Below are 57,671 nucleotides of genomic sequence, written 5' to 3'. Positions count from 1 at the left end.
GCAATAGTAAAGAAGTTTCCAGCGATGTTACGTTTCTTTACACAGTTTGGTTTGATGGTGTTAACCTACTTATCCCAGGTAATTTAGGGTTTTCCCATTCTAACAACTCATGGCAATTTTCCATCAAATATAGGCGCTGGTCACTGAGACCGCTAAAATTTTAATAGCAACATTAATGGTGCATCCAATGTTCAAGCGGCTAATTCAATGGCTCAAAAAATTGTATCGGCGTTTATTCGGTAGGAAGCAAAATCTCACCCCCAGTCGAGAAAATACCCCCAAACCAGTAATACCCCCCTTATCTGATACAGATTTAGAACTTCTATTTACAGAACTATTAGAAGGAGTTCATCAAGTCAAGGGACAAACTTGGGCGCGAAAATGGTTACACAATCTTGAACATCGTGTTACGGGGGAACAGTGGTTAGGATGGTTAAATAATTTTGGTAACAAATTGTTAGCATCTTCTAAACCCCATAATGAATTAGCGGCCAGATTAGTCCAACTTGGGGAATTAGAGATTGGGAAAATTGGCAATTTATCCTACGATATAGGCATGAAACTCTTAACACGCAATCCTGGAGAACCAATTTGGGAATATAATGGACCTGATGCAGTCGAGAATCCTCCCTTAATACCTGCCAACGCTGAACAAAATTTACCAGAAGGGGAATACAAAACTGTCACCCTAGATGAATTATTGATCATGTTACAGCAGGATCAAAACCTGTGCGAGCAAATTGCCCAACAACTAGGGATAGAAACAAATAATCCAGAAGAAATTATTCAAGCATTGGTTAATCAGTATGATCAAGCTCATGAATCTTTTGGAGACCCCGCAACCAACTCCTGAAAACCGATCTTAGTAACTAAGTTATATTGATTCGACGTGGGTATCAATATTTTTACTTATCTATATGAGGTTTTCTAGTCCGTTCCATAATTAATAGTTTTTTTGAAACAACAATTGCTACAATCTAGTGAAAAGAAAATCCAATAAATTGGCAGATGTTCAGGTGGCTCTTGCAGTGGCTTAATAAATTTTTACAGTACCCCTTTGGCAAACTGGAGATAGGTGATCCCCATTCCGGTCAAGGCAATCTGGTGGCAGATAAACCCCCAGAACTCACGAATGCGGATCTAGAGTTGTTATTTAATGAACTGTTAGAGGGAGTGCATCAGGCACGAGGACAACAGTGGGCATTAAAGTATTTACAGCGGATGGAACCGCGCATTACTGTTGACCGTTGGATAGATTGGCTGTTGATATTTGCTGATAAATTATTAGCTTCTCCTGCCCCAAATCTTCAGTTGGCTGAACGCTTGATCAAGCTGGGTGAGTTAGAGATTGGTGAAATTAGTAATTTGTCCTATGACATTGGAATACATTTATTACAGCGTAATCTGAATCAGGACTATGATCGTCAGCAAGGGTCACTGGAGTTGGAAATTCCCATACTGATAGAGGAAACAGAAAACGAGGAACAGGGAGAAGTAGATTCTGTCACTGATTACCTGTTACCTATCATCTCCTCTACAGAAAATGCTGATCAGGTTTATGAGTCTGGAATTGAGGAATTTTCCGAGAATGTTGAGGATATCATTCCAGATCCAGAGTTTTTAATAGAGAAGGACTGGAACGAGTCTTTAGTAAATAACGAGTCTTTAGTAAATGTAGAATCGCAGTTAGTATCTACTTTAGATGAGTTGGTGGTACGACTGGAGCAAAGTAGTAATCTTGTCCAGCAGTTGGCCTCAGAATTGGCAATTCCTGATGGTCAAATTGTTGAGCAATCAAGATCAGAAATAGTTGAGCCTAATCAGGCAGAAACTCTATTTTACCAGGGTTTACAGCAAGCTAAGGCTGGAGATTTGTTAACGGCTTTGGATTTCTATGAACGAGCCAGTCAAATACAACCCCAAGTTTATGATTATTGGTTTAATCAGGGGTTGATACTGTTTTATTTGCAACGGTTTCCTGAAGCGATCGCCGCTTATGAACAAGCACTAAAACTTAAACCGTATTTATATAAGATCTGGTATCGTCGTGGGTGTATTCTTACTGAACTGGGAGAATTTGAGGAGGCCATTACTTCTTTTGATCAAGCGATCGCTATTAAACCTGATTACCAAGCTGCTTGGTCCAACAGGGGTTTAGCATTACTAAAGGCAGGTTTCATCAGGGAAGCAATTTCTAGTTATGATCAAGCTCTCAATCTCGAACCCGAAGATCCAGAAACCTGGTACTATCGGGGTATGGCTTTAGCTGTACTGGAACAATATACAGATGCGATCGCTAGTTATGATCGGTCTCTCAATCTGCAAGCAAACTATTATGAAGTCTGGATTGACCGGGGTGTGGTACTTTTTAACTTAAAAGAATGGTCAGCAGCAATAGAGTCTTGGAATCAAGCCCTGGCCATTCAACCTGAATTTTATCTAGGTTGGTATAATCGGGGTGTGTCCTTTGAAAACTTAGGTCGTCGTGAAGAGGCGATCACTTCCTATAAACAAGCGATCGCTATTAAACCTGATTTCCACCCGGCATGGTATAATCAAGCCGTAGCCCTGTTTCACCTAGACCATTTTGCCCAAGCTATATCCTGCTACGATAGTGCTTTAGAAATTAAGTTGGACTACTGGGAGGCTTGGCTGGGTAGGGGTGCGGCAGCGGCTCATCTTAGCTCCCAGGAATCATCACTAATTGTGGTTAGTCCCATTTCTAGATTAAATCCTGCTCTTAATTTAGGCGGCTATGAGGGTAAATTAGCAAGTTATCAAGAGGGTTTAAAACAGCTTCGCCCAGATACCCATCCAGAAGGTTGGGGAAGATTACATATAGCTGTTGGTAATACTTACTATGAACAAGGTAAAAAATCAACTATACCCCGTGATTATTGGCATCATGCCATATCTGAATACCAATTGGCGCTATCCACTCTCACACCAGAAGATTTTCCAGAATTGCATTTAGAAATTTTGCAATTTCTAGCCAAAGTGCTGGTCTGTTTGGGAGAAACAGTAGCGGCACAGAAATCACAAAAATGGGGGATTGAATTATTAGAACAATTACTGACTAACCCTACTCGTTCTGATGAAAACAAAAAACAACTGGTACTAAAATTCGCAGGTTTGGGACAACTAGCGGTTGATTTTGCTGTCAATTCAGGAGACTTGGTGGAAGCTTGGGAAATCGCTGAACAAGCTAAAAATAATTGTTTACGGTGGTTAATGCCCGATCTAAATGATCAACTTTATTCCGTGGATTATAGCTCTATTCAAAAATTGCTTAATCCCTCCACAGCTATAATTTATTGGCACGTTAGTCCGGCAGCTTTACACACATTTATTATCAAAGATCAAAGCCCATCTCCTATTCTATTATTTACCCCAATCCAAGATATAGAAGCAATTCCAGAAGGAATAAGACGCTTAATTGAATTTGAATATTGGTTAGCAGATTGGCAAAGTTCAGGATCACCATCAAAACTATTACAATTGCAAAATATCTTGAGTATTCCCACAATTATTCAAGAATTGGAAGGGGTAGAGACAATCATTTTAATTCCCCACCGTGACCTGTATAAGTTGCCTTTGCACAGTTTATTTAATCTGTCTTTCACTCCAGTTTCTTCATTGCAGGTCGCAGATTATAATATTAGCTATCTACCTAGTATAGCTGTAGGAATTTATTTACAATCTCAGTCATTTTCTAATGGGCATCAACGTAATAGGAGTTATGGCTATTCTGTATTTCAATCTGATCAATTAGCATCAGAAATTGTCAGCAAAGCCTTTGCTATTTCTCAAGATTTTCTCAGTTATTAAAAGATGATTGTTAACAGTTGACTTTCAAGGGACTTTCAAAAAATAAAATCCCCAATTAATGATAATGCAGAAGTGTTGAATGTTAAGATTTTGAGGATTGTGTCCAAGTTGTGCATTGGTATTTGTGATACCAAATTTGATCAATTAATGACTCTATTCTCAATAGACCATGGATTTTACCTGGGTAAAACGCAAAGATTGTAAAGTTTTATTGCAGAATTTAACACTTGTGATGATAATGATCATCATTGGTAATGTCTTTTAATTCTCCCTCTTATATATTTAAACTTTAAGAGGGATAGGCTATTATCTTACACCTCTATATCTAATTTACTCATCGGAAATCATACTTAATATCCATTCTATCCATCGTCTAACTGTGCTAGAACGTCTGTCAGCAGTTGTATTACTTAAATTTGAATTACACGATAAAATTATTTTAATAAGTTCATTTTTATCCGGTATTTCACCATTTGAAAGGGTAGATTCAAAAGTTTTATAAAAAACCTCATATTGTAAAATTTTTCTTATAAAATATAGTATTTTTATTTTATGCCTTTTTTTTAAATAATCTGTAGTTTCATCAGTTAATTTAAAGTTGATTTCTTTGGTATTTCTGTCTTCAGATTTCTCAACAAATCCAAGATATCTAGCAGCATTAGTATAATAATCAGTCTGTCGTTGATCAAATTGATAATTTGCTGTAATCTCTTCTTTTGTAAGTTCTTTATTTAACAAAATTGTGAGTAAATCTATAATTCTTGCAAATGTATTTGCTTGTGGAAATGGAATATTTTTTGGTTCAGGAGCTATCGTAATAGATTTAAATATTTCAGATACATCATCATGAGTGATTATTTCGGGTGCTATAACATAATTTTTTTGTTCTACCAACTTTATAGAATTGTAATCTAATAAATTCTCGAATTTATATATAAAGAAGCTAAATATATTACTAGAATTAGAGTAAGTCATTAAAACAGGAATTACCTGCTTTCTTCTAATTTTATTAAACCATAGTTGATATGGATAATAAAGCTGCCTAATTAAAAAATTATCCACATCATATAATTTAGCTTCCACCAATACAAAATAATTTTCACTCTCAAACCCTGCATCTATTTCACACTGAGAATTATCAACTTCAATTTGATACTGTTTATTATCTACTCTATCTTTTATAAAAAAATTAAACTTACCTGTAGACATTCGACCATAAACAGTTTGTTTAAAAATTTCTCCATCACTATTAATTAAATCATCTATAATATCTATATTGAAAGCACAACTTAAAGCAGCACTTTCTGAAAAGAGATTACAATAATCTATACTTTCTATACTGGAAGGAAAATCAACAGGAGTAGGCTCTAGAGAAGGGTCATAATCAACTTTTAGGTAAGTATCAAATCTACCTATTATATATTTTTTTCTAGAAATAGGTAATATAGACAGTTTATGTTCTTTAAAAATCTTAGGCAAAGTACCAGAATGATCAAACTTAGCCATTAACCTACTTTCTCTAAATTCATTAATGCTATTTGACTCTATTTCAAAATATCCTATTTCATTGATTTTTTCCAAAATAGAGTATTTTTCAAATAGTGCTTCCCAAGCAACATCATTTTTTGTTTTTGTTTTTTTAATATTTTTATCACTCATAGTTTTTTACTAAAATCTCATCCACTTTACCTCTTTTTTTACCATTACAATTTATCGCTCTTATAGCTGAGATTTTTGTGTGCAGATAATCTTTATATAGGTCTTCGATAAATTCTGTACAAGCATTGCTTAATAAAATATGACAACCCCTACTATTTAGATCATCAAATACCTCTTTTAATCTTCTCTGTTCCTGTTTATTGAAACCGTTAACATCGTAGCCAGTAAAAGAAGCAGTTTCGGAAACTGGATCATAAGGAGGATCGAGATATATAAAATCTCCTCCTTTTGCATCTTTAACAGCTTCTTGAAAATCAGAGTTTAATATTCTAACTTGATTTTCATTTAAATATTTATTAACTGCTTTCAAAACAGCTATATCTAAAATATTTGGATTTTTATATTTGCCAAAAGGTACATTAAATTGACCTTGAGAATTAACTCTAAATAGACCATTATAACAAGTTTTATTTAAGAAAATAATCCTGGATGCTCGTTGAACTTCTGTTTTAGACTTGAAATTCTTTTCTCGATCCCAGTCTCTAATATCATAATAATAATATTCATTATTTTTGTGATTTTTTAAATCCTCAATTAGTTCATCTAAAGAATTTTTAATTATTTTGTAACAATTTATCAATTCAGCATTACTGTCATTAATTACAGCTTTTTTAGGTTGCAAACTAAACAAAAGTGCACCACCACCAATAAAAGGCTCGTAGTAGGTTTGAAGATTATAATTTTTAGGCAGGTGATTGGCTAGAATTGTCGGCACAAGCTGTCTTTTTCCTCCTGCCCACTTTACAAAGGGTTTGACTAACGGATTAACTAATACCATTTTATGACCTGTAAATTATTAAGTGACAATAGTTTATTGATACTATTGTACTATATAATAGATATTTTCGTCTAGAATCCAGATCATACTATATTTGTTGGAAAAATCTGGATTTTTGAGAATTATTGGATTATTCCCAGTTTAATTGACATTCATCTTGATCAAATTCCCAATCAATACATACATCAGATATGGAGTCTATCGAATTTATTATATTAAAAACTTGAAGTTTATCTTCTTGTTGATATAAGCTAACAGCATATAAAATAATTGCAGCTAACCAAAGTAATATTGTAAGATTATTTACCATTCTGTAACGAAATATCTAACTTGTCAAACAACCATTTACACGCACTATCTACGTCTGCAACTTGTTTTCCTGGGGGTACAGGAGGACGATTTACCATCACCACCTTTATCCCTAATTTCCTAGCAGCGATAATTTTAGGATAGGTAGCATTACCTCCACTGTTTTTACTGACAATGGTATCTATATTGTATTTGAGGAGAATTTCCTGTTCATTTTCTAAGTTAAAGGGACCGCGATCGCATAAAATTAGTCCTGGAGGGATGATAACATCAGTATTTGGTGGATCAATCATCCGCATTAAAAACCAAATTTCCTGTAAATGTGCAAAAGTGCCAATTTCTTGTCTACCAATGGTTAAAAATACCCTTTTGGCTCGATTTGCTAAAGTTGTAGCTGCGGCTAAATTATCTTCAACTTCTAACCAGTCATCATCCTCTAGTTTTTCCCAAGGTGGACGAATTACCATTAATCGAGGAATACCGACCTCCTGTGTAGCTGCGGCTGCATTTTCAGAAATCTGATTAGCAAAAGGATGAGTAGCATCAATTAATAGATCAATTTGCATTTCTCGCAGATAATTGGTTAATCCCCGTACACCACCAAAACCACCAGTCCGGACATTACCGGGAAGATTAGCGGGTTCACGAGTCCGACCAGCTAAAGAGGTAATCACCTCAATACCAGGAATATTTGCTATCTTAATAGCCAATTCTACCGCATCACCAATTCCACCAAGAATTAAAACCCTTAACATATATCAGTTGTTGGTACTAGATTCCAGATTTTTAATTTGGTTTTGGAGTTTTTTCACAGGTTGTAAATGGGATTGGTCTAATGAATTACTTAGCCAAATCAAAGTTCCACTAAATAAAGTTACTGTAATAATTAAAATACCCGTTAACATTTTTACCTGTAAATGCAGACGTTTTATCTGATCAATTTGATTTTCTTCTGGAAGTTGAGGAACAGAAACTAAACTAAGATCTTCATTTTCTATCATTACTGCAATCTGTGTTTCTTCTACCCTCATAAATGCAACTTTACCTTGCAACCATTTAGTAATCAAGTCAGGGCAATTTTTCTTAAACCAGTCCCAAGCAAGCATTTTAAATGCAGGTTTAGACATTTTAGTGATAAATTTTAGAGTTTTATTGAGAGTTCCAAACTTAAACCTTTGATTTACTAAATTAACTGAACCCACATCGTAAAGACAATCTATGATTTCTTTAATTGTAATTTCTTCTTGAGAAATTAAGGTTTTTAATAATAGTCTAACTTGATTGATTACTTGCTCCTCATTCTCTTTTTCTTGAGAATTTTGTGTTAAGTGATTTGATATTTTTACCGATTTAGACATATTACGATAATCAGTTTTGGTTTTTTCAACATCTTATACCAAGTCACATTAATTAACAAAATTATATCAGATTCCTACCTATCTACCCTACTTTCTGTCTATTCCCTGTTTCCTCCTTGATGAAACTTGCTAACACCCTGGTAGATCTAAAGCAATTAATAGAGCTTGATCTAAATGCGTCATCACAACTTCCGAAAGTATTCCTCTTAAACGTAGAAAGCGGGTTTTAGATAACACCCGTACCTGATCTGCCATAGCGATTGAGTCCTTCTTCAGTCCGCCATCAGGTGATAGAATTAGCACCTGAGTAGGGTAAACTCGCTTCCCGTCTTGATAAGTAGTACAGGGGACTACTAAAACCACAGGACTAGATAGATTAATCACATCACGACTAACAATAATCACTGGTCGAGTTCCTCCCTGCTCTGAGCCTTCAGTCATTTCTAGACGAGCATCATAAATCTCACCCCTTCTCATCTTGGAGCTTCCTCTAACTGCAACGCCTCCCACTGCGCCGTAGCAAATTCTACCTCTAGTTTGAGAACTTCCGCTTGATAATCTGGATCATTAGCCATTTCTGCTAATGCGGCATCAACTTCTGATCGCTTTTGCAAAGCCAGTTCCCTTCGTAAAGCCTGAGCGACAAAATCATTACGACTTTTCGCTTTTCCTTCCAAAACTGCTTTATCCGTGGCTTCTAGGAGTTCCCTGGAAATGGTTAATGTCGTCCGAACGGTTTCCGTTTTCATAGAGCGTTCATTATTTGATGACTGAAGTGATGTCTTATATCATATCGTTTTCCGCATCAGTTTAGTAAATTTAACTTAGCCATTAAAATTTAAACAGTTAGTTATTTGCAAAACTTTTGCTTCTTTGCCCGATACTTTTCCAATTTATCACCCAAAGCGCCCTGAATTGTGGCAATCTGAGAAATATAACTTCTGGCCATCTGATATTTTAGATACAGAAAATCCACCTATTTAGATTATGCAAACTCTGCCGACTTTAGAAATTACCAACATTACATCTAGTCAACCTGGCTTTGATACCACGATTAAACGCCGCAAAACCCGTCCTGTAAAGGTCGGAGATGTCATCATTGGGGGTGGATACCCGGTAGTGGTGCAATCAATGATTAATGAAGATACCCTGGATATTGATGGTTCTGTCGCGGGTATTCGTCGTCTTCATGAAATAGGCTGCGAAATTGTTCGCGTTACCGTCCCTAGTCTTGGGCACGCTAAAGCATTGGCGGAAATTAAGCAAAAATTAATTCAAACTTATCGTGATGTGCCGATTGTGGCTGATGTCCATCACAACGGCATGAAAATCGCTTTAGAAGTTGCCAAACATATCGAAAAAGTACGAATTAACCCAGGATTATATGTATTTGAAAAACCCAATACCAGCCGCACCGAATATACAAAAGCTGAATTTGACGAAATTGGTGAAAAAATCCGTGAAACTTTAGCCCCTTTGGTAATTTCCTTACGAGATCAAGGTAAAGCCATGCGAATTGGCGTAAATCATGGTTCTTTAGCGGAAAGAATGCTATTTACCTATGGTGACACCCCGGAAGGGATGGTAGAATCTGCCATAGAGTTTATTCGTATTTGCGAATCTTTAGATTTTCATAATGTGGTAATTTCGATGAAAGCTTCACGAGTTCCTGTTATGGTGGCTGCATATCGTCTCATGGCTAAACGCATGGATGATTTAGGTATGGATTATCCCCTCCATCTAGGTGTGACAGAAGCAGGTGATGGTGAATATGGTAGAATTAAATCTACTGCGGGAATTGCCACATTATTAGCTGACGGAATTGGTGATACAATCCGCGTTTCTTTGACGGAAGCACCAGAAAAAGAAATTCCCGTTTGCTACAGCATTCTGCAAGCTTTAGGTTTGCGGAAAACAATGGTAGAATATGTAGCTTGTCCTTCTTGTGGACGGACTTTATTTAATCTGGAGGAAGTGCTGCACACTGTTAGAGAAGCTACTAAACATTTAACTGGGTTAGATATTGCTGTGATGGGTTGTATTGTGAATGGACCCGGAGAAATGGCAGACGCTGACTATGGTTATGTTGGTAAAACCCCCGGTTATATTTCTTTATACCGTGGTCGGGAAGAAATTAAAAAAGTTCCAGAAACACAAGGGGTAGAAGAGTTAATTAATTTAATTAAAGCAGACGGACGTTGGGTAGAACCTTAATTACTTTTATCTGAATCAGGATTTTTGGGATATTAACAATACTGTTTTTATCTTGTTCATCTTTTAATCCTAGATATCCTGATTCAGGCAATGCTCCTAAGTGGCAGCTTATGTTAATTTTACTCTAAATCAGGTTCTATACCTAATGATTTTAATTGAGCTATTAATCTTTCTGTTTTTTGTCTTTCTAATTCAGCCTTTTGTCTTTCTAATTCAGCCTTTTGTCTTTCTAATTCAGTATTTTGGCGTTCGTTTTCGATACTGGTTAATATCCAATTTCCGTTTTGATCATACCAACGTAACCAAGGCATTGTTACACCTTTATAATTACCTATCCAGACCCCCAAGCCTAATTCTAGTCCGGGAATCCAAAAGCGATCATCGACTAATTCTATTTCTGTAAAAATTCCTCCATTTAGCTTAAACATTCTAAATTTTGATTGGTATCTGTCAAATATTGCGTAATAAGGAACTCGCAAAATTTGTTCATAAACTTGCCATTTTCCTGGCGGTTTTTCCGAATCTCTTAATGACTGTCCTAAATCTTCTTTTTCTGTTCCTGGTGATAGCAATTCAATAACTATATAAGGATTTACTGCTTCTTGCCATACTACATAACTTAATCTTAAATCTCGATTTTCATACAGATATGGGACTCCTAAAACTGCAAACCAGTCTGGTCTTTTGTACCATGATGTATGACGTAAATCATAATAGAGATTTATGTCTGTTCCTGTAAATATTTCTTGCCAATTATACTTAGGGGGACAAAATGTGTCTGTTAATAATTGTGGTTGAAATACATGAAATTGATCTGGCAAACCAGGTTCCTCCGGGTTCTCGCTAGGAAGGTCATACATTGTGGGTAATGTTACTTTAGGAGAAAGTGGCGGATCTATTTGATACATTTTTCACTGTCCTAAATTTCAATATTCTTTATTTATTATACTCAACATACGTTAATTGCTTGTTTCCTAGCTTGGAAATAAACCGGAGCTAAACATTCCAGAAAATAATTATAGCGTTTCCCAGTTTAATGAAGTACACACCCTGAAGGTGTGCGAGGTATTTTACTCTATTTCTATTTCTACTTTGTCTCCACGTTCGAGTTCCCAGAGAATTTGATTACCTTCACGTCTTACCCGTGAAACTATCCAATTTCGCCAACGCCATTCGTCACCACGGCTGGTAACGGCGCTAGAGTGGACACTCATTAGGTCTGCTAATTCTGAACTAGTAATTAGGTAGCCTTTTTCGGCAATTTCATCCGCAATACGCAAGGTTTCTAGTAAGTTGCGAAGTTGTAAAACCCTGATTTCTGTAGGTTGTTCGTTGGTTGTCGTCGCGGTCGGTGTTGTAAATGATTCCATAGTGTTTATATCTAATGCGGAGGGACTGCTTTCCAGTGTATTTTGATTAATTATTGTAGAGCTTGTATTTTCAGATACTTTTGCTACGCTTATTTCCCCAATTTTAGGTAAAGTTTCGTGAAGCAATTCGGGTAATGACTGTTTTAGGTGGGGGATTTTGTGGTTTGCGAAAGAACGCGCAATGACATCACAGCGTTCATTACCAATATTACCAGAATGTCCTCGGACGTGTTGCCATTGTATCAGTCGGCTATTGAGTTGATCAAGAATTTCCAAAAGATCTTGATTTTGGACAGGATTACCATCTGATTTTTTCCAACCCTTCTTTTTCCAACCTGGCATCCATTTGGTAATAGAATTAATCAGATACTCGCTATCAGTGTACAGGGTAATAGGTTGAGTTTGTCTAGATAATTTGAAAAATTCTAAGGCAGCGATCGCTGCTTGCATTTCCATTTTATTATTAGTAGTATACTGGGCTGAATCACCCATTTCATGAATTGAACCATCATCAAAATAGACTACTATACCCCAACCCCCAGGACCGGGATTACCTGTACAAGCACCATCTGTGTATATACTTTCAATTATGCGTTGATTAGACATGATCAAGAATTGCTATATTATTGATAACGGTACATTAATTCTAATTTGATAACATCAGTAAAACCCCAATTTTGATAAAATGGAATCATTTCTGGTAAACAGAAAAGAGCAATATTTTCAACTTCTTTTAATTGGGGATGATTAATGACTTCATTTAATAATTTAGCACCAAATCCCATTGTTCTATAATTAGATTTAATAATGACATCATAAAGAACTCCGCGATAAACAAAATCAGTCAGAATCCGACAAAAACCAATTAGTTCTTTTTCTTGATTTATTAAAGCGATAATAATATCAGATGCAGCCAACATTTTGACAACACCTTGATATGTTCTGTTTTTACTCCAAAATTCATTTTTGTATAATTCTACAAGTTGGGAAATTTGGGTTTCATTCAATTGGTTAACTACTTGATAATTCATGGTTTTAATTTTATTAATCACCTAAATTCGGCGATTTATGCAAAGGAGTTGATAAACCATCAATACTGATAAGATTGTTCTTTTGTTGATATTCCTTAATTCCTTTTTCCCCTTTTTTGTTAGCCCAATTAACTAAAGTATCTCTTTGGCCAAGACATTCATAGAGGGGAACACCAAACCCACAGGAAGTTTGCACTCGTTCAATATCTGCAATAATAATTTGTCGAGTTCCCGGAAGAGGAGGAAATAAAGGATAGAGAGAATTCCAGTCGTTAGAATCCGGTAATATAGTTTGTCCTTGACCATAAAGACGGAGAATACAGGGAGGATCTTGAAAAGCACAAAACATCAAGGTTATTCGCCCATTTTCCTGTAAATGAGCGGATGTTTCATTACCGCTACCTGTTACATCTAAATAACCAATTCGGTGGGGGGAAAGAATGCGAAAACTGTCTAAACCTTTGGGAGAAAGGTTAATATGGCCTGTAGAACTCAGAGGTGCAGTTCCGACAAAAAATATTTGTTGAGTGATAATGAACTTTTGCAATTCTTCGGTGATAAAATCAAAAACTTTAGCCATAAATTTAGTATTTTGTACTATTCTAGTAAAGAATAACCTTTTTAGGAAATGTCGTCAATTTTTTTTCCGCCACTTATTCAAAAAATTAATAGTCAAATTGCACATAAAGCAGATGTTAAATTATACGTCTTGCGTCTTGATCTTATGCACCCCCAAATTAACGGGAATAAATGGTTTAAACTAAAATATAATCTTGTAGAAGCTCAGGAGAAAAATTTATCTACGATTTTGACCTTTGGAGGTGCTTATTCTAATCATATTTATGCTACCGCAGCCGCAGGAAATATTTTTGGACTCCGCACTATTGGGGTAATTCGTGGAGAAGAAAATAGTCCTTTAAATTCTACTTTACAATTTGCAGTTACACAAGGTATGGAATTAGTATATATTGATCGTCAAACATATAAACAACGTCATACAGAAGAATTACAAAACCAATTAAAACAGCGATTTGGGAAAGTATTTATTATTCCTGAAGGAGGTTGTAATTTAAATGGTATGCGTGGTTGTATAGAGATACTAGAAACAATTGAAGGATTTAATACTATTTGTTTAGCTTGCGGTACAGGAACAACATTAGCAGGAATAATACTATCATTAAATCAATCACAAAAAGTAATTGGTTTTCCTGTTTTAAAAGGTGGTGATTTTCTCAATCAAGATATTAATGACTTACTAAAAAATTACCTAAATTCTGACTTACCCACACCCATTAATTCTCCCGCACCTTGGCAACTTATATCTGATTATCATTTTGGTGGTTATGCTAAGATAAATAATAAGTTAAAACTATTTTGTCAAGATTTTCAAGAACAACATCATATACCTTTAGATTATATATACACAGGAAAAATGTTTTATGGAGTTATGGATTTAATAGCAAAAGGATTTTTTGAGTCGGAATCTTTACTTTTAATTCATACTGGTGGTTTACAGGACAGAAGTAAGAGTAATTTGCAATACCCTTGCTAAAATTATCTTGAAGCCATCCCAATTTTATAAGTTTTATGACCTAATATGTGACAAATTGGCGCAAGTATTGATTTAATGACAAATTATTTTTTAAAAAAGGTTGTTTCCAGTACAATTTTTGTGTTAGCTTCTGTGGTGAATGTGTATAACATTAGTAAACTACCTCAAACTATTTTTTAATGGGAGGTCAGGTAATGGCTATAGCTAGTATTAACCCTACCACTGGGGAAACACTGAAAACTTTTGAGCCGCTGAAAAATTCAGAAATTGCTGCTAAATTAGATATAGCAGGAAAGGCTTTTGAAAAATATCGTCAGACCAGTTTTTTAGAGCGCTCCCACTGGTTAGAACAGACAGCAATAATTTTAGACCAAGAAAAGGCAGATTTAGGGAAATTGATGACCCTGGAAATGGGTAAAACATTAAAAGCGGCTATCGCTGAAGTTGAAAAATGCGCCCTTGTTTGTCGTTATTACGCCGAAAATGCCCCTAGTTTTCTTGCTGATGTCACCATTAAAACCGATGCTGCTCATAGTTTTATAAAATATCAACCTTTAGGCGTAATTCTCGCCGTCATGCCCTGGAATTTTCCCTTTTGGCAAGTTTTCCGGTTTGCAGCACCAGCACTCATGGCGGGCAACGTGGGCTTACTCAAACACGCATCTAATGTACCACAGTGCGCCCTGGCAATTGCAGATATTATCAACCGTGGAGGTTTTCCGACAGGTGTATTTCAAACATTGTTAATTGGGGCTGCTCAAGTTAGCGATTTAATGGCTGATAATCGGGTTAAAGCTGCTACTTTAACAGGTAGTGAACCAGCGGGAATATCCCTAGCGGTTGCATCTGGGAAACAAATCAAAAAAACTGTTTTAGAATTGGGAGGTAGTGACCCATTTATTGTTTTAGAAAGTGCTGATTTAGAAACAGCAGTTTCTACCGCAGTTACAGCGAGAATGTTGAATAATGGACAATCTTGTATTGCGGCTAAACGCTTTATTATTGCTGAGGCTGTTGCTGATAAATTTCAAAAATTGCTGTTAGAAAAATTTCAAGCTCTGAAAATTGGTAATCCTATGGACTTAGATACAGATTTGGGACCATTGGCAACTTTTGATATTCTCCAAGAATTAGACGAACAAGTTAAAAAAGCCGTTAAAAGTGGTGGAAAAATCCTCACAGGTGGACATTCTTTAACAGAAATGCCAGGGAACTTTTACCCGCCAACAATTATCATAGATATTCCTGTTGATACACCAATTGCTCAAGAAGAATTTTTTGGTCCTGTGGCATTATTATTCCGAGTTCCTGATATCGAAGCGGCCATTAAACTAGCGAATGATACTCCATTTGGTTTAGGTGCAAGTGCATGGACAACAAATACAGAAGAACAAAATCACCTAATTCAAGAAATTGAAGCCGGGGCAGTATTTATTAACAGCATGGTCAAATCTGATCCTCGTTTACCTTTTGGTGGCATTAAACGTTCTGGCTACGGACGAGAATTAAGTATTCAAGGTATTCATGAATTTGTGAATATCAAGACCATTTGGGTGAAGTAGGGGCGAACGGCCGTTCGCCCTTACAGGACGACCGTTTATCCGTACTGCGGTTCGCCCGTACAGGAGTTCAGGAGAAAGAGAGAAGAAAGAAAAAAATTAAGCAATTACCAATTACCAATTACCAATTACCAATTACCAATTACCAATTACCAATTACCAATTACCAATTACCAATTACCAATTACCAATTACCAATTACCAAAATTATGAATACCGCAGAATTATTAGTACAGTGTTTAGAAAATGAAGGAGTTCAATATGTTTTTGGACTTCCTGGAGAGGAAAATCTGCACGTTTTAGAAGCTTTAAAAACATCATCAATTCAATTTATTACCACCCGTCATGAACAGGGTGCAGCATTCATGGCCGATGTTTATGGTAGATTAACAGGAAAAGCCGGAGTATGTCTTTCTACTCTTGGACCAGGGGCAACTAATTTAATGACAGGAGTAGCAGATGCTAATTTAGATGGTGCGCCATTAGTAGCAATTACAGGCCAGGTGGGAACAGATAGAATGCACATTGAATCCCATCAATATTTAGATTTGGTGGCTATGTTTGCCCCAGTTACTAAGTGGAATAAACAGATTGTTAGACCGAGTATTACACCTGAAGTTGTCAGAAAAGCTTTCAAAAGATCGCAAACAGAAAAACCCGGTGCAGTTCATATTGACTTACCGGAAAATATAGCCGCTATGCCCGTAGAAGGCAAACCTTTAAATAAGGATAATAGTGAAAAAACCTATGCTTCCTTTGCTAGTATTCGCGCTGCTGCTGCGACAATTTCCCAAGCAATTAATCCCATTATTTTAGTAGGAAATGGTGCAATTAGGGCTAAATCTAGCGACGCTGTCACCCAATTTGCTACCCAAATGAATATTCCTGTTGTAAATACTTTTATGGGTAAAGGAGTAATTCCCTATACTCATCCTTTAGCGCTTTGGTCTGTGGGATTACAACAACGAGATTTTATTACCTGCGGTTTTGATAATACAGATTTAGTTATAGCTATCGGCTATGATTTAATTGAATTTTCTCCCAAAAAATGGAACCCTGAAGGGACTATTCCTATTATTCATGTAGCAGCAACTTCTTCAGAAATTGATAGTAGTTATATTCCCCAAGTAGAAATAGTGGGAGATATTTCTGATTCTTTGAATGAGATATTAAAATTAGCAGATAGACATAATAAACCCAATCCCTATTCTATCGGCTTACGTGCTAATATTCGGGATGATTATGAAGAATACGCTAAAGATGATGAATTTCCTATTAAACCGCAAAAATTAATTTATGATTTGCGGCAAGTTATGGGACCAGATGATATTGTGATTTCTGATGTTGGTGCACATAAAATGTGGATTGCTAGACATTATCATTGTCATAGTCCCAATACCTGCATTATTTCTAATGGTTTTGCAGCCATGGGTATTGCTATTCCTGGTGCATTAGCAGCCAAATTAGTCTATCCCAATCGTAAAGTTGTCGCTGCTACTGGTGACGGTGGTTTTATGATGAATTGTCAAGAATTAGAAACAGCTTTGCGAGTTGGAACACCATTTGTAACTTTGATTTTTAATGACGGTGGCTATGGTTTAATTGAGTGGAAACAAGAAAATCAATTTGGGGCTGGTAACTCATCTTTTGTCCATTTTGGTAATCCTGATTTTGTCAAATTTGCCGAAAGTATGGGATTAAAAGGTTATCGAGTGGAATCTGTAGCAGACTTTGTTCCCCTACTTAAAGAAGCACTCGCGCAAGATGTTCCAGCGGTGATAGATTGTCGGGTAGATTATCGAGAAAATCGCCGTTTTACTAAAAAAGCCGGTGAGTTAAGCTGCGAAATTTAAATCATTGTAGGGTAGGTATTTTCCCAATCTTGAAATCCTATCCCACAATCTCAGATATCCTGAATACGGAGCGGTTTAGCAGTGCTAAATCTCCACAAATCTAGGTCTTTATTGATTTTATTTATTGTGGTTCTTTAGCACTTGTTATGCTAATAACTGTGTATTCTCAATTAGGGTTAACACAATACAAAGAATTAGGGTCTTTGTAATTTCGATGAGTTGCTTTCTTCAATGATTCAGCCTTGTGTTTTTGTTGACAATATTCATCCAAATTAAGGCCTACTAAACGAATATCGTCTGAAGGACTCTGCATAAATATACCAGAATCATAAAATCTTGTCAAATCTACTACAATGGTAATTATCAAATTATTCAATAATATAAAAGAGAATTTATGTATTTTACCTTGATTTTTTCTACCCTTAAATACTCCTGCTAGTATTCCCCACAGGGATCTTAATTAAATAGACACTCTATACCAAATTTCTAGAAAGTTTTGCTTCTGTACTTAGTCCAAATTGGAAAAACTTTGATTTGTAGATTTGTAGGTTGAGTTGAAGTATAAAAACCAACAAAGCAGTAAATAGACTAAGAAAAAAATTAGAATCTGTGCAACAAACAGCACAGATTTTTCTAACTGAAAGTGTTATTTATAAGTAAATCAAAACTTAGATTTTTTCACCTTCCCCCATAAACTAATTTATATTTTGACTATTTTTTTCTAACAACAATCAAAATCATTTTGACAAATTAATAAAATTGGGGATTACTTTTACAGGATGCTATTTTCCCAACTTCTATGCAAATTTGTCAAAATCCCAATTGTTCCAACCCCTTCAACCCGAAAACCGCTACATATTGTCTCAGTTGTCAAGAAAATAACTTTGGAGAAACCCTAAGAAATCGTTACCGGGTTTTGAGGTTATTAGGTGAAGGTGGATTTAGCAGAACCTACGCTGCTGAAGATGTAGATAGACTGAATGCACCTTGTGTAATTAAGCAATTTTTCCCCCAAGTTCAAGGAACTGGACAACGTGCTAAAGCTGCGAAATTTTTCAAAGAAGAAGCTTTTAGATTGTATGATTTGGGAGAAAATCACTCTCAAATTCCGCGACTTTTGGCTTATTTTGAACAGGGTTCTAGCTTATATTTAGTGCAGGAATTTATAATTGGTAAAACTCTTCTAGAGGAACTACAAAATCAAGCTTATTCTGAAACAGAAATTAGGCAACTTTTAGCTGATTTATTACCAGTTTTGGATTTTGTTCACAAACATAATGTCATTCACCGTGATATTAAACCAGAAAACATTATTCGTCGAGATAGTGATAAAAAACCCGTATTAATTGATTTTGGAGGTGCAAAACAAGTTACTCAAACTAGTTTAGCTAGACAAGCAACTGCTATTTATACTCTTGGTTATGCACCAATAGAACAAATGGCCGGTTTTGCTTGTCAAGCAAGTGATTTATATGCTTTGGGTGTAACTTGTGTACGGTTATTAACTCAAGATTTACCATTTCAGGATGATTATGGACAACTTCAAGATCATCTTTATGATGCTATGAATGCTAAATGGTTATGGACAGAAAGATTGCAAATCAAAAGAATTAATATTAGTCAAGAATTAAGGCAGATTCTAGATAAATTACTCCAACATTTTGCTAATGATAGATATCAGTCAGCAATGGATATTTTAGATGATTTAAACTCTCCTAAATCTCCCGTAGTTATCAAATTTTCTCCCTTTACTCAACAAGCATTAATACCACCACCTCCCGAACTTCCTGCAAAAATTACTGTTCCCTTACCTCCCTTATACAATTTCGATTTTTATGTGATTACTGTAGATACTTCTGGGAGAGAAGTTAACAGAGATAGACGCAATACTAAATATTTTGCAGAAGAATTAGGCAGAAATACAACTTTGGAAATGGTATCAATTCCTAGTGGACATTTTATCATGGGTTCTCTCAGTTGTGAAGGTGATGATGATGAACGTCCTCAACATCAAGTTATAGTTCCACCATTTTTTATGGGAAAATATCCTATTACACAATTACAATGGAGAACGGTAGTAGCTTTACCTCAAATTAAACAACCATTGCACCCCAACCCATCAAAATTTAAAGGTGCAAATTTGCCAGTAGAAAATGTTTCTTGGTATGAAGCTGTAGAATTTTGTGCAAGATTATCCGTCAAAACTGGAAGACAATATCGTTTACCCAGTGAAGCTGAATGGGAATATGCTTGTCGTGGGGGAACTACCACATCTTTTCATTTTGGAGAAACAATTACTTCCGATTTAATTAACTGTAGTGGTAGCGATACTTATTCTGTCGAACCTAAAAGTAGATTTCGTAAAGAAACAACAAATGTTGGTTATTTTGAAGTTGCTAATGCTTTTGGTTTATATGATATGCACGGTTTAGTCTGGGAATGGTGTGCAGATTCTTGGCATAATAATTATCATGGTGCACCTACAAATGGTAGTGTATGGGAAGATGGAGGTGATAAACATCGTCGGGTTTTAAGAGGTGGTGCATGGAATTTTAGCGCTGAACTTTGTCGCAGCGCTAGTAGAAGTTGGAATGAAGCAGATGGTGGTTTAAGAATTTGTGGTTTTCGGGTAGTATTTTCTGGTTAAAATGGTAGAAATTAACCACTTATTAAAAACACCTGAAAACCCAATTTCATCTGCTTTATTAATTGTTGCTTTAGATTAGTGTCGTAGTACCTAATTAATCTAAATTAAATTCCACAAACTCCGGTAATCCTGGATATATCATATTTCGATCTACGGCGGAGAAGATCTTATTATTAGTATCAGCAGAATGTAAACAGCGACAAACTAATTGGGCAACATCCGCACGATGAATAGTACCAACAATTCGATGATTTTCGGTAATAATTCCGTTGTTGGTTGCCGGTTCTGATTTTAAACCACCAGGACGAATAATTGTATAGTTAAGTCCGCTGGAAATTAAATATTGTTCGGCTTTTTCCTTTTCAATTAAAACTGGTTTGAGAACTTCTAAAGCTTGAGGAGGTAAAGCTACAACACTATTACCACTACCGATAGAAGTCACCAAAATAAACTTTTGAACTCCTGCTTTAATTGCCACATCAATGAGGTTTTTATTGCCAATATAATCAGGTTTAATATCATCCGTAGGTAAGCCTCCTAATGTACTGATAACAGCTTTAATAGGTTCATTTCCTAAAATTGCCTGTTCAACATCAGTTATATTTAAGGCATCTCCTAAAGTTGGATGAATACCCATTGCTTTTAGTTCCATAGCAGCGGATTCTGTTCTTAAGAGTGCCTTAACCTGAATTTGTTGTGCTGTCAAATATTTAGCGATTTCTTGACCAACACCGCGACTAGCACCAGCTAGAAAAATGTAAGATGAGATTGACATAATTAGTCTACAAAAAAGATACTATGTTTATATTTAGCACAAAACTGTCATTTTAAAATGGAACTATTTCAAATACAAAAGTACCAATTAGACGTTCATCAATATAAACTTCTATTTGATGTTTACCCAAAGGATCTCCAGGAGAAATAGTCCAAAAATTTTCAATTACACCATTAATAGGTATTACTGTGCGCTGAGAAATCGCTGTTTTTCCATCTGCTGATATTGAGAAATTTTTATGATCTTCTGTTATCCAAGTTTCTGGATATTTTGGTAAGGTCAAAACTTCACGCCATTTTACTTCACCTTGATAGTTATCAATTGTAATTCTCCAACCATAAGCATCACCTTCTTTTAAGGGAACTTTAGTTGTTGGGAAAAAATTGACCTTTCCTGATGAATTAATTATCCTAACCCCAAATTCACTTTTATTAACGAATATTTGCTGATTAATAATTGACTGATTATCATTTATTGTCCTAGCAACTAAAGCCATTACAGGCTTATTAACAACTGGATCTATCATGGGAAATATCAAAGACAACGAAACCAATAAAACCCGAGAATTTATAATTTCCATAAATTTTTTCTGGTAAATAAGTAGGATATAAAATTTATATATCCTACTTAAAAAAGTGTTTTTGGCAATAGTTAATCTTCGTCAAGTGCAGGTAAAATTTCTTCAAACTGCCATAATTGCTCCTTATTTTCCAGAAACCAAATTCGAGTTTCTGTAGTTAACTTACCCCAAATAAAATCAACAGGAACATGGGGAGAAGCATATTGAAATTCTTCACCAAGAATTCTGAGATTATCCTCTATATTTTGAGGAATACCAAAATCTTCCCAATTAATTCTGACATTTCTACCAGTAACCCCCGCAGTCGGATCAAAAATTAATTGTGCGGCTCTAATTAGGTCAGCAAAGTGTTGTGGTTTCAGTCCAATTAGTTCTTGGATTTGAGGTGACTTTTGAGGTTCTTGAGACATTTTCGCTGGAGTTGTGTAAATGTGCAATTTAAAGAATTTACTACCAGAGATGACCCCACTAGCTCCATTTTAGCTCAGAAAATTCTCAGAAAATCAGTATTCTCAGATTAATTATTTAATTCCTGTTAAAGCTGTAACTGCGACTACAGATATTAGCATTTGATCATTTTTATCGTTGACAATCAGCATGGTTAAACTTCAACTACTATAACCATACTGATAATATGCGCGTTTTTACTATAAAAATACCTGCTACTTGCTGCTTATTAGTGTTTTATTAGCTACTATTTGCCAGGGTTTATATTTAACTAGTGTTCAGTCAAGAAAGTGTCACTCTCTACACTAGCTATTTCACTTTAAAAGAGATATCTTTAGTGAATGCAAGGAGTGATACCAATTCACTTTATATTTGTTACAAGTTCCTTAGCACTATTTATACTTTTTGTTATCTTAGTTGCGGGTTTTAAATGTCACAAAAATAGTGAATTGGTAAAAAGTTATACGGGGAAACGCTTGGGTTAAACAACTCAGGCGTTTTTTATATGTAAAATAGTTACATTTGCATAAGTATTATTAACTTAATTGTGTCTAATAATACAGTTTAGTTTTATATGGGCAAAAATTTTGATGGTCACAAAACGCCAATCAATAACTTAGGAAGTATTGTGGAGATAGAGGTTTTGTGGCTTAATTAGATATGGAAACTGAGGAACTAAAACGGCGTTATCTTGCAGGTCAAAGATATTTTGTTTCTGCTAATTTAATCAAAGCTAAATTAATTAATGTCTATTTACCAGGAATTAATTTATGGGGAGCAGATCTAAGCGAGGCTAATTTAGCTAAGGCTAAACTTTGGGGAGCAGATTTAAGTAGGGCAAATTTAGCACAGGCAAATTTAACTAGAGCAAATCTATCTGGTGTCAATCTCACTGAAGCGAATCTGCGAGGTACTAAACTGCATTACACTAAATTATATGGAGCGAATTTACATGGTGCATATTACGATGAAAGCACGAAATTTCCTAGAAATTTTGATCCTGTTAGTCACAATATGCAAAAGTTGTAATTAAGCTGTTACGCCGCTAAAGTTAATAATCCTAAAATAGTTAGGGCTTGTGGTGCGGGCTTCTTGCCCGCTAGACTTATACAAGTCAAATGCACAGCAGCTTAATTAGGAATCATCATTATTAAATAGACCATACACCGAACTGCGCGGTACTGGTAACGGTACAGCCAATAAACTCAAATTGAGAACATGACCACCTACAACTAAATAAACAGGTTCACAAATTCTCCCTAATTGTCGAACTAAAGCCCCCAGACGGTCACGGAATTTGCGCCCCAGAGGATAAGCTGGAACTACACCCCAACCAGTTTCTTCCGCCACAAATATAATATCAGCCTCAACTAACGGTAAAATATTTAAGAACTCTATTATTCTATTTTCCCAATCTAGATCATCATCTTCCAGAAAATTAGCCACCCAAGTTCCTAAAGAATCAACCAACAGGCAAGTATTCGGCTGAGATTGAGCTAAAGTAGCAGTCAATTCTACAGGTACAGAGAGAGTTATCCAATCTGGAGGACGGCGCTGTTGATGTTTTTGAATCCGCTGCTGCCATTCTAAATCATCTGGATTTTGTCTAGCTGTGGCAATGTACACCACAGTTTTTTGCGAGTTTATTGCCAAATCCTCTGCCCATTCACTTTTACCAGAACGGGCTGCACCTGTCACCAAAATCACTTTACTCATCATATAATGTTTAAAAAGGAAGAATACACAAGTTAAATAAAGTATCCCCACGGGAAAGCCAACTAAATTTACCAATTTGAGAAAAATTCCGTCTGTGGTTCTGAATTCTTTCTTGGCCAAGACCATAAATTCTAGGATATTTTTATGAAAGCAGGACTAAAACGAATAGAGGCCACGCTACATGATTTGAAAACTCGTAATGATGATACCATCACAGAAATAGGTGAGGAAACAAAACGCTCTTTCTCCTTTCGCATTAGTGTTCGTCCCCAGGAATCTACAGAAAGTTCTCAAGGTAGGGAAGAAGTCCATAATACCAATTTAGATACAGATCAAGAAAGTTCTGTAACTGCAGAGGAAATAAATTTTCCTCACCATGATTCAGTCCCAGTTTTTCCGTCCCAAAGGAATGGAGAAAAAACCCCAACTCTTCCCAAATTTAAAACTCCTTCCTTTAGTAATCATCGTCACTGCGCTAATCCAGCGCTGGCCATGAATATGCTCCAAGAAATTCAAGAAAAAGTTGCGAGCTGGCAGATAGAACTGCAAAAAATAGTACAGCAAATTCAGAATATTTACTTGGAAGGACAAATTATTGATGGTTGGTTAGAATCTAATGTCCAAGAATCAGAAACAGTTGGAACAGCTACTCTCCGCCATGCTGAAGTAGCTCGGTTAATGAACTATATAGAAGAAATTTGCGCCAATGACGAAAAAGAATCATCTAAAATGCTACATACTGACTATAAACTATGTGGATTAGATGCGGTTGGTCAGGTATGGTCGCGCCCCTGTCCTGTCGAACAAGTCCCTAGTGTGAGTATAGCGATCGCTCGTCACCAAAGATTACGACAATTGTTAGGAAGAAAACAAAGCATAGAAAACCGTTTGAGTCAATTAGCGGAAACCTTAGTTATGTTGCATAGTTATATCCAGCAAGGTTAAAACTATGACAGCCAAAAATGACGGAAAATGCAGTAGACATGAAATAAAAACTATGCTATAATATTGGTAGACTGTGAAATTTTATCCACAAAAACCATGCAGCTTAAACGCTGGGAGTCCCCACGTCAAGAAGGCAGAAACGACAAAGGCCGAGGTGGTTCTGCGAGAAAACGGCAACTAAAAAAACAAAGACAGATGCTCAGAAAGAAACTCAAAGAAAATCAACAGCCAAATGATCATCATAACAGCAACGGGGGAAAAGTTCAACTTTCCCCTATTTTTTGGCCTTTTTTGCCAACAAATTTATCAATCATTGCTCATGTTGGGTTTTATGCTTCAACCCAACCTACAAATCAAGGCTTTTTCCAATTTAGACAAGGTATTCTTAACAGAGAGCTTTATTTATGCCATTAATTAACTATAGCACATTAATTAATAAAAACCGGGGAACTTTAACGCTACCCGGTTTATTCGTGTAGAGTAATATTAATTACCCTAACCCTTAGGGTGCTAAATTAAACTTTAGCAGCCGCTCTCATTACTAATTCGCCCTTAGCATACTTAGCAGCAAAATCTTCTAAAGAAACTTGCTTAATTTTGCTTGCATTACCAGCAGTACCGAATTGTACATAACGGTCAGCACAAACCTTTTGCATATATTTAATAGAAGGCTTGAGGAAGTGACGAGGATCAAATTCCTTAGGATTAGCAGCCAAAGCTTCACGCACAGCCGCAGTAATCGCTAACCGATTATCAGTGTCAATATTTACCTTGCGTACACCACTCTTAATACCTTTTTGGATTTCTTCCACAGGTACACCGTAGGTTTCAGGAATTTCGCCACCATATTGGTTAATTAGGGCCAACAAATCTTCAGGTACAGAAGAAGAACCGTGCATAACCAAATGGGTATTAGGTAAACGACGGTGAATTTCTTCAATGCGGCTAATAGCTAAAATTTCGCCGGTGGGTTTGCGGGTAAACTTATAAGCACCGTGACTAGTACCGATAGCAACAGCCAAAGCATCTACTTGAGTTGCTTCTACGAAGTCAACAGCTTCATCGGGGTCAGTTAATAGTTGAGAATGGTCAAGAGTACCTTCAAAACCATGACCGTCTTCAGCTTCACCAGCGCCGGTTTCTAGAGAACCCAAACAGCCCAATTCACCTTCAACGCTGACACCCAAAGAGTGAGCGACGTTGACAACTTCGCTGGTAACTTTAACATTATATTCAAAGCTGGCAGGAGTTTTAGCATCAGCTTCCAAAGAACCATCCATCATGACACTGGTGAAGTTGTTCTTAATGGCTGAGTAGCAGGTAGAAGGAGCATTACCATGATCTTGGTGCATGACAATGGGAATTTCCGGGTAGGTTTCTACAGCCGCCAAAATCAGGTGGCGCAAGAAGTTCTCCCCTGCATAATTACGAGCACCGCGAGAAGCTTGTAAAATCACAGGACTGTCTGTTTCAGTCGCGGCTTTCATGATTGCCTGAATCTGCTCCAAGTTGTTAACGTTAAAAGCGGGAATGCCATAACCGTGTTCAGCAGCGTGATCCAATAGCAACCGCATAGGTACAAGCGCCATATATATTCCTCCTAATTTGGGTATCAGCTGATCAATTTAATAGAAGCGTAATCTTTATTTTAATGTAATTTTTACGCTCATCTTCAGGTTTCTTTCAACTTACAGAAAATTATAACTAGTAGTGGTTGCCTATTTAGAAAAACTTTGTAGACTGACATGATCGATCTATGTAAGAATTAAGTTAATTCAATACCAAGTATTGGAGCGGGCCTAGGGCTAGGTTATATATAGGATTAAATCAAGGATCAGGAGAAATTGATGAATAGTTGTATTTTAATGGCAGAAATTTACGATGATCCCCAACTGCGTCATACACCAGATGGGTTAGAAATTACGGAAATGATTGTTCATGTAGCGGGAGTAAAACCGGATGATCCTTCCCACCCTTTAAAAGTCGTAGGTTGGGGAAATTTAGCTAAAGAGATTCATCAAAGTTATCATCAGGGCGATCGCGTGATCATTGAAGGACGCTTAGGCATGAATACAATTGATCGTCCCGAAGGATTTAAAGAAAAACGCGCAGAATTGACAGTCCAAAAGATTCACGCCATTGGACAGGGTAATTATACCAGTTCACCAGCAGCAGTGATGAGAACCACATCGGTCAATGAACCGCCCGCAGCACAGTCAAACTATGTCCCTACGAATAATTATGAATCAAACCACCCGCAATCAGCCCCAGTTACCCAGGTAGCAGCCTCTCAACCGACATACCAACCCCCTGCACCTGTTCAGTCTCCATCCCCTGTAGGAGTTGGTCCAGAACCAGATCCAGATGATATCCCATTTTAGTCAGCAAGGGATGGGGTAGTTAATTGCTCTAATATGAAGGTAAGATAGCATAGTGGGGTTAATCGTATTCAACTGCGATATCAAATACTTAACCGCTCTATGCCTTATTTGGGGCTATATACGGCTAATTATCCCATAATTGTCGCTATATTGGTGAAATTATCCAAAGAGAGATAACTGGTAAATTTACACAATGAAATAAATATTTATATTTTTAAAATAGTATCTGTATTTTCAACTAACCGCAAATATCCTATACTGAACTTGCCTGTGAACTGCTGAATATCCCATTTCTGTACTTCTGAATTCCTAAAATTATGGCGATTATCTCCTCCAAAAAACAGTCTCCAGAACCTAATGGAGAAGCAAAAAAACAACGGGAATTAGCCAAAGTACCTCCCACAGAAAATCTGTTACAATCAGCGGCTGCTATTAATGAACAAGGAAAACCAGAAGAGAGTATTCGTCCTCAACGATTTGCTGATTACATTGGCCAGAAGGATTTAAAGGATGTTTTAGATATAGCGATTAAAGCGGCTAAATCTAGGGATGAAGTTATGGATCATTTGCTATTGTATGGACCTCCAGGTTTAGGGAAAACCACAATGGCCATGATTTTAGCGTCAGAAATGGGGGTAAATTGTAAAATTACCAGCGCTCCAGCTTTAGAACGACCACGGGATATTGTCGGGTTATTGGTAAATTTGAAACCAGGCGATGTGTTATTTATAGATGAAATTCATCGTTTATCACGGATGACAGAGGAGATTCTGTATCCAGCAATGGAGGATTATCGTTTAGATATTACCGTGGGTAAGGGTCCTAGCGCCAGAATTAGAAGTATAGCTTTATCTAAATTTACCTTAGTGGGTGCGACAACTCGCGTCGGAGCTTTAACTTCTCCTTTACGCGATCGCTTTGGCTTAATTCAAAAGTTGCGTTTTTATGAAGTGGAGGAACTGACAAGGATTGTTATTCGTACCGCTGAATTATTACAAACCGCAATTAAACTAGATGGAGCTACAGAAATAGCTAAACGTTCACGAGGAACGCCGAGAATTGCGAATAGATTACTAAAACGAGTCCGTGATTATGCGGTAGTAAAGTCCTTTGCGGAAATTAATGAAACTGTAGCAGCAGAAGCATTACAACTATTTCAAGTTGATCCCTGTGGATTAGATTGGACAGATAGAAAAATGCTCAGTGTAATAATTGAAAACTTTAATGGTGGTCCGGTAGGTTTAGAAACCATTGCTGCTACCACTGGGGAAGATACACAAACCATTGAAGAAGTTTATGAACCGTATTTAATGCAAATAGGTTATTTAAGTCGGACACCAAGAGGGAGAATAGCGACTAAAGCAGCATATCAACACATGGATTTTAAGCCTCCTAATGAGCAATTATCATTACTCTAGAGGATAGACAAAAGGAAAATTCTTGACTCCCTAATACTTACTTATGAGTTAAAATATCATTGAAATCACACAAATAATTGAATATATGGCCACAAAAATATCTGATCAACTATACCCAAAATTGACTCAAATATTTGCTACAGTGTCATTAACAGCCTTAGCAAGCCTTGCGTCCATGGGTCAACCTAGTTACGCTGGAAGTAATAAATTCTATTGTGCCGCAGAAGGTGGACAATATTTCACCTTTACCCGTACAGAAGACGGTCAAAACCGTAAGATTATGGGTTGGATATCAAACCAGTTTCCATTAAAATATAGCCCTAAAAAGCGATGTCAGGAAGTATCAAGAAGATTTCAAAGAAATTACGATAATGGTACACTGAAAAAAATCGCCTCTGGAATAGTCAACAAGGAAACTGTAATTTGTTCTGGAATTGACTCTAACACAGTCTGTAACTCCGGCAATTTACTATTTACCCTCAGACAAGGTACAAATGGTAGAGAGGTAGCTAATAGGTTATTTAATCGTCAAGCTCTAGCTGGCGCTGAAATTATGAATCAAAATTCTAACACTGATGATATCATGTTTGATTTTGATACTTACTTAAATAATTTACCAGCGGAGCAAAAATAAACTATACATCTTTTCAAGTTGTCAAATTTTACAATTATCAAATTCATCACCTGTGTTAGTGGTTTGTGTTTACTAGTACCCAATTTAAGCCTAAATGCTAGTATTTATACCAGGGATACTCCCATAAACCAACCACTAACCCGACTTTCTCCAGCACAAGTAAAACAACAAGCAACAGATATTACCGTTAAAATCCTGTCAACGGAGTTTCTTGGCTCAGGAATTTTACTTAGGAAAAATGGCAATATTTACACAGTATTAACAAACGCTCATGTTTTAGAAGCAGGTCAAAGTCCTTACAACATAGAAACGCCAGACAGGAAAATACATAAAGCCAAAGTATCTAAAAAAATGAAGTTTGGTAAATATGATTTAGCCATGTTGGAATTTTCTAGTAGTACAATTTATGCAGTAGCAAGTATTGGGACTCAATCAAAAATAGGAGATAAAGTATTTATTGCGGGTTTTCCCGCTTATGAATCAGAAAACACAGTTAAACAGTTCACATTCACAACAGGTAGAATAGTGCTAGTTCTAGAAAAAGCCTTAGAAAGAGGATATCAAATAGGATATACAAACAAGCTGGAAAAAGGTATGAGTGGAGGACCATTATTAAATGAAAATGGTCAATTAATCGGTGTTAATGGAATGCACGCTTATCCATTATGGGACGTTCCCTCAGTATTCATAGATGGTACACCAGCAGATGAAAAACTGCATCAACAAATAGTCCGTTTAAATTGGGCTATAGCTATAGATAAACTCAAACCTTCTCCATAGTCAACTTCCTTTTTAGGTGTTTGTATGAACTATAAATACACTATTCCCACACTATTTATTTTTACGTTTTTTACCATAATCCAACCAACTACAGCTAAGAATTTATCATGCAATAAAGAAGTAGATGAAATAGCCCAAAAAATCACGGTTTTAATTGATATTAATAATAAAGATAATGGTTCGGGAATTTTAATTAAACAAGAAGGTAATACTTATACTGTTCTCACAGCTTTTCACAATGTTAAAAATCCTAGTTTAAAATACACCATTATCACCCCCGATCAACAACGTTATCCCATTCAGAACCAAAATATTCAACCACTGGGAACAGGGATAGATTTAGCTGTGGTGAAATTTGTTAGTAGTAAAACCTATCAAGTAGCTAAATTTGGTAATTCTGACTTAATAAAACGTGGGGATAATGTTTATGTTACTGGGTTTCGTCTTTCCACCCCTAGTATTCCTGCACCGCTTTATGATTGCTTTGATGGACAAGTTTCCGCTCATGCTACTCAAGTAACCATAGATGGTGGTTACAATTTAGTTTATACCAATCCCACCCTCAAGGGCATGAGTGGCGGACCAGTGTTAAATTCAGAAGGTGAGTTGATAGGTATTCATGGCAGAGGTGATGAATATGACAATAGGGAAAGAGATAGATTTGCTGGTATTCCCATTAATATCTATGTGCGGATTGCAGCAAATACCCCTCCTAATAATCCTAGTCCCACAAATGAATCTACACCTGCCATATTTCAAAATTTAGAAGCATTGTTAAAAGCAGGAAAATGGCGAGATGCAGATTTAGAAACTTGGAACTTGATGGTAAAGTTAACTAAACGAGAACAGAAAGGATCGTTAAGACTTGAAGATGTGAAAAATTTTCCCAGACAGGAATTGCGGAAAATGGATCAATTATGGGTAAAATATAGCAACGGTAAGTTTGGCTTTTCTGTACAAAAGCAAATTTGGCTGGACTTGGGTGGTAAATTAGATGGTGAACCCGACTGGGATACTTTTAAGAAGTTAGGTGATCGCGTCGGTTGGAGAAAAAATAATGAATGGCTCTACCACGATAGTTACACCTTTAGTACAAACGCACTACCAGGTCATCTCCCTACTGGCCGGCAGGCGTTTGGCAAGAGTTTTTTGTATGATTTGGGACGGGGCTGGGTTGTGTGGACGGGCAGTGGAATTTTCCTCTTCCATAGACTATAACCCATAAGCGTTACACAAGATTATAAGTATTTCTTATCAAAAAATAAACAACCGATTTCTTAGGCTTTGGGTAGTATGTTAATTTTGTGTGTTTTGGAGCGATTTCCTGGGAAATTATTGGTGTTACCGTAGTTTACACCGAAAGCATCTGTTCCAGGCACTTTCTCATAAAAATATGCGACACATTTTGTGCATGAAGTCTTATGGGATAAGGGATTCAGAATTAACACACTAGGCTTTGGGGATTTCATTACCTGTTAGGCAGTTTGTAGTATACCTGTAGTAAATTCGTAGTTTGGGGTTGAGGTACAAAATCCAACATCAGCGTCGCCTCTTAAGCGGGCTTTTAGGTTGGGTTGAGGTACAAAACCCAACCTAAACGTCGGGTTGCGCTGTTGCTTAACCCGATCTACAAAAAATAGATAAAGTATTACCTAATACAGAAATGATTGATTAAATAGGCATAAGACAACACCTAAAAAACCTAGTTTATAGGTTGTCAATAATAAGAATAATTTTGCAGAAACTCCCCAACATGATGAGGATTGTAACAATTAGCAAAGATAAACTTTTCCGCAATCTTGACTATTTCAGGATTTCCCTCGTTCCCTGGCTCTGCCGGGGAATGCTCACAGGAGGCTCTGCCTCCATTATATTTCCCTCGTCCCTGCCGGGGAATGCCCACAGAAGGCTCTGCCTCCACTATATTCATTGTATTTGAGGCAGAGCCTCAAACTCCCATTCCCAGCCGGAGTCTGGGAACGAGTTCAAAATAATATTGATATTATAGATTAATTTAATCAATCTGTAATGATTTTATCATATCTTGTACAGGTTTGATCAACTTATCATAATCATCTATGGGTGCAGTATAGGTAATTAAATAGGCTTGATTTTTTCTTAAAGTCATAACATACATATTTTTGATTTTTTGTTGTTCATTTTTACCAGTGACAATTATTTTTTGTCCTGTTTGATTTGCGATAATAGTTGAACTTTTTTCTATGATATTTGATGATTCTAGGTTACTTTTGATCATCTTCTCCTGGTCTTCCCCGTAATTTTCTAAAGTTCCCGAATATTGAGAACTACTAATAATCAATCTAGCTTTTTGTTGAGGTTGAATAAATGTAACTATTTTACCAATACCAATGACAGAGATAGGAGTTTCGTCCGCGAACCAACATTCAGGATATTCAATTTCTATATTATGTTCCTGATTTTTATAAGTTGCTAATTTTCCATCACATTCAGAAATAGGACGGTTTAAAAATGCAATTATTCCCATGATTATGATTAATCCTAAAGGGGCAATTTTCAGGAGTAAATGATAAATTTTAGGTGGTATTAATGGACTTTTTATAGATATTTTTTGTAATGCTGTTAATACTTCTGTGACTGTCTGATAACGGTATTTATGATCAGATTTGACCATTTTATCTAAAATGTCTGCCAGTTGATCACTAACTTTGATTTTACTATAATAACGCCAACTTATTTCGTAGTTTTTATTATTGTTATCATTATTTATATCTTTACCCTCTATTTCTGTAAGTGCTTGAATTGCAATCATTCCTAGAGCAAAAATATCACTATTAAATTCTGGTTGACCTCGTCTTTGTTCTATTGGTGTATATCCTTCAGTACCAAATCTTGTCGGATTATGATTAGCATTTTCTTGGTTAATAATTTGTTTATTACCAATTATTTTAGTATCATCTTCTTGATGATTAACTTCTTTGACAGGTTTAACAATTCCAAAATCAATAATAACTATTTTATCATCTTCTCGTCTCATAATGTTACTTGGTTTTAAATCACGATGAATTACACCTTCACCATGAATATATTCCAATACTTCCAGAATATCTTTTAATAATTTAATAACAAATGCTTCACTGATATTAGCAGTAGTAGATGTAGGTGGTAATTCCTTTGTTAAATCATATCCTTTAATAAATTCTTGAACTATGAAAAACTGTTGATTTTCCGTAAAAAATGCCAAAAGTCTGGGTATTTGTGGATAGTTAAGTTTTTGTAAAACTCCTGCTTCTCGTTCAAACAATTCTTGAGCTTTTTGTAATTGTTCTGGTTGTGTAGTTAATGGTGTAAAATGTTTAACCACACAAACAGGAGAACCAGGAAGTTGGGTATCTTTTGCTAAATAAGTAGTTCCAAATCCACCCTGTCCCAACTTTCTAGTAATATAATAGCGTCCGCCTATAGTTGCACTTATCATCAAATTCACCCCTCCGTCTTACTCCCCAGACTCCCGACTTCCTAGAGAAATCAGGAATCTTAAAGATATAAAAATACTGAATTTGGTCTAAACTCCAGTTTGCTAATAATAACTAATTATTGGTAACAGGAGCGAAAATATCTTCATAGGTCGGGAAAATTTCAAATACTAAATCAAGCTGGGTAAGCTCCAAAATCAATTTAACCGGAGCTTTGACACTGCAAAGGACTAAGCGACAACCACTTTGACGCGCTGTGGTAAGTCCCTTAACGAGGGGAACTAACCCAGAACTGTCCATAAAATCAACGTCTGATAAGTCTATAACCCAGAGTTGGTGGTCTTGAGGCTTAATTTCAGCCATCTGTTCACTTAATACTGTACCACTATCTAGGTCTATACTACCTTGGGGTTTAAACAAAACTACTTGGCGTTCTTGTGTAAGAGTCATAAATTTAACCGAGTATTTGAAACACAAAAGGAACAGAAAACTGATATCAATACTGTTGATAATTCAACCCCATAATAGATATTTTCGCAAATTTATCTGCATTAATAGCAGTGGGGTTGAGAAAATTATTCAGTAGTTGTATCGTATAATTTGTAGATCTTTCTTTGTAGTATAAGCATTATTTCCGGTTAATTTCGGTAACAAACTTATCATTATGTTAATTATATATATAAAACTGAAAAATGATAAGTTGTTGTTGGGGTTTAATTGACACTCTCACCAAAAGCAAGCAAAGATATGTACAGGTAAAAACTTGTAAACTTGGTGGTAACAGATGTCTTTTGAGCTAATTTCACTAGAAAACATCCAAGAAATTGCTCATAATTACGGTTATTTAGCGATTTTTTTGGGAATATTGCTAGAAAATTTAGGTATTCCTCTTCCTGGGGAAACAGTAACCATTGTTGGTGGTTTTTTAGCTGGTAGCAATGAATTAAATTATTGGCTGGTTCTTGGTAATGCGGTGGGAGGGGCTGTCATTGGTGGTAATTGCGGCTATTGGATAGGTAGGGTGGGTGGTTGGCCTTTTCTGCTCCAAGCTGGGAAGATTTTCCGCATTTCAGAGGTACGACTGTTGAGTATTAAGGAGCAATTTACGGAAAACGCTGCTAAGGCTGTATTTTTTGGGCGATTTTTTGCTTTATTGCGAATTTTTGCTTCACCACTAGCAGGGATAGCGGAAATGCCCTTTGGTAAATTCCTGATTTATAATGTAGCTGGGGCGACTGCGTGGGGTAGTGTCATGGTGACTTTAGCTTTTTTTGCGGGGAGAATTATTTCTCTGGAACAATTGGTGGCCTGGGTAAGTAAATTTGCAATTTTGGCGTTACTTATCTTAGTTGCTGTGATTTTTGTCCCAATTTGGTTGGAGTCCCGCGAAGTGAAGCAGCAAACGGAAGATTAAAGAATTAATGGTCAGGTTAAGCAGGTATTTTATCTGCTTGACTATACTAAATTAGGTATTTTCTATGATTTGAATTTCCTCTGGTGTTAATTCATAAAGTTGATAAACTAGTTGATGTATTTCTGTTTCTAATGTGGTTGTATATGCTTTTGGATCTGATTTTTTAGTGGTGAGAATTTGATCAAGAAGGGAAGTTTGCTTGAGGAATTGGGATTTGTCCAAAGTATTTCCAAATTAATTGAAATCCATTTTGAATAGCGGTACAGTATTTTGAAATTAGCCACCAACCCATTTTTGAATTGAGAATAAACAAAGTGTGGTGTTCTAGAGGAGAATTAGTCAAGCGGTTTTTGGGTTCTTATCGAAATTTTAGATCTTTTTTATCAGGTGGGTATTCCCCACCTAATTATTCACTAAATCAGCAAAATATCAATTATTCAACTGTTACCGACTTAGCCAAATTTCTCGGTTGATCAACATCCAAACCCCGCCGCGCCGCAATATGATAAGCTAACAATTGCAACGGTATAACTGTGAGAATTGGTGAGAGAATTTCCTCCACTTCCGCAACCGGAATTAAATCATTAAATGTCTCCCCCGCTTCATCATCTTTAACAGATGTTACCCCAATTAAACGAGAATCCCTGGCTTTAGCTTCTTGAGCATTAGAAATCACCTTTTCATATACATTACCAGGAACAGCGATCGCTACCACAGGAACTTTAGCATCTAATAACGCAATTGGTCCATGTTTCATTTCCCCCGCAGGATAACCCTCCGCATGAATATAGCTAATTTCCTTTAATTTTAAAGCCCCTTCTAAAGCAATAGGAAAATTAATTCCTCTCCCAATAAAGATAAAATCTTTTGTCTCTGAAAAATCATGTACCAAACGTTCAATATAACGTTCTTGAGTTTCTAAAATCGCTTCAATTTCCCCCGGTAATTCCCGTAAACCCGTGAGAATTTCCTCAAATCTAACAGAATTAATCTCATGACGACGATAAGCCAAATCTAGCGCCAAAGCATAAAAAGCCATCAATTGCGCTACAAAAGTTTTCGTCGCGGCCACACCAATTTCAATTCCCCCATGAGTATTGATAATATTTGTAACCATATTACCCAAACTACTTTCCGGGCGATTCGTGATTCCTAAAAGTCGCGCTTGATACTTAGTCTCTTTTCCCTGTCTTCTTTCCTTCTCCATAGACAAAGCCGCCAAAGTATCAGCAGTTTCTCCCGACTGAGTTACCCCGATAGTTAGAGTGTTAGGCGTTATCGGTGATGGTGCATACCTAAATTCAGAAGCATATTGTACCTGAGTGGGAATTTTTGCCAATTGCTCTAATAAGTATTTACCCACTAATGCCGCGTGCCAACTCGTACCACAAGCCACAATTTGAATTTGTTCTAAATCTGCGTAAAATTCGCTACTTAAACCCAAGTTTACTGGTGATTGTTCAGTATTTTCTCTCTCTTCCGTAGAAAAATAAGCCTCCAAACAATCCCGTACTACCCCCGGTTGCTCATAGATTTCCTTGAGCATAAAATGTTTGAATCCCTGTTTTTCTATCATAATAGGATTCCAGTTCAGGGTGCGGGGATGCTTTTTCAAGCGGTTTCCAGCAAAGTTATACACCTCCACCCCCAAAGAAGTCAAACGAGCGATTTCCCCGTTTTCTAGGGTCAATACAGAGCGGGTATAGGGAACAATTGCTGGCGTATCTGAAGCACAGAAAAACTCACCTTGGCCAAAACCAATCACTAAAGGCGCTTGTTGACGAACTACAATCATTTCATCAGGATAGTCAGCAGAAATAGTCGCAATAGCATAAGCCCCTTCTAACTTACTTACAGCTTCCCTCACCGCGTCTAAAAACACAGAATCAGAACCTTGATGATCAGAAGAATGCTTTAAACATTCAGCAATTAAATGGGGAATTACTTCTGTATCTGTTTCTGAACGGAATATGTGACCTAAAGCCTTTAAATGTTCTCGTAACTCTCGATAATTCTCAATAATACCATTTTGCACTACTGCTATTCGCAGCGCCGTATCTAAATGAGGATGAGCATTGTACTCTTCAGGTTTACCATGAGTTGCCCACCGGGTGTGACCAATACCAATTTGGGCAGGATTTGCGATTTGTTCCAGTTTAGAACGCAAGTTGAGTAATTTACCCTTAGCCCGTACACAATGCACGTCACCTTCCAAAATAGTGGCAATTCCTGCCGAATCGTAACCCCTATATTCTAACTTCTCCAGACCAGCCAGTAAAATATTTGTTGCCGCCTGAGTGCCTATATATCCCACTATTCCGCACATTGCTTAAACCACTCCAATGACAGGATGATTAAATTTTAAGTATAGTTGCTGGAACGAATAAGTCACTTTAACAAATTGGTCAGTGGTCAGTGGTCAGTGGGTAACTTCTTCCTGAAAACGGACAACGGACAAAGAACAACTGACAACTGACAAAGAACAACTGACAACTGACAAAGAACAACAAAAATGCTGAGGAATGAGAGAAGAATCTCAATATTTCTCCTATTCTCACTCCCCAGCACTAAACTACCAAGAATTTAGAAATTTTAGAAACTTAAAATTCTTAGTAAGCCAAGCCCATACTGCGAGTTGTTTCAGCGCCTAAATAAACGCGAATGCTCAAAAAGTCGGTGGGGCAAGCTGTTTCACACCGCTTACAACCTACACAGTCTTCAGTGCGGGGAGACGCAGCCACTTGAGCAGCTTTACAGCCGTCCCAAGGAACCATTTCCAGTACGTCAGTGGGGCAAGCGCGAACGCATTGTGTACAGCCAATGCAGGTGTCGTAGATTTTTACGGTATGAGACATTGAAAAACTTCTCCTCTTGGGTGTTCTTCTAGAATGAATGACAAAATCATAATCAAGGCATAGTTTACCCCAGGGCTTGATAGCTTGTAAGCAAAAGGCTACATAACTTTAAACAATGTAATAGACACTTTGGACAATTTATCTACTAATATCCCTCTGATTCAGTCATAATCAGCAACATAGACATCAAGTGTTTACCTAAATCACCCTCTCCCATAGATGCCGATTTGTAAAGATATGTAAACTAATCGTAATTTTCCTAGAAGTTATCTACAATACCTATAATTAATAATCTATATATTTGTTCAGATAATTGTCAAGTTATAATCAAATATTAAACAATCTATAAAAACATATAAATTATTATATGTATTGACAAAACACGCTTAATCTTATTTAGATAAGATCTAGGTTATAGCAAAAACATCCTAATTAGTGATCAGAAGCTCAATAACTAAATTCAGATAACATATTATGGAGCTAAATTCCTTACCCACAGAGGTAATTTTAACACATCCGCGTCAATCTCTTGGTAAACTACAGCTTGATTGGACACCCCAACCGGGTAACTATCTTGATTTTGAGGGAAAAACTTATGCAGTCTTAGAGCGTTGTCATAGATACCAGCTTAAAGGAGGACGCTATAGATTACATCATATCGCCATTTACGTACAAAAAGCTCAAAGACCGGAAGAAAAAAGTTTAGTAGAGGGACGTTGGGTTATAGGTGATGCTACCTGTAATTATAATGCTCTTTCAGAAATTATTCGTTGTGCAGTTAACCCAGAAGGTCCCTGTAAATCCTGCCGCTTCTATGAAAATTAGTCAGTTGTTGGTTGTCAGTTGTCAATTGTAATTATCCATTACCAATTACCTCACCGACAGTTAACCGAGTCCCATTGACAAAATCCCATCCTGACTGGGGACGTTTACCCATTAGCTGTACTTCTTGCAGCAGTAATAAACCCACCCCTGTTTGGACAATTGCTCCCAGTCCTTTAGTAATATTAACTACCTCTCCTGGTCTGCCGGATATAGTTGATAAGTTGGGTATTTTGTTGATTTTTTCCTGTAACTGCCCTGGTAATTCTTGAATATAGGCGGTATCTAGGGGAACAGTAGCAGTGATTTTTAATGGTTGGTGGCGAAAAGTTGTGGTACAGTGGGGATAAAAGCCGCGGATTTGATTGTGTAATTGGACGGCACTTTTTGCCCATTCTAAATTATAGTCTGGCTTTTGAATCAAAGATGCGTAAGTGGCTTTCCCATGATCTTGGGGAATTGGTGTGATTTCTCGACGCTCTAGTTTATACAGAGTTTCTATGAGTAAATCTGCACCAGAGATAGCCAACTTTTCAGCTAAAATCTGAGCATTATCTAGTAATTGAATTGGTGTAGTTACTTTTAGGAGCATATCCCCTGTATCCATGCCCTGATCCATTAAAATAGTTGTAATTCCCGTTTCTGTTTCTCCGTTATACATACTCCACTGAATTGGTGCTGCCCCTCGATACTGAGGCAAAATAGAACCATGTACGTTAATACAACCGAACTTGGGTATATTTAATATCTTCTGAGATAAAATTTGTCCATAGGCAATAACGACAAATACATCTGCTGCCATCTGCTTGAGTTGTGTTAGGATCTCAATATCTTTTTTTAATCTTTCGGATTGCCATACTGGGATATGATGATCCATAGCTAGGGCTTTAACTGGTGAAGGTGTTAGTTTATTCCCTCGTTCTCGACGTTTATCCGGTTGGGTAACTACGGCAATTACCTGGAAATCCTTATTTTCCAAGAGTTTTTGTAAAGTAGGGACTGCGAAATCAGGAGTACCAAAAAATACTATTTTCATTAGTTATTAATCATTAATTAGGAGTTATGAGTCATTAATCAATGGTAAGTGTGTCCTATATTGTTGACAACTAAGATACCTAAAGTATACGTAAGATAATGTTGAGCATTTTTGATTAGAGGAAGTGAATTTTCACATTTTCAATGATATAGTGTTTAATGTTGGTTGAAAGAAAAAGCCTCGATAAACTATAACACCTTAGGTAAGTTGGTGAGACTATCCCCGTTCCCGTCTACCATTAATGAGTTTAGTGTGTCTGGCCGTGTTTTGCAGTTAGCTATTTCTAGTCCAGATTAAAATTATTCGATAATTGCCTAAGTTGTCAATAAAGTGTGCTTGCTTAATCGCACAATTTGCTAATGTAAGTTGTTGTGTGTTTGGTTACTAGCATTGCTCACTTATAAACTTTATTTTGGGATGATCCAGAATGGCAATTATTAACATATATAAATCTACTGTTAACTTTAATTCTTTGCTTTTGTATATTTTGTAAAAATTATGAGGAGGTAAATAGTGACACAAAAACTTTTGTAAAATAATGCAAAATTTAAATAAATATCTGTTAAAGCTTTTGGTTTTTTAATATACAATAATCATGGCTTTTTCTTGTTCATATCCTGTATAAATACTGCCCGCACTTAGCAAATACCTGTAGAGAGTCTCATCATGTTTAAGCCCCTTTTGGTGCCAGGATGGTTTCGTGTTCAATCATTTTTTAAGTATACTGCCATTGTCATTGTAATTTCACCTTTGGCAGGAATGTCTCTTCATGCTACTTTAGCAAAACAATTAAAATTAGTAGATAATGGACGATCTAATGCAAAATCGGCAGAAATTGCTAATACGAAGAAATTAAATTTACAATTTGCTCAAGTTGATTCTCACACAGGAAAAATATCTGTTGGGGAAGGAATACAGACATCATCAACTAAGATTATTTCAGGGACAAAAAGAGAAGGTTCTTATCTGGAGAATCATGCTGTTGGCGAAATTGTACCATCAATTAATATTGAACAAATTCAAAGCCAAAAATCTATTGATATAGTTAATCTAATTCCAAAATTAAAAGATGGGAGAGAGCAGACTGATTTAAATTCTCCAGAAAGTGGGAATTATCAATCTCAAGAATTAACAACATTAATAGTAACTCCTAAAAACGGAGAAATACCTGTTAGTGAACAGCCAAATGAGTCAGACATGAAACAAACTGATCCTATAGGTAGTCCCCATCCTATACCTTGGCAATGGATTATGTCCACTCAGGAAGCGATTGGTGGCAAGGGTAATTCTGGTATCCGCTATTACCGAAGTATCCCCGTACTTTCTCCTGATGGCAAATATGCGATTTATAGCCGGGTGCAAATGGAAATCAAGCCGGAAATGCACAATAGCCGAGTTAATAGTGTGTTGTTTGTGGAGGATAGAGAAACTAGACGGTTAAGGGTGATGTCATCAACTGGTGCAGTGATTGATCCCCTATTAAAAAAACGTCCAAGTTTGTCAGCAGAGGCGGATAATGATGGTAAGATTGAGGTATTGGTGCCTATTAGCTGGTCTGAAAAGGGCGATCGCTTTCTTGTACGTAAATTTGTGGCTGTTTTCAATACAGCAGATGTCACGGATCAGGCTGTAATTTGGAATCGTCAAGAGAATAATCTTAGTGTAGTTCATCCTTCGCAATCACAAGATGATCACGAAAAAATAGATATTTTACTAGGTTGGAGTAAAAAGCAGCCTAATAATATATTGTTCCGTTCTGGTGAACTAGGTCAAGAAAATTGGCATTTGTTACAAGTAGCTAATGATGGCAAAACTGTAGATATCTCAGCGGAAGGAGATCAGGCGGTAACTTTTGGTAGAAAGGGTAGTATCTGGGTAGATCCAGAAGTTGTTTCTCGATCATCGTTATAGCAAGGCAAGAGGTAAGAGTAAAAAGTTTTAAGCGATTTTACGGTTCTTTACACAAGTTAGTTTTATTGTGTTAACCCACTTACTCAAAATTGCTTATATCGTTTCCCGGTCTAAGGTCAATAATTTAAATGTGGCAAAATAGGTCGTAATAACACAACCAATCTTTAGGTAATGAACTTAAATAGTAGGAAATACTAAACGCGAATATTGCTAAAACTAGGGGAACTACCGTGGTAAATTCTAACTTACCTCCTTTAAATATTTCTAAGCAAGAGATAACGATGACTATAGGCCATAAGATAGTGCTAATAACAAACATGATAAAGGATAAAAATTTATCCTCTGGAGAAGATGTAGGGTTACGGAGAGAAAAGGTTAACCAATTGGTAAGAAAATAGGCAGTCATCAGGACGTAGCTAATAACTAAAGTTGATTGGATTTGATTCACTACACTTGCTCCTTTGATGATATCAATTTTCAAAAATATATCTATTTTAGGTTAATAAGCTATCATACTCGATTTAGAACTGAATTTTAGAGAATGATAATTGTACTTATTAATGTTAATTAGAGGTTGCTGAAAAAGTTGTCTGTGAGGGTGGGGAACAATCAACAGTTTTAGCTATCTGATGATATTCTCAAATTTGGTATATCATGAATATCAAAAAAATGTCAAGTAGAATGCAGCATTTGATGCTCTCAAATTAAAGTAATTTGAGATTGGATAATATGGTAATATTTGAATTTAAGTGTATTTAGTGATCTCTAAATTGAATGTCGAAAATCTTTCCCCGAACTCCGAGTAGAGTCAGGAATGACAAAAAAGCGACAACAATAAATTTATATATTGGGAATTTGAGGATGGTAATTAGAAGGAGTCCGATAACTATAACCGATGTAAGAATCTTTTTGAATGTCTTGTTTAATATTGTCAAAATCAATAAATTCATCAGCTACATCAATTAGGTGATTCCTATGGCGCGTTTGACTATCGCTAGTTGTTGTTTGTAAACCAATTACTTCTACTCTAGCGCCCAGATTACTAACTGCATGAACAGCATAGGCCAGATCTCCATCTCCGCTGACTAAGATAGCTGTGTCATAATAGGGTGCTAAAGTAATCATATCCACAGCAATTTCAACATTTAGATTTGGTTTTTTGTAATTGTCCACTACTGCACTCATATCTTTAGTAACTACACGATAACCATTACGACGCATCCATAAAAGAAATCCTTGTTGTTTTTCGTTACCACTATCTATCCCTGTATAAAAGAAAGCGCGTAATAATCGAGAAGTTTTGGTTAAACGACAGAGTAATTTTACATAATCAATTTCAATTCCCGATTGTAATGCGGCATGAAATAAATTTAACCCATCAATAAAGATTGCAACTCGACCACGATTGTCATCTTCATTAAAACTAATATTATTAGCAGGGTTGGGTTCTTTACCTTTAATACTGCCTTTAATGGTTGGACTTTGACAATGAGATTTTTCCTTGAGGTCTTTAATTTCTTTATATTCGGTTGTTTTTTTGCTAAGATCATCAAACTGCATTGAGGCCTCTAAATATTAAAGTCGGGGTGTTGTTGTGGGTAAATTGACAATAGCTGAATTTAAGTAGATTTTAGTCAATTATTCTAGATAAATACGATATTTTGCCATTTACCTGCATATACTTTACACAAAATAAGTAATTTTAGACAAGATCTTTTCCCAAAAGAGTGAAATACAATCACACTGTAAAGGGGGAGGGGCTTGAGAAGATAGTTCAAGTGCTGTTATAGTGTACAATTAATTGATTAAACCGTATATACAACATGGCTACAAAAATCCCTGTTACTGTCATCACAGGCTTCTTAGGAAGTGGTAAAACGAGCCTAATCCGTCACCTCCTCCAAAACAACCAAGGACGACGCATAGCAGTATTAGTCAACGAATTTGGTGAACTGGGGATAGATGGTGAGTTATTGAGATCTTGTCAAATTTGCCCGGAAGATGAAACAGAGGCAAATCCAGAAACTAATATATTTGAACTGACGAATGGCTGCTTATGCTGCACCGTTCAAGAGGAATTTTACCCGACAATGCGGGAATTAATTAAACGCCGAGATAGTATAGATTATATTATCATTGAAACCTCTGGTTTGGCCTTACCAAAACCTTTAGTAAAAGCCTTTCGTTGGCAAGAGATTCGTAATGCTGCTACAGTAGATGCTGTAATTACTGTAGTAGATTGTGCTGCTGTTGCTGCGGGTGCATTTGCTAGTGATTTGGATGCGATCGCTGCCCAACGTCAAGAAGATGATAGTCTAGAGCATGAAACACCATTACAAGAATTGTTTGAAGATCAACTTGCTTGTGCTGATTTAGTAATTTTGAATAAAACTGATTTAGTTGATAGTGAAACTCAAGCACGAGTCCTAGAATTAGTTAAGAATGAATTACCGAGAGTTGTGAAAATCGTCTCTAGTGATTATGGTAAATTAGACCCATCTATATTATTAGGATTTGCAGCCGCAGTTGAAGATAATTTAGATTCACGTCCTAGTCATCATGACACGGAAGAAGACCATGATCATGATGATGAAATTAACTCAACTCATGTCATTTTAGACCGGACATTTGACCCCGAAAAGCTACAAGCAACATTGGAAAAACTGGCACAAGAACAAGAAATTTACCGTATTAAAGGGTTTGTGGCTGTTACGAATAAACCCATGAGGTTAGTTATGCAAGGTGTAGGAAATAGATTTGATAAATTTTATGATCGTCCTTGGAAACCAGAAGAAACAAAACAAACCAGTTTAGTTTTTATCGGTCGTGGTTTACAAGCTTCGGAAATAGAATCTCAATTAGTAGCTTTGTAATATAGCAATTTAGTTTTAGGGAACAGGTAACAAATTGGTGTGTACTTTATTAGAGTGGGAAACGATATATATAGCATTCCTATTTGATTTTTGAATATGCTAGATCCAGGTTTCCGACTTCCCTAAAAAGTTGGAAATCTTGTTTTAAATTCTATAGAGTTAAGACCTGTTCTAATTGTAGAATGAACTAAATCATCCTACAATTATAGTATTAAGCTGCTACAGATGCTCTTTCTCTATAGTGGGCATCTAACCAACAGCGTGGTAATTTTTCCCCAGAGGGAAATACTAATTCTACTTTTTGATAAATGTCCGTTTCCTGTTCTTCTTGTCCTTCTTGTTCTTGGGCATGAACAGTTTTAATGGTGGGGTCTAATAGTTCTTGAATATCAACTATTTTCACCAAATCACGACTGTCTTTAATTTGTAAAAACATCTTGATTAACCTCCATAATTTAAATGTGTAAACTTGCCAATGGAAAGAAAATGAGATTAAATTTCCCGTTGATATTTTTCGACAATATCTACCAAGGTAACTTGGCATTGCAGCGGTAATAAATTAATTAAAGATAATTCCTTTCTGCCACCACCGACTTTAACGGTGATAGATTCTAAAGCAGCAATTACCTTGTCTTCATTAACGCTTTTAGAAGTAATTAAAGGATATAATTTTTCGGCAACAACATTATGCAGTTTGGCATCAGATAGATAAAGATGCCATTTTGCAATATCTATATAAACACTTTCACCAATTTCTGCAGCTAGGGTTTCCAGTAATTCCGTAGTGTTAGTTTTAGCCATCAATATAGCCTCACGTGAAAAGTAATAATTTCGATTCCCTATTCCCCTACATTATTACTCAACTAGCTAGGTTTAATCTACCACCACAGGTGAGAATGCCCTAGCTTGATTTTCTTTCTTTAGGTAGATTTCGGTGGGGTTTGGTCGTAATTAGCGATCGCACCAATGTAAATTAGATGCAGCAGTAATACTCCTACCCAACCAATTGTTACCCCAGGAAGCCATTCCCAGGGAGTATTTTTCAAAATGTGGAAAAACCACAACCCCGAATTGACAGTTGCACAAATACCGACATGAACAGCGAAATTCATGCGGTCATCTAATTTACGAAAATCTGGATCTTGACGATCTGGTTTGCGAGGCCAACGAGGAGGCATAAAAATAAATGTTTGTAACAGCAGTTAACGCACCTTAACTATTCTAGAGTGTTTGGGGTGGACTTTGATAACCTCTATTACCAATCTGGGGATTAAAAATCTTGATAGTGTTTCCCAGATGGTAATATAGGCTATGAACTATGCACAGTTGACTTAACATAGCTGCTAGTACCAAACTCGCTGCCTCTGGCACTAGGTACTAAAGTCCAGCCAGCTTTCAAGAGTTTTTGATAAGTCGCCCAACCCTTAGAACCACGAGGAACACGATAATCTGGAACTGAAAATTGCGGAAAAGCTGTGTAAGGTCGCCAAGGTTGTCCCGGTGTAGTTTGCAAGTACAAGATCTTTTCATCATCGCTACTAGACTTAGATAACCAGCACATTTGTCGAAGCATGGTAAACTCCTTAATTTCTTAGCTGAAATATCGCAATGAGGCTAACTGCGGATATTTAGTATTATGGAAAAGGGTTGTAAAAGTATTTTTTGGTCCCAATCTAAAATCCCAAATTGGTATAACAGGTTTGTGTTATGTCATACTGAATTGTGATCAGGTTGTTCTGTCCTTATATTGAGGCCGTAAAAATTATTTTGCCAGGTAAACTCCTGTAGGCTGCTGTTTATGAAGATGCAGAAATGAACAAAAACAATGGTATTTTGAGTTCTTGGTTTTTTCTGCTAGGTGAATATCTTGATCATAATATCCACAGTTGCCAGAATTGTATGTATCCATAGTTACGATTTTCTAAAAATTCTCAAAAATTTATTGATCATGAATGTTTGCTAAAATTACCTATAGAAATTCGGCGGGGGAATATCGCAGAACAAGTTTTAGCCTTTACTCAAAACCATAATAGCGATTTGGAAAATGATAACTAAACTTACTGATGTTCAAAATCTCCTCTCAGATCTAATTTCCCGCCATTCCTCTCGTGTGGATTATTTGATGATTCGCTTAGAAGAAGCCGAGGGAACAGACATTGTATTGCGTGGTGATAAAGTGGAAACTCTCAGCGAGGGGATTTCCATTGGTGGCCATGTTCGTACTTGTTATAAAGGTGGTTGGGGATTAAGTAGTTTTAATAAATTAGCAACTATTGAAGAACGCATAGAAGAAGCCATTGCCGCCGCCCGGATGGTGGGTGATGAAGAAACTATACTTGCAGCAATTGACCCCATACAAGACCTGTGTAAGTTACCTCTTATGGGTACTGATCCCCGACAAATTCCGCTGAAGCAGAAAAAACAATTATGCGATCGCTATACTGAATTACTTAAAACATTTGATCACCGAATTACTACCACATCCGTTCATTATAGTGACAGTGCCCAAAGAGTAATTATTGTCACATCCGAAGGAACTTTTATTGATCAATCCTGGGTAGATATGGAAATGCGCTTTGCAGCTACAGCAAGGAATGGAGACACAGTTCAAACTGGTAGAGAAACCATCGGTTCCCGCAAAGCTTACGAAGACTTAACTAATTTAGACAAGCAAGTGAAAGGTGCAGCGGAAAGAGCAGTTACGTCTTTATCTTTACCATCTGTCAAAGGTAATACTTATACCGTAGTTATTGATCCCATTCTCAGCGGCTTATTTGTTCATGAAGCCTTTGGACATCTTTCCGAAGCAGATATGGCCTATGAAAACCCTGATATTCTGGAAGTTATGACTTTAGGGCGACGTTTTGGACCCAAAGAACTACAAATATTTGATGGTGCTGCACCCCAAGGACATCGCGGTAGTTATTTTTACGACGATGAAGGTACACCTGCCACAACTACCCAATTAATTGAAGATGGTGTATTAGTTGGTAGACTGCATTCCCGTGAAACTGCTGGTAAACTAGCAGAGAAACCCACAGGTAATGCCCGTTGTCTTAATTATCACTATTCCCCTATTGTGAGAATGACAAACACCTGGATTGAACGCGGGAAAACCCCAGTCGCAGATTTATTCACTGGCATTAAAGAAGGGGTTTATGCCCAAAATTGGTTAGGGGGAATGACAAATGGGGAAATGTTCACTTTCAGCGCCGGGGAAGCTTGGATGATTAGAAATGGCAAAATTGCTGAACCAGTAAAAGATGTCACCCTTTCCGGTAACGTTTTCCAAACCCTCGCCGATATTGAGGCTATTGGTGATGATTTTTACTGGGATGAATCCGGGGGTTGTGGCAAAGGAGGACAAAATGGTTTACCGGTGGGTTGCGGTGGTCCCAGTTTGCGAATTCGAGATGTAGTAGTGGGAGGTGAAAGTGGAGAATAGTTCTTCCTTATCAAGATTTACTATAACAGATTTTTGAGTGTAAGTCAATAGTCTTAACTGATAAAACGCGAAAAAATTATTAACATACCTGAATGATCTAAAAAGTTGGGCATTTGAGTTTTAAGATTTTGCGGAGATGTTTAACAATAATCGCCGATAATACCAAATTACCACTGTTAATTCAGGTGTGGATGTGACACTTAACAACTGCCATAAATGGGAATTGCTGCACCGCGGACATCAATAGCTGCTTCGGAAGCGAGAAAGCAAATCACTTGAGCGATAGATTCCGCTTTTACCCATTTATCAGCAGCTTCTTCACCCATAGCTGTCCTATTTTTGGGGGTATCAATAACACTGGGAAGAATAGTATTAGCCGTAATATTAGTACCTTTAGTTTCAGATGCGATCGCTTTTGTTAAAGCGATGACACCAGCTTTAGAGGCAGAATAAGCCGCTAAATTGGCAGCAGGTTCAACACCAGCACGAGAACTTACCGTAATAATGCGACCATAGCCGTTTTCCAACATACGTTTAAGGCTATATTTGCAAGTCAAAAAAGTTGTGTTTAAGTTTAAATCTAATTCCTGTTTCCAATCATAAAAGCTATATTCATGAGTTTTTCCCATAGAAAAACCGCCGACTAAATGAATTAATACATCTACTTTTGTCATGCACCTGACCAGTTTCTCCACTGAGGCCTCATCTTGTAAATTAGCAGGAATAAAGTTAATTTTAGCAAAATCCCCAGGGGAAATAATTTCTTTGAGACGTTCTACATCTTTCGGACTACGATAAGGAATAGTCACATCTGCACCTTGGGCTATAACTGCGGGTGTTACTCCTAAACCGAGTCCTCCCGTGCCTCCTGTAAGTAAAACTTGTTTGCCTTTCATAAAAAGATGCACTCCTTAAAGTAGGTTAGCGTTAAAAATTGTCGTTATAGCAATAGTCTCAGGGATTTTACATTTCTTTACACAGCTTGGATTTTTTGGACTTTTTATACTGCTGTTTCTTGTTTCTTAATATAATAGAGACGCGTAATTTCGCATCTCTAATTTGAGAAACTATTTAAAGCTGTGGTTGTAGATGTTTTACTAACTGTGCGGCTTGCATAACACCTTCAATTTTATCTACGGGCTTTCCTTGTTTAAATAACACCAGGGTTGGTAAGGCCGAAATTTGATACTGACTTGCCAAATTTGCATATTTTTCCGTATCAATCTTGACAATTCGTAACTTATCTTTTAATTGGCTGTTGACTTCTTCTAAAATTGGCACCATCATTTGACAAGGACCACACCATTCAGCATAAAAGTCTACTAGCACGGGTAAATCTGTGCCAGAAAGCATTTCCTCAAAGCTATTGAATTGTCTTTTAGTTGTCATAACAGGCACTAATTTTTAATTAACAGTTTGTTTTTATGTTAGTTCTTAGAATCTAGAATTTGTATATGTTTATATTTTTTACAGATCTCCGATTTCCTCAAGAAGGCGGAGATCTGGATAGTTAAGCTATACTCAAAAAACTAGGTTCTAAGTCTGTACCTCACCTAACCCCTCCCCATAGTCTTACATTGTTAAAGATTGGGGATTGGTTTCAATCAACTTCGCTAAGTTTTGCAGGAATCCAGCGGCATCTGCACCGTAAATAATGCGATGATCACAGGTAATAGTAACTTGCATTTGTTGACGGACACTAAATAATCCATCAGGTGTAGCGACTACTTGAGGACGTGACGCACCAATGGCTAAGATAGCACCTTGTCCGGGCGGTAAAATGGCATCAAAGGTATCTACACCAAACATTCCTAAATTGGAAAGGGTGAAAGTACCACTGTTGTATTCTGCTGGTTGTAGCTGTTTTGTTCTAGCGCGTTCTACTAAAGATTTCCAGTTGCGAGATAAAGAGTAGATATCAACTGCATCAGCATTTTGTAAAACGGGTGTGATTAAACCACCATCATCCATGGCCACGGCGACAGAAACATTAATGTGAGGATGATGGACAACGCCTTGCTCTGAGTAGCTGGCATTGAGGATAGGATGTTTTTGCAATGTTATGGCTACAGCTTTGGCTAATAGCGCAGTCATTGTCACACCTTTGGATTTAATTTGTTTGTAAAGTTTATCGAGTCCATCAGTGTTAATTGTGTAACTAACACGGAATACAGGTACAGATAAACTGGCTACCATGCCTCGAATTACGGCATTTTGCAAGGTAGTAAATGGCACTACTTGACCGGGAGCGGTACTATTAACCACGGGTGCAGGTACAGGTACGGATACAGGTGCGGATACAGGTACGGCTACTGGTATAGGTATGACGACATTTGCAGGTGCGGAAGTGATGACAGGGGTAGTAACGGGCTGAACCTTACCAACCGCAACTTCTACATCTTCAGCAACAATACGACCGTAGGGACCACTACCTGCGAGGGTGCTTAAATCTACTTTGAGTTCTTTAGCTAATTTGCGGGCGCGGGGTGAAACTACGACTCTGCCTGGTTGATGGTTAGAACCGTTTTGTGATGGGTCCACAGGGGCAGCGACTGGGGCTGTGGTAACTGGTACGGGTGTGGGGGTTGCAGCAGCACCACCTGCATTAGCTAAGGATTTGGCTAGGGGTATTTCTGCTTCTGTTTCCACAACGTAAGCGATGGCTGCGCCGACGGGGGCGGTTTCACCTGCAGGAACAATAATATGGGCGAGATATCCTTCATAAAAGGTTTCTACATCCATATCAGCTTTATCTGATTCGACAACCACCACCGTTTCGCCTTTCTCTACTTTATCTCCCGGCGACTTGACCCAGGAGACAATTTTGCCTTCGGTCATGGTGGAACTCAGCGCCGGCATAAATACTTCGTTAATGCTCATGATATGGTGGTTTCAGAATCAATAATATATGGACTTGAATCTCTGAATTTTAACAGTTTTGTGATCAGGTTGGTGATTTTTTAGAAAAAAAGGAGTAGTGTTGATTACAATCTTTTTTGGCAACCTGTACAACTATTTTATTTAAGGGGATTTAGTGAGAAGATAGTTCTTCCTCGTCGGGACTATGATAACAAATTTAAATTTGTTTGTCAACCCCCCCGTAAAATATTTTTGCGTCGGTATGATAGTATAGATCAGAACTAGTGATCTAATAATACCGCCGACTCCAGGGAGAAGTCGGGGAGCTTGTTGTTTAGATATCGCCGCGAATTTCTTCAACGATACCATCGCGGAGGACAACTTCAACCTGCATTTTACTAATCAAGTTATCACCTGGTTCGATACGGAAAAAGCTTTCCATTTGAAATTGGTTGACTTCTTGATCTAATTCCAACAATTGTACTTGCTGGAGGTTTTGCAGCATTTGATTTTTCTGGTCTAGAAGTTCACTTTTCTTTTGATTGACTTGTAATTGAATGTTATCGATTTGTTGAAGTGTTTGAGGCCCTGGTGGTTGAAAACTCTGTTTTTGAATGGCGCTAATTGCTCTTTGTGCTTCCAGGTCTAGTTGTTGAAGTTGTTGGTCAATTTGATTAATTTGCTCTTGTAATTGCTGTTGTACTTCCTCTTTCCAGAGGGTAGTAACTATCGCTTTGACATTAATCGGGCGTTTTAAAAGCAATTGCGGGTTGGATACATCCATAAAGATTGTAGGTTGAGTATTAATAGTTTGTTGTGTGGAGAAGAGTCGGGAGAAAGAAAAATTCTGTTTTGGTTTCTTATCTCCCCGTAAAATTCTGAAAAAAATCTGCGGCTTGGGAAATTACTTAGCAAACATTATATCAATAATATCGCTATATCGTTCCATAACAATGTGACGACGGATTTTGAGTGTTTGTGTCATTAACCCGTTTTCAATTGAGAATTGTTCCTCAATAAGTTTAAAAGGTACAATACGGTCGTCGACTCGATAGCCGGGACGGTTTTGGACTTCCCGATTTAATTCTTGACGAAACAAATCCTGGACTATTTTACTCTCTAAGTCAATCTTTTGACTATGATTTTGAGTATCTGCCCATTTTGCTAGAGCTTCTAGATTAGGAACAATCAGAGCGCCAATGCTACGTTGATCTTGTCCTACTAACATGATTTGGTCAATATAGGGTGATCTCAAACAAGCATCTTCTATGGGTTGAGGTTCGATATTTTCCCCGTTGGTTAAAACAATAGTATCTTTTGCTCTACCTGTTAATACTAAGTCATTTTCAGGAGTTACCCAGCCTAAATCACCGCTATCAAACCAACCTTCTGGGTCTATGACCTTGTTTGTGGCTTCGGGATTTTGATAATAGCCTTGCATGATTTGTGGACCTTTGAGCAGGACTAAACCCCGTGTTCCTACGGGTAGGGGTTGACGGGTTTCTGGATGAACAATTTTTACTTCTGTACCGGGAATTGGTTGTCCTGAAGAACCCCGTAGATTTCGCCAAGGACGACGAGCGTTAGTTACTGGTGAGGTTTCTGTTAAACCATAACCTTGTAAAATTTCCACACCAACAATCTCAAAAAAGTTATCTATATATCCAGGTAGAGCGCCACCACCACTAATAACGTGCTTGATATTTCCGCCTGTGGCTTCTCGGACTTTAGTATAAACTAATTTTTGACCAATTGCATGAAATGGCAATAAACCCAATTCTAGGATTTTGGCTTGGGAACGGGCAATAACTGAAGCATGAATATGATTTAAACTCAATCCCTGGGAAATACGGCGTGCTTCTACATATTTCTGGCTCATTTCTAGTAAAAACTTCACCAAGCTTTGTTTTTTGGCTGGTTGTTCTCGGAATTGCTTTTGCACTCCTTCATAAATTGATTCCCATAGTCGGGGAACAGCAATCATATAATTAGGTTTAAATTTCTTTAAATCCCCTTTAACAGAACGCAAATTAGTGTAAATTTGAGTACATCCTTGAGAAAGCAAGAAATACTCACCGCTACGTTCATAACTATGCCATGTGGGTAAAATACTGAGGGCAATATCTCCTTTTTTTGGCTGTACCACTATTCCCAAGGTTTTAACTTGATGGAGTAAATTTCTGTGGGACAGCATTACACCCTTGGGTTTTCCCGTAGTTCCAGATGTATAAATTAAAGTTGCTAATGCTTCTGTGTCAATCTGAACGGGTATTAAAGTGTTATGACTACCAATTTCTATTAACTGGGAAAAATTCACCACTTGAAAATTCATTTCTGTGGGTGGTATTTCATCAGAGAGAATAACTACCAGTTTAATTGGTAATTCGTTTAGTCTATCCCCTAGCTTATTCAGAGTTTTTATATCTTCAACTACTAGGGCTGTACTGCCACTATGGGTAATGATATAGAGTAATTCTTCTCTTTCTGCTTGGGCACTACGGACTGCATTTACTGCTCCAGTAGTCATGATACCTTGATCAGCAATAAACCAGCGAGGACTGTTATCAGCAATTAGAGAAACCCGTTCACCATAGGGAAGATTTTCGCTATGGTTCATATTGATACCTAGTACCTGTAACCCGATTGCAAATTGTTGAATTAGATCTGACAATTGACTGTAGGTAATTTTTAATTCTGGTTGAGAATGGGGATTATGTAGAGCAATAATATTACCAAATTTCCTGGCTGCTAAAGGCCAAATTTCTGGTAGTGACTTGATATTTGTGTAATCTACTAAACCCTGTAAGGCCAGCTTTTCTCGCTTGGAAATGTTATCTAGGAAAGAATTTACAGGTTGTGTCATAAATAGTGCTTTCAGGTGTGATTAATAAAGGTATTTAATCTTTAGTTTACACATTATTGAATGATCATTACTGAATAGTGATCGTTCCATTTGGAAAAATCTATGCTAAACTAATTTTATATAGACTAAATACTATGGTTAAGTCTTATTGTACTTTCATATATTTTAAGACTATCCAAGCTGCTCCTATGTAATTTCGTTTGGGAATAATTCCCTATGGATTTGATGGATATATTATTACTTACTCTCATTAATGCTGGAACTTGTTTAGCTTTGCCTAAGCTAATATCTATGATTGTAGTTCGTAGATCTCAAGAAGCTTCATCATTTTTTGTTGATTCTGGTTACAAATCTGATAAAATGGGAATAACCAGTTTTCCCTATTGTACGGTTTACGCATTAACAGGTAGTGAATTTTGTAAATTTAGCCCGCGCTTTTGTAATCAATGTTCTCCTAATTAAAGAGAATATTAGCACATATCTGAGCTTTGGGCGCGGAAACTGCGCCCCTGCTGGATTTATATTTAATTTACTTATGTAATCTCAAAGATATTTAAAAATCCAAAGTTGCTCAAATGTATTGTTTGTAGGGAAAAATGAAGATATCTCAATCATCAATAGTCATAAGAAGGAGTTATTTATGAATTTAATGGATGGTATATTTTTAACACTGCTGAATGCAGCTATTTGTTTGATGTTACCTAAGCTACTATCTGTGGCTTTATCTACTAAGAATTAAAAGTCAATATCATCTTTAAGAGATTTCTGTTTTTCCCGTCGCCATTTCGCTCTAACTAAGCGAATTTCGTCAAAACTGTAGCTTTCTCCTAAATTTTCTCGAATGGGTGTTAGCGCAATATCACCAACTATTTCTAAGACGTTCCAGATTTTTTTCTGGCGTTCTAATGGTACTAATTGACTTAGATCTAAAGATTGTTTTTTCTCAATTAAATCTGAGAGATGACGGATAATTGTAGTGGGGCGAATATTACGTTTTTGGGCGATTTCTTCAATACTCAAACCTTGTTTATATAACTCTAATGTTGTTAATTCTGTATCCGAGGGTGACTGAGAAGGAGGAGACAAATTAACTCGATTAATGGTATTTTGTTGTAATCCCTGTTCTTGACGATAAGCCTGAATTTCTGCTAAGAATCTTTCACCATATTGGGATAATTTATGACTACCAACCCCAGAAAGATTACCAAATTCATCTAAGGTTCTGGGTTGCATCTGTGCCATTAATTTTAAGGTAGAATCATGGAAGATAACGTAGGGTGGTACTGCTTGTTCGTCTGCGACTTGTTTACGAAGCGATCGCAATTTTTGCATGAGAATTTCCACATCTGCGGGTTTGCTATTTCCATCTTCCCAGGTTATTTTTTGTGCTAGGGGAACAGCAATAGAAACTGGACGTTGTTTTCGCATGACTTCCCAACTTAAAGCATTAAGTTTGAGAACTGAATAACCGTCTGCTGTTTGTTCTAATAAACCTTGATGTAATAGTGATCTTCCTAACATCTTCCATTCGTCTAATGTTTTATCTTTGCCAATTCCATAGGTAGAAAGTTGATCATGTTTATTAACAACTATTTTCTGATTTTTCGCACCTCTTAATACATCAATGATATGTAACATTCCAAATCTTTCTTTACATCTAGCTACACAAGATAGAAATTTCATGGCTTCAATTGTCCAATCTTGCATAGGTTTGGGATAACGACAATTATCACAATTACCGCAATTTCCGGGAAATCTTTCCCCAAAATAACTTAATTGAATTGTGCGTCTACAGTCTGTTCCTTCTGCATAATCTATAACTTGTCTTAATTGCTGTTTAGCTATTAATTGTTCTTGAGGATCGGTTTTTTGATTAATACTCCATTCTATGGTTTTAATATCACCATAATTGAAAAAAAGTGTACATTTAGAAGGTTCATTATCTCTACCAGCACGACCGGATTCTTGATAGTAACTTTCCAAATTTCGGGGTAAATCGGAATGAATAACAAAGCGAACATCAGGTTTATTAATACCCATTCCAAAGGCAATTGTGGCTACCATGACCCGGATATCATCTCTAATAAATCGAGTTTGATTTTTTGATCTTTCCTCATCACTTAAACCAGCATGATAAGGTAAAACTGAAATCTTATCATTTTGGAGTTTTAAAGTTAGTTCGTCAACTTTTTTGCGAGTTAAACAATAAATAATTCCTGAACCTTGATTTTCTCTAACTATTTCTAATATTTCAGAATAGGGATTTTTACTTTTGGTTCTAACTTCATAATAAAGATTTTGACGGTTAAAACTAGCAATATGAACACTTGGTTGTTTTAATCCTAATTGTTCAATAATATCGGCTTTAACTCTATCTGTAGCCGTAGCTGTTAAGGCTATAGTAGGAACATTTGGATAACGTTTTCTGAGTAGTCTTAATTGCCGATATTCTGGACGGAAATCATGGCCCCATTCTGAGACACAATGGGCTTCATCTATGGCAAAGGTAGAAATTCCTATTTTTTCTCTAACTACATCTAGAAGGGGCAAAAATCGGTCGCTAATCAAACGTTCTGGGGCTACATAAAGTAATTTTATTTTACCATTCATGATCGCTTCTTCACGAGAGCGAACTTTATGAACGTTAAGACTACTATTAAGAAATGTGGCAGAAATGTTATTAGTTCGCAGTGCTTCTACTTGATCTTGCATTAAGGCTATTAATGGTGATACTACTACTGTTAAACCGGGTTTTAAAAGTGCAGGTAATTGAAAGCACAGAGATTTACCTCCACCGGTGGGCATAATTACCATTAAATCACGATTTTCTAGAGCATCTTCAATAATTTGCCTTTGTCCAGGACGAAATTGATCGTAACCAAAATGATGTTTTAGGGCTTGTTCTAAGTGGGGGTACTGAAGCATGGTAGATGGTTGTCGCGTGTCTGAGTTGTGATGAGGATATTAGAATTTTAACGCACATTGGGGAATGGGGAACGTTAGAATTTATAGATAGGAAAATCTCAGAATCAGGATATCCAGGATGAAAATAGGGATTTGATCACCAATTACTGATTACCCATTAGCAGCCTTAACTAGGTATATAGCAATATGGGTTATTATAGAACATCAAAAGTACAAAATCAACTAATAACTGCTACTAAGTAAGGTCAATAAACATGACGCAAGAATTAATGGAATTAAGACAAAGTATCTTAGAAGGGCGTTATGATGATGCTTTGGAAATTGTTGATGATTTGGAGGAGATGAGTAAACAGGGAACTTTGCGAAAAATAGAAGCTTTTTTAGTGAGGTTGGTTATTCATTTGATTAAAAATCAAATTGAACAGCGTTTAACTAATTCTTGGATTGCTTCAATTTCTGATTCTGTGATTCAAATTGCCAAATTGAATATTAAAGATAATCAAAAATCCTATTATATTAAATCTGATCAATGGGGTGAATATTTAGCAGAAGCTCTAGAAATGGCAATTCGTCCCGCTAGTGCGGAGATTTTTGGTGGGACTTTAAAACCGAGTCAAGTTTCTCAAAGATTACAAGAAAAAGCATTAATTGATTTTGCGGAAAATCTTTTGTTGTTAACTTATGAATATCAACCTAAAGAGTTAGCAAAGATGATTGATAATTATTTAGCAGAATTACCGGGAGGTGAAGATTGGTTTGAGTAATTTTGGTAAAACTAAGTTGTTTGAAGATAGTGAAGTAATGAATAACCAACTTGGCGTAGATATCAGAAGTGTTGCCTTCATGATGATAAGATATTGAATAAACCACATACAGGTTTAATGATTATGTGGGATTTGATGGAGGAGAAAAAACTCGATGGATTAAACCCTCAAATCCATTCAGAGCAATGATTTGAAGGATATTTTCGATAAAATAGCATATAGGGAGCGGTAGAGCCAAAACTATTAATAACAATAGTAATGATTCAGGAAATTTCTTTAGCAAAAGGAACTTATCAAAGTGTCGTTGAGTCTTTGATTGCCCATTTTAAAACAGTGCAATAGCATAAGCATAAGCTCTGACTTATCAGTTCGCTATTCTTTTCTGTGGATGTCAATCCTCTGATAACGAAGTCAGGGGATGGATATAAAATTTGCACATCACATTATAAATTTTTGTTACACAAAACCTATACATTCAAGCCAGAAGATGCTACAGTGATCATACCATGCGCCAATTAAATTCTAGGTATACCAATGCAGAGCCATGAAACCTCT

At 36.8% G+C, this 57,671-nt stretch carries 53 protein-coding genes and 1 pseudogene; 21 read left to right on the top strand and 33 right to left on the bottom strand.

Going from position 1 to position 57,671, the window contains the following annotated elements; all coding sequences use genetic code 11:
- The first annotated feature begins 187 nt into the window (after window positions 1–187).
- Window positions 188–853: a hypothetical protein gene (locus H6G44_RS10560; RefSeq protein WP_242031672.1), complete on the top strand. Its 666-nt coding sequence runs from the start codon at window positions 188–190 to the stop codon at window positions 851–853.
- 155 nt (window positions 854–1,008) lie between these two features.
- Window positions 1,009–3,297: pseudogene (locus H6G44_RS10555) on the top strand (tetratricopeptide repeat protein); the annotation flags it as partial.
- 861 nt (window positions 3,298–4,158) lie between these two features.
- Here the strand turns inward: H6G44_RS10555 and H6G44_RS10550 are convergent.
- From H6G44_RS10550 to H6G44_RS10525, 6 genes are all read right to left on the bottom strand, one after another.
- Window positions 4,159–5,487, bottom strand: coding sequence for a type II restriction enzyme (locus H6G44_RS10550; protein WP_190385723.1), 1,329 nt, complete (start codon window positions 5,485–5,487; stop codon window positions 4,159–4,161).
- Window positions 5,480–6,325: a DNA adenine methylase gene (locus tag H6G44_RS10545; protein ID WP_190385722.1), complete on the bottom strand. Its 846-nt coding sequence runs from the start codon at window positions 6,323–6,325 to the stop codon at window positions 5,480–5,482. The genes H6G44_RS10550 and H6G44_RS10545 overlap by 8 nt, the downstream gene beginning before the upstream one ends.
- A gap of 299 nt (window positions 6,326–6,624) precedes the next feature.
- Window positions 6,625–7,389: a cobalt-precorrin-6A reductase gene (locus tag H6G44_RS10540; protein ID WP_190385721.1), complete on the bottom strand. Its 765-nt coding sequence runs from the start codon at window positions 7,387–7,389 to the stop codon at window positions 6,625–6,627.
- A 3-nt stretch (window positions 7,390–7,392) separates the two neighbouring features.
- Complete coding sequence (locus H6G44_RS10535; RefSeq protein WP_190385720.1) at window positions 7,393–7,992, bottom strand: hypothetical protein; 600 nt, start codon at window positions 7,990–7,992, stop codon at window positions 7,393–7,395.
- 129 nt (window positions 7,993–8,121) lie between these two features.
- Complete coding sequence (locus H6G44_RS10530; protein ID WP_190385719.1) at window positions 8,122–8,469, bottom strand: type II toxin-antitoxin system PemK/MazF family toxin; 348 nt, start codon at window positions 8,467–8,469, stop codon at window positions 8,122–8,124.
- On the bottom strand, window positions 8,466–8,741 hold the full coding sequence (locus H6G44_RS10525) for a ribbon-helix-helix domain-containing protein (RefSeq protein ID WP_190385718.1): 276 nt from the start codon (window positions 8,739–8,741) through the stop codon (window positions 8,466–8,468). Before H6G44_RS10525 ends, H6G44_RS10530 begins: the two co-directional genes overlap by 4 nt.
- Before the next feature lie 238 nt (window positions 8,742–8,979).
- Here H6G44_RS10525 and ispG point away from each other — a divergent pair, with 238 nt between their 5' ends.
- On the top strand, window positions 8,980–10,206 hold the full coding sequence (ispG, locus tag H6G44_RS10520; protein WP_190385717.1) for a (E)-4-hydroxy-3-methylbut-2-enyl-diphosphate synthase: 1,227 nt from the start codon (window positions 8,980–8,982) through the stop codon (window positions 10,204–10,206).
- 119 nt (window positions 10,207–10,325) lie between these two features.
- On the opposite strand, the gene H6G44_RS10515 is transcribed toward ispG, so the two are convergent.
- The 4 genes from H6G44_RS10515 to H6G44_RS10500 form a co-directional block, all read right to left on the bottom strand.
- Window positions 10,326–11,114: a Uma2 family endonuclease gene (locus H6G44_RS10515; protein ID WP_190385716.1), complete on the bottom strand. Its 789-nt coding sequence runs from the start codon at window positions 11,112–11,114 to the stop codon at window positions 10,326–10,328.
- A gap of 162 nt (window positions 11,115–11,276) precedes the next feature.
- Window positions 11,277–12,182 carry a ribonuclease HI gene (rnhA, locus tag H6G44_RS10510; protein WP_190385715.1) on the bottom strand — a complete coding sequence of 302 codons (906 nt, stop codon included), beginning with the start codon at window positions 12,180–12,182 and terminating at the stop codon, window positions 11,277–11,279.
- Window positions 12,183–12,199: 17 nt separating this feature from the next.
- Window positions 12,200–12,607 (bottom strand): GNAT family N-acetyltransferase, encoded by a 408-nt coding sequence (locus H6G44_RS10505; RefSeq protein ID WP_190385714.1) that lies wholly within the window; start codon window positions 12,605–12,607, stop codon window positions 12,200–12,202.
- Between the two features lie 13 nt (window positions 12,608–12,620).
- A complete protein-coding gene (locus H6G44_RS10500; protein ID WP_190385713.1) occupies window positions 12,621–13,187 on the bottom strand; it encodes a pyridoxamine 5'-phosphate oxidase family protein in 567 nt (188 codons plus the stop codon).
- A 48-nt stretch (window positions 13,188–13,235) separates the two neighbouring features.
- Between H6G44_RS10500 and H6G44_RS10495 the strand changes: the two genes are divergently transcribed.
- From H6G44_RS10495 to H6G44_RS10475, 4 genes are all read left to right on the top strand, one after another.
- Window positions 13,236–14,159, top strand: a complete 924-nt coding sequence (locus H6G44_RS10495; RefSeq protein ID WP_190385712.1) for a 1-aminocyclopropane-1-carboxylate deaminase/D-cysteine desulfhydrase — start codon at window positions 13,236–13,238, stop codon at window positions 14,157–14,159.
- Between the two features lie 194 nt (window positions 14,160–14,353).
- Window positions 14,354–15,721, top strand: coding sequence for an NAD-dependent succinate-semialdehyde dehydrogenase (locus tag H6G44_RS10490; protein WP_190385711.1), 1,368 nt, complete (start codon window positions 14,354–14,356; stop codon window positions 15,719–15,721).
- Between the two features lie 206 nt (window positions 15,722–15,927).
- Window positions 15,928–17,571 carry an acetolactate synthase large subunit gene (locus H6G44_RS10480; protein ID WP_190385751.1) on the top strand — a complete coding sequence of 548 codons (1,644 nt, stop codon included), beginning with the start codon at window positions 15,928–15,930 and terminating at the stop codon, window positions 17,569–17,571.
- 799 nt (window positions 17,572–18,370) lie between these two features.
- On the top strand, window positions 18,371–20,218 hold the full coding sequence (locus H6G44_RS10475) for a bifunctional serine/threonine-protein kinase/formylglycine-generating enzyme family protein (protein ID WP_190385710.1): 1,848 nt from the start codon (window positions 18,371–18,373) through the stop codon (window positions 20,216–20,218).
- Between the two features lie 94 nt (window positions 20,219–20,312).
- On the opposite strand, the gene H6G44_RS10470 is transcribed toward H6G44_RS10475, so the two are convergent.
- The 3 genes from H6G44_RS10470 to H6G44_RS10460 form a co-directional block, all read right to left on the bottom strand.
- A complete protein-coding gene (locus tag H6G44_RS10470; protein WP_190385709.1) occupies window positions 20,313–20,993 on the bottom strand; it encodes an SDR family oxidoreductase in 681 nt (226 codons plus the stop codon).
- Between the two features lie 52 nt (window positions 20,994–21,045).
- Complete coding sequence (locus tag H6G44_RS10465; protein WP_190385708.1) at window positions 21,046–21,573, bottom strand: hypothetical protein; 528 nt, start codon at window positions 21,571–21,573, stop codon at window positions 21,046–21,048.
- A 71-nt stretch (window positions 21,574–21,644) separates the two neighbouring features.
- A complete protein-coding gene (locus H6G44_RS10460; protein WP_190385707.1) occupies window positions 21,645–21,983 on the bottom strand; it encodes a hypothetical protein in 339 nt (112 codons plus the stop codon).
- A gap of 697 nt (window positions 21,984–22,680) precedes the next feature.
- On the opposite strand from H6G44_RS10460, the gene H6G44_RS10455 reads away from it, so the two are divergent.
- Window positions 22,681–23,049, top strand: a complete 369-nt coding sequence (locus tag H6G44_RS10455; protein ID WP_190385706.1) for a pentapeptide repeat-containing protein — start codon at window positions 22,681–22,683, stop codon at window positions 23,047–23,049.
- Window positions 23,050–23,154: 105 nt separating this feature from the next.
- Here the strand turns inward: H6G44_RS10455 and cobU are convergent, their stop codons facing one another.
- Complete coding sequence (gene cobU / locus H6G44_RS10450; protein WP_190385750.1) at window positions 23,155–23,736, bottom strand: bifunctional adenosylcobinamide kinase/adenosylcobinamide-phosphate guanylyltransferase; 582 nt, start codon at window positions 23,734–23,736, stop codon at window positions 23,155–23,157.
- 144 nt (window positions 23,737–23,880) lie between these two features.
- Here cobU and H6G44_RS10445 point away from each other — a divergent pair, with 144 nt between their 5' ends.
- Together H6G44_RS10445 and H6G44_RS10440 are read left to right on the top strand one after the other, a co-directional pair.
- Window positions 23,881–24,681 carry a hypothetical protein gene (locus H6G44_RS10445; RefSeq protein ID WP_190385705.1) on the top strand — a complete coding sequence of 267 codons (801 nt, stop codon included), beginning with the start codon at window positions 23,881–23,883 and terminating at the stop codon, window positions 24,679–24,681.
- A 96-nt stretch (window positions 24,682–24,777) separates the two neighbouring features.
- Window positions 24,778–25,095, top strand: coding sequence for a hypothetical protein (locus tag H6G44_RS10440; RefSeq protein ID WP_190385753.1), 318 nt, complete (start codon window positions 24,778–24,780; stop codon window positions 25,093–25,095).
- Between the two features lie 101 nt (window positions 25,096–25,196).
- Here the strand turns inward: H6G44_RS10440 and fba are convergent, their stop codons facing one another.
- On the bottom strand, window positions 25,197–26,270 hold the full coding sequence (gene fba, locus H6G44_RS10435) for a class II fructose-bisphosphate aldolase (RefSeq protein WP_190385704.1): 1,074 nt from the start codon (window positions 26,268–26,270) through the stop codon (window positions 25,197–25,199).
- A gap of 258 nt (window positions 26,271–26,528) precedes the next feature.
- Between fba and H6G44_RS10430 the strand changes: the two genes are divergently transcribed.
- From H6G44_RS10430 to H6G44_RS10410, 5 genes are all read left to right on the top strand, one after another.
- Entirely contained in the window at window positions 26,529–27,062 is a 534-nt protein-coding gene (locus H6G44_RS10430) for a single-stranded DNA-binding protein (protein WP_190385703.1), read from the top strand.
- Window positions 27,063–27,379: 317 nt separating this feature from the next.
- The gene (ruvB, locus tag H6G44_RS10425; protein ID WP_190385702.1) at window positions 27,380–28,480 is read left to right on the top strand and encodes a Holliday junction branch migration DNA helicase RuvB; all 1,101 of its coding nucleotides are present in this window, start codon (window positions 27,380–27,382) and stop codon (window positions 28,478–28,480) included.
- An 85-nt stretch (window positions 28,481–28,565) separates the two neighbouring features.
- The gene (locus H6G44_RS10420) at window positions 28,566–29,114 is read left to right on the top strand and encodes a COP23 domain-containing protein (RefSeq protein ID WP_190385701.1); all 549 of its coding nucleotides are present in this window, start codon (window positions 28,566–28,568) and stop codon (window positions 29,112–29,114) included.
- Between the two features lie 18 nt (window positions 29,115–29,132).
- Window positions 29,133–29,894: a S1 family peptidase gene (locus H6G44_RS10415; protein ID WP_199291735.1), complete on the top strand. Its 762-nt coding sequence runs from the start codon at window positions 29,133–29,135 to the stop codon at window positions 29,892–29,894.
- A 24-nt stretch (window positions 29,895–29,918) separates the two neighbouring features.
- The gene (locus H6G44_RS10410; protein WP_190385700.1) at window positions 29,919–31,112 is read left to right on the top strand and encodes a GUN4 domain-containing protein; all 1,194 of its coding nucleotides are present in this window, start codon (window positions 29,919–29,921) and stop codon (window positions 31,110–31,112) included.
- Between the two features lie 796 nt (window positions 31,113–31,908).
- On the opposite strand, the gene H6G44_RS10400 is transcribed toward H6G44_RS10410, so the two are convergent.
- Both H6G44_RS10400 and H6G44_RS10395 read right to left on the bottom strand, forming a co-directional pair.
- On the bottom strand, window positions 31,909–33,351 hold the full coding sequence (locus H6G44_RS10400) for a serine/threonine-protein kinase (RefSeq protein WP_190385699.1): 1,443 nt from the start codon (window positions 33,349–33,351) through the stop codon (window positions 31,909–31,911).
- Window positions 33,352–33,463: 112 nt separating this feature from the next.
- Window positions 33,464–33,799, bottom strand: coding sequence for an STAS domain-containing protein (locus H6G44_RS10395; RefSeq protein ID WP_190385698.1), 336 nt, complete (start codon window positions 33,797–33,799; stop codon window positions 33,464–33,466).
- A 334-nt stretch (window positions 33,800–34,133) separates the two neighbouring features.
- Here H6G44_RS10395 and H6G44_RS10390 point away from each other — a divergent pair, with 334 nt between their 5' ends.
- The gene (locus H6G44_RS10390; protein WP_190385697.1) at window positions 34,134–34,763 is read left to right on the top strand and encodes a DedA family protein; all 630 of its coding nucleotides are present in this window, start codon (window positions 34,134–34,136) and stop codon (window positions 34,761–34,763) included.
- Window positions 34,764–34,814: 51 nt separating this feature from the next.
- Here H6G44_RS10390 and H6G44_RS10385 read toward each other — a convergent pair whose 3' ends face one another.
- The 3 genes from H6G44_RS10385 to psaC form a co-directional block, all read right to left on the bottom strand.
- On the bottom strand, window positions 34,815–34,985 hold the full coding sequence (locus H6G44_RS10385) for a hypothetical protein (RefSeq protein ID WP_190385696.1): 171 nt from the start codon (window positions 34,983–34,985) through the stop codon (window positions 34,815–34,817).
- 211 nt (window positions 34,986–35,196) lie between these two features.
- Window positions 35,197–37,089 (bottom strand): glutamine--fructose-6-phosphate transaminase (isomerizing), encoded by a 1,893-nt coding sequence (gene glmS / locus H6G44_RS10380; protein ID WP_190385695.1) that lies wholly within the window; start codon window positions 37,087–37,089, stop codon window positions 35,197–35,199.
- A gap of 283 nt (window positions 37,090–37,372) precedes the next feature.
- A complete protein-coding gene (gene psaC, locus H6G44_RS10375) occupies window positions 37,373–37,618 on the bottom strand; it encodes a photosystem I iron-sulfur center protein PsaC (protein ID WP_015080270.1) in 246 nt (81 codons plus the stop codon).
- A 474-nt stretch (window positions 37,619–38,092) separates the two neighbouring features.
- On the opposite strand from psaC, the gene H6G44_RS10370 reads away from it, so the two are divergent.
- Complete coding sequence (locus H6G44_RS10370; RefSeq protein ID WP_190385694.1) at window positions 38,093–38,443, top strand: DUF6464 family protein; 351 nt, start codon at window positions 38,093–38,095, stop codon at window positions 38,441–38,443.
- Window positions 38,444–38,474: 31 nt separating this feature from the next.
- Here the strand turns inward: H6G44_RS10370 and fmt are convergent, their stop codons facing one another.
- The gene (fmt, locus tag H6G44_RS10365) at window positions 38,475–39,476 is read right to left on the bottom strand and encodes a methionyl-tRNA formyltransferase (protein ID WP_190385693.1); all 1,002 of its coding nucleotides are present in this window, start codon (window positions 39,474–39,476) and stop codon (window positions 38,475–38,477) included.
- A gap of 666 nt (window positions 39,477–40,142) precedes the next feature.
- On the opposite strand from fmt, the gene H6G44_RS10360 reads away from it, so the two are divergent.
- Window positions 40,143–41,387 carry a hypothetical protein gene (locus tag H6G44_RS10360; RefSeq protein ID WP_190385692.1) on the top strand — a complete coding sequence of 415 codons (1,245 nt, stop codon included), beginning with the start codon at window positions 40,143–40,145 and terminating at the stop codon, window positions 41,385–41,387.
- Window positions 41,388–41,511: 124 nt separating this feature from the next.
- On the opposite strand, the gene H6G44_RS10355 is transcribed toward H6G44_RS10360, so the two are convergent.
- Together H6G44_RS10355 and H6G44_RS10350 are read right to left on the bottom strand one after the other, a co-directional pair.
- Window positions 41,512–41,835, bottom strand: coding sequence for a hypothetical protein (locus tag H6G44_RS10355; protein WP_190385691.1), 324 nt, complete (start codon window positions 41,833–41,835; stop codon window positions 41,512–41,514).
- A 392-nt stretch (window positions 41,836–42,227) separates the two neighbouring features.
- Window positions 42,228–42,947, bottom strand: coding sequence for a LabA-like NYN domain-containing protein (locus H6G44_RS10350; protein ID WP_190385690.1), 720 nt, complete (start codon window positions 42,945–42,947; stop codon window positions 42,228–42,230).
- A gap of 263 nt (window positions 42,948–43,210) precedes the next feature.
- On the opposite strand from H6G44_RS10350, the gene cobW reads away from it, so the two are divergent.
- The gene (gene cobW / locus H6G44_RS10345) at window positions 43,211–44,260 is read left to right on the top strand and encodes a cobalamin biosynthesis protein CobW (RefSeq protein WP_190385689.1); all 1,050 of its coding nucleotides are present in this window, start codon (window positions 43,211–43,213) and stop codon (window positions 44,258–44,260) included.
- A 211-nt stretch (window positions 44,261–44,471) separates the two neighbouring features.
- Here the strand turns inward: cobW and H6G44_RS10340 are convergent, their stop codons facing one another.
- The 4 genes from H6G44_RS10340 to H6G44_RS10325 all read right to left on the bottom strand — a co-directional run bounded on the left by H6G44_RS10340 (window position 44,472) and on the right by H6G44_RS10325 (window position 45,833).
- Complete coding sequence (locus tag H6G44_RS10340; RefSeq protein WP_190385688.1) at window positions 44,472–44,696, bottom strand: acetyltransferase; 225 nt, start codon at window positions 44,694–44,696, stop codon at window positions 44,472–44,474.
- 56 nt (window positions 44,697–44,752) lie between these two features.
- Window positions 44,753–45,061: a DUF3181 family protein gene (locus tag H6G44_RS10335; protein ID WP_190385687.1), complete on the bottom strand. Its 309-nt coding sequence runs from the start codon at window positions 45,059–45,061 to the stop codon at window positions 44,753–44,755.
- Window positions 45,062–45,180: 119 nt separating this feature from the next.
- The gene (locus H6G44_RS10330; RefSeq protein ID WP_190385686.1) at window positions 45,181–45,438 is read right to left on the bottom strand and encodes a hypothetical protein; all 258 of its coding nucleotides are present in this window, start codon (window positions 45,436–45,438) and stop codon (window positions 45,181–45,183) included.
- 131 nt (window positions 45,439–45,569) lie between these two features.
- Window positions 45,570–45,833 (bottom strand): hypothetical protein, encoded by a 264-nt coding sequence (locus H6G44_RS10325; RefSeq protein ID WP_190385685.1) that lies wholly within the window; start codon window positions 45,831–45,833, stop codon window positions 45,570–45,572.
- A 471-nt stretch (window positions 45,834–46,304) separates the two neighbouring features.
- Between H6G44_RS10325 and H6G44_RS10320 the strand changes: the two genes are divergently transcribed.
- Window positions 46,305–47,705, top strand: a complete 1,401-nt coding sequence (locus H6G44_RS10320; RefSeq protein ID WP_190385684.1) for a TldD/PmbA family protein — start codon at window positions 46,305–46,307, stop codon at window positions 47,703–47,705.
- A gap of 200 nt (window positions 47,706–47,905) precedes the next feature.
- Here the strand turns inward: H6G44_RS10320 and fabG are convergent, their stop codons facing one another.
- The 6 genes from fabG to recQ form a co-directional block, all read right to left on the bottom strand.
- Window positions 47,906–48,601: a 3-oxoacyl-ACP reductase FabG gene (fabG, locus tag H6G44_RS10315; RefSeq protein WP_190385683.1), complete on the bottom strand. Its 696-nt coding sequence runs from the start codon at window positions 48,599–48,601 to the stop codon at window positions 47,906–47,908.
- A 175-nt stretch (window positions 48,602–48,776) separates the two neighbouring features.
- Window positions 48,777–49,094: a thioredoxin gene (trxA, locus tag H6G44_RS10310; protein ID WP_190385682.1), complete on the bottom strand. Its 318-nt coding sequence runs from the start codon at window positions 49,092–49,094 to the stop codon at window positions 48,777–48,779.
- A 183-nt stretch (window positions 49,095–49,277) separates the two neighbouring features.
- Entirely contained in the window at window positions 49,278–50,585 is a 1,308-nt protein-coding gene (locus H6G44_RS10305) for a dihydrolipoamide acetyltransferase family protein (RefSeq protein WP_190385681.1), read from the bottom strand.
- 313 nt (window positions 50,586–50,898) lie between these two features.
- Entirely contained in the window at window positions 50,899–51,348 is a 450-nt protein-coding gene (locus H6G44_RS10300) for a YlqD family protein (RefSeq protein WP_190385680.1), read from the bottom strand.
- 120 nt (window positions 51,349–51,468) lie between these two features.
- A complete protein-coding gene (locus H6G44_RS10295) occupies window positions 51,469–53,427 on the bottom strand; it encodes an AMP-dependent synthetase/ligase (RefSeq protein ID WP_190385679.1) in 1,959 nt (652 codons plus the stop codon).
- 735 nt (window positions 53,428–54,162) lie between these two features.
- Window positions 54,163–56,352 carry a DNA helicase RecQ gene (gene recQ / locus H6G44_RS10290; protein WP_190385678.1) on the bottom strand — a complete coding sequence of 730 codons (2,190 nt, stop codon included), beginning with the start codon at window positions 56,350–56,352 and terminating at the stop codon, window positions 54,163–54,165.
- 254 nt (window positions 56,353–56,606) lie between these two features.
- Between recQ and H6G44_RS10285 the strand changes: the two genes are divergently transcribed.
- A complete protein-coding gene (locus H6G44_RS10285; RefSeq protein ID WP_190385677.1) occupies window positions 56,607–57,116 on the top strand; it encodes a DUF29 family protein in 510 nt (169 codons plus the stop codon).
- Window positions 57,117–57,671: the final 555 nt, after the last annotated feature.

The organism is Aphanizomenon flos-aquae FACHB-1287 (assembly GCF_014698755.1).
Classification (GTDB): Bacteria; Cyanobacteriota; Cyanobacteriia; order Cyanobacteriales; family Nostocaceae; genus Dolichospermum; species Dolichospermum flosaquae.
This window is presented reverse-complemented; position numbering and strand designations above follow the sequence as displayed.

Bases quoted from the DNA above. Each gene is read 5' to 3' on its own strand.
- H6G44_RS10420 (WP_190385701.1), top strand. From the start codon at position 28,566: ATGGCCACAAAAATATCTGATCAACTATACCCAAAATTGACTCAAATA.
- fmt (WP_190385693.1), bottom strand. From the start codon at position 39,476: ATGAAAATAGTATTTTTTGGTACTCCTGATTTCGCAGTCCCTACTTTA.
- H6G44_RS10330 (WP_190385686.1), bottom strand. From the start codon at position 45,438: ATGCCTCCTCGTTGGCCTCGCAAACCAGATCGTCAAGATCCAGATTTT.
- H6G44_RS10455 (WP_190385706.1), top strand. From the start codon at position 22,681: ATGGAAACTGAGGAACTAAAACGGCGTTATCTTGCAGGTCAAAGATAT.
- H6G44_RS10540 (WP_190385721.1), bottom strand. From the start codon at position 7,389: ATGTTAAGGGTTTTAATTCTTGGTGGAATTGGTGATGCGGTAGAATTG.
- H6G44_RS10465 (WP_190385708.1), bottom strand. From the start codon at position 21,573: ATGGAAATTATAAATTCTCGGGTTTTATTGGTTTCGTTGTCTTTGATA.
- H6G44_RS10460 (WP_190385707.1), bottom strand. From the start codon at position 21,983: ATGTCTCAAGAACCTCAAAAGTCACCTCAAATCCAAGAACTAATTGGA.
- rnhA (WP_190385715.1), bottom strand. From the start codon at position 12,182: ATGTCTAATCAACGCATAATTGAAAGTATATACACAGATGGTGCTTGT.
- H6G44_RS10560 (WP_242031672.1), top strand. From the start codon at position 188: ATGTTCAAGCGGCTAATTCAATGGCTCAAAAAATTGTATCGGCGTTTA.
- H6G44_RS10350 (WP_190385690.1), bottom strand. From the start codon at position 42,947: ATGCAGTTTGATGATCTTAGCAAAAAAACAACCGAATATAAAGAAATT.
- H6G44_RS10480 (WP_190385751.1), top strand. From the start codon at position 15,928: ATGAATACCGCAGAATTATTAGTACAGTGTTTAGAAAATGAAGGAGTT.
- H6G44_RS10300 (WP_190385680.1), bottom strand. From the start codon at position 51,348: ATGGATGTATCCAACCCGCAATTGCTTTTAAAACGCCCGATTAATGTC.
- H6G44_RS10440 (WP_190385753.1), top strand. From the start codon at position 24,778: ATGCAGCTTAAACGCTGGGAGTCCCCACGTCAAGAAGGCAGAAACGAC.
- ruvB (WP_190385702.1), top strand. From the start codon at position 27,380: ATGGCGATTATCTCCTCCAAAAAACAGTCTCCAGAACCTAATGGAGAA.
- H6G44_RS10495 (WP_190385712.1), top strand. From the start codon at position 13,236: ATGTCGTCAATTTTTTTTCCGCCACTTATTCAAAAAATTAATAGTCAA.
- fabG (WP_190385683.1), bottom strand. From the start codon at position 48,601: ATGAAAGGCAAACAAGTTTTACTTACAGGAGGCACGGGAGGACTCGGT.
- H6G44_RS10445 (WP_190385705.1), top strand. From the start codon at position 23,881: ATGAAAGCAGGACTAAAACGAATAGAGGCCACGCTACATGATTTGAAA.
- H6G44_RS10295 (WP_190385679.1), bottom strand. From the start codon at position 53,427: ATGACACAACCTGTAAATTCTTTCCTAGATAACATTTCCAAGCGAGAA.
- H6G44_RS10530 (WP_190385719.1), bottom strand. From the start codon at position 8,469: ATGAGAAGGGGTGAGATTTATGATGCTCGTCTAGAAATGACTGAAGGC.
- H6G44_RS10335 (WP_190385687.1), bottom strand. From the start codon at position 45,061: ATGGCTAAAACTAACACTACGGAATTACTGGAAACCCTAGCTGCAGAA.
- H6G44_RS10395 (WP_190385698.1), bottom strand. From the start codon at position 33,799: ATGACTCTTACACAAGAACGCCAAGTAGTTTTGTTTAAACCCCAAGGT.
- H6G44_RS10305 (WP_190385681.1), bottom strand. From the start codon at position 50,585: ATGAGCATTAACGAAGTATTTATGCCGGCGCTGAGTTCCACCATGACC.
- glmS (WP_190385695.1), bottom strand. From the start codon at position 37,089: ATGTGCGGAATAGTGGGATATATAGGCACTCAGGCGGCAACAAATATT.
- recQ (WP_190385678.1), bottom strand. From the start codon at position 56,352: ATGCTTCAGTACCCCCACTTAGAACAAGCCCTAAAACATCATTTTGGT.
- H6G44_RS10320 (WP_190385684.1), top strand. From the start codon at position 46,305: ATGATAACTAAACTTACTGATGTTCAAAATCTCCTCTCAGATCTAATT.
- H6G44_RS10505 (WP_190385714.1), bottom strand. From the start codon at position 12,607: ATGAATTATCAAGTAGTTAACCAATTGAATGAAACCCAAATTTCCCAA.
- ispG (WP_190385717.1), top strand. From the start codon at position 8,980: ATGCAAACTCTGCCGACTTTAGAAATTACCAACATTACATCTAGTCAA.
- H6G44_RS10515 (WP_190385716.1), bottom strand. From the start codon at position 11,114: ATGTATCAAATAGATCCGCCACTTTCTCCTAAAGTAACATTACCCACA.
- H6G44_RS10550 (WP_190385723.1), bottom strand. From the start codon at position 5,487: ATGAGTGATAAAAATATTAAAAAAACAAAAACAAAAAATGATGTTGCT.
- H6G44_RS10430 (WP_190385703.1), top strand. From the start codon at position 26,529: ATGAATAGTTGTATTTTAATGGCAGAAATTTACGATGATCCCCAACTG.
- H6G44_RS10285 (WP_190385677.1), top strand. From the start codon at position 56,607: ATGACGCAAGAATTAATGGAATTAAGACAAAGTATCTTAGAAGGGCGT.
- H6G44_RS10490 (WP_190385711.1), top strand. From the start codon at position 14,354: ATGGCTATAGCTAGTATTAACCCTACCACTGGGGAAACACTGAAAACT.
- H6G44_RS10370 (WP_190385694.1), top strand. From the start codon at position 38,093: ATGGAGCTAAATTCCTTACCCACAGAGGTAATTTTAACACATCCGCGT.
- H6G44_RS10470 (WP_190385709.1), bottom strand. From the start codon at position 20,993: ATGTCAATCTCATCTTACATTTTTCTAGCTGGTGCTAGTCGCGGTGTT.
- H6G44_RS10400 (WP_190385699.1), bottom strand. From the start codon at position 33,351: ATGATAAGTGCAACTATAGGCGGACGCTATTATATTACTAGAAAGTTG.
- H6G44_RS10500 (WP_190385713.1), bottom strand. From the start codon at position 13,187: ATGGCTAAAGTTTTTGATTTTATCACCGAAGAATTGCAAAAGTTCATT.
- H6G44_RS10545 (WP_190385722.1), bottom strand. From the start codon at position 6,325: ATGGTATTAGTTAATCCGTTAGTCAAACCCTTTGTAAAGTGGGCAGGA.
- H6G44_RS10475 (WP_190385710.1), top strand. From the start codon at position 18,371: ATGCAAATTTGTCAAAATCCCAATTGTTCCAACCCCTTCAACCCGAAA.
- trxA (WP_190385682.1), bottom strand. From the start codon at position 49,094: ATGACAACTAAAAGACAATTCAATAGCTTTGAGGAAATGCTTTCTGGC.
- H6G44_RS10535 (WP_190385720.1), bottom strand. From the start codon at position 7,992: ATGTCTAAATCGGTAAAAATATCAAATCACTTAACACAAAATTCTCAA.
- H6G44_RS10410 (WP_190385700.1), top strand. From the start codon at position 29,919: ATGAACTATAAATACACTATTCCCACACTATTTATTTTTACGTTTTTT.
- psaC (WP_015080270.1), bottom strand. From the start codon at position 37,618: ATGTCTCATACCGTAAAAATCTACGACACCTGCATTGGCTGTACACAA.
- H6G44_RS10360 (WP_190385692.1), top strand. From the start codon at position 40,143: ATGTTTAAGCCCCTTTTGGTGCCAGGATGGTTTCGTGTTCAATCATTT.
- H6G44_RS10325 (WP_190385685.1), bottom strand. From the start codon at position 45,833: ATGCTTCGACAAATGTGCTGGTTATCTAAGTCTAGTAGCGATGATGAA.
- H6G44_RS10390 (WP_190385697.1), top strand. From the start codon at position 34,134: ATGTCTTTTGAGCTAATTTCACTAGAAAACATCCAAGAAATTGCTCAT.
- H6G44_RS10340 (WP_190385688.1), bottom strand. From the start codon at position 44,696: ATGTTTTTACAAATTAAAGACAGTCGTGATTTGGTGAAAATAGTTGAT.
- cobU (WP_190385750.1), bottom strand. From the start codon at position 23,736: ATGAGTAAAGTGATTTTGGTGACAGGTGCAGCCCGTTCTGGTAAAAGT.
- H6G44_RS10525 (WP_190385718.1), bottom strand. From the start codon at position 8,741: ATGAAAACGGAAACCGTTCGGACGACATTAACCATTTCCAGGGAACTC.
- fba (WP_190385704.1), bottom strand. From the start codon at position 26,270: ATGGCGCTTGTACCTATGCGGTTGCTATTGGATCACGCTGCTGAACAC.
- cobW (WP_190385689.1), top strand. From the start codon at position 43,211: ATGGCTACAAAAATCCCTGTTACTGTCATCACAGGCTTCTTAGGAAGT.